The organism is uncultured Phyllobacterium sp. (genome assembly GCF_902479695.1).
GTDB classification, from domain to species: domain Bacteria; phylum Pseudomonadota; class Alphaproteobacteria; order Rhizobiales; family Rhizobiaceae; genus Phyllobacterium; species Phyllobacterium calauticae.
Genome location: NZ_CABSQF010000011.1, coordinates 57,672 through 112,649 on the forward strand (window position 1 = coordinate 57,672; position 54,978 = coordinate 112,649).

Sequence of the window (54,978 nt, forward strand, 5' to 3'; positions counted from 1 at the left end):
GGCCAAGCCTGACGCGCAGGCCATGCTGTCGGGCAAGCTGTCGCTCGAGGATATCGCCAAGCATGTCGAGGACAAGAAAATCCAGCCGCAGCCGCGCTCCGGCCGCCAGGAATATCTGGAGAACGTGGTCAACCGCTACGTTTGAGGGAGTGTTTTTACTCCCCTTCAAGCATCAGACGTGCTGGCCGCCATTGATGTGGATTTCCGATCCGGTCACATAGGACGATGCCTCGGAGCACAGGAAATAGATCGTCTCGGCAACCTCAGCGGTCTTGCCGAGACGGCGCAGCGGCAGCTGTTCCACCAGCTTGTCGGTGCCCGGCGACAGGATCGCCGTATCGATCTCGCCCGGCGCGATCGCGTTGACGCGAATGCCGTGCGGGCCGAAATCCGAGGCCATTTCCCGCGTCAGGGATGCCAGCGCAGCCTTCGATGTCGCATAGGCCGTTCCGGCAAAGGGATGCACGCGGCTTCCGGCGATGGAGGTGACGTTGACAATCGAACCCTTGCCCGCTTCCAGCTCCTTGAACAGGCCGCGCGCCAGCATGATGGGTGCGAAGAAATTCACCTGAAACACGGTCGACCATGTGTGCATGGGGGTCTCGATCGAATCCAGCCGGTCACCGCCCGGATTCTTGGGCGAGATACCGGCATTGTTGATCAGGGCATGCAGCTTGCCGCCTTCGATCTCCAGCCTCTGGCGAATTTCCAGGACGGCATGATCCACATCGGCGGGATCGGCGAGATCCACCTTGATATGATCGTCGGGACCGGCAGGCCAGGGACAATCATCGGAAAAATCCTGCCGCGAGCAGGTGATGACGCGCCAGCCGGCGCGGGAAAACCGCTTGACCGTGGCGTGGCCGATGCCACGGCTTGCGCCAGTCAAGACGAGGACTTTGCGTGCTTCATCGCTGCTCATGGGAAAACTCCGTTTGCATGAGCCATAGAGCAAGCGCCGCCCAAAGGGAACTGTGCACGCCGGTATTTTGACGTGTGCCTGCGAACAAACATCGCGAAGTTCAGGAAAAACTCGACGTCTTCAAAAACTCGGCCAGGCGCTCGCTCTGCGGCTTGTGGAACATGTCGCGCGGGTTGCCTTCCTCGCCGATAAGCCCCTGGTTCATGAAGATCACCCGGTTGGAGACCTCGTAGGCAAAGCGCATCTCGTGGGTGACAAGCAGCATGCTCATGCCGTCCTGCGCCAGTGTCTTGATCACCTGCAGCACCTCGTTCACCAGTTCCGGATCGAGTGCCGAGGTGACTTCATCGAACAGCATCAACCGGGGATTCATGGCAATGGCGCGGGCGATGGCGACACGCTGCTGCTGGCCGCCGGACAATTGCCCGGGAAAATGATCAGCACGGGCGAGCAGGCCGACACGATCCAGCCATTTCAGCGCAATGGTGCGCGCCTCGTCCCTGTCCAGCTTCTTCACCTTGACCAGGCCAAGCATGACATTGTGCACGGCACTCATATGCGGGAACAGGTTGAACTGCTGGAAAGCCATGCCGGTCAGGGCGCGCTGGCGGGCGATTTCCTTCTCCTTCTTGCGCCGGCGCTGGCCGCCGACCATCTCATAGCCGATCTCCTGACCGTCTATGCTGATCGACCCGCCCTGGAATTCTTCCAGCATGTTGATGCAGCGCAGCATGGTGGTCTTGCCGGAGCCGCTCGACCCGATGATGCTGACGACATCGCCCTGCTTCATGCTGCAGTCGACGCCTTTGAGGACTTCCACCTCGCCATAGCTCTTGTGCAGGTTGCGGATTTCAAGAAGATTGTCTGGCATCCCGGAATCCCCTTAGGACGGAACCGCCATCTTGCGTTCGACGTAGCGGCCGAAACGTTCGATGGCATAGTTGATGACGAAATACAGGAAGCCGGCGAAGAAATAGAATTCGAGGCTCATGAAGGTTCTGGAAATCAGTTCCTGCGTGCGCAGCAGCAATTCGGCCACGCCGATAATCGACAAGAGGGTCGATGCCTTGACCATTTCAGCGGCGGTGTTGACCCAGGCTGGCAGCACCTGGCGCAGCGCCTGCGGACCGAGCACATAGGCGAAGGTCTGCGGAAAGGTCAGGCCGATGGCCTTGGCGGCTTCCGTCTGCCCCTTAGGTATGGATTGCAGCGCGCCCCGGACAATCTCCCCCACATGCGAACTGCAGAACACGGCGAGCGCGAGAATGCCTGCCTGGAACGGCCCGAGGTCGAGGCCGATGGTGCCGAGCACGTAATAGCTGGCGAGAACCAGCACGAGGACCGGTGTGCCGCGGATGAAATCCGTGTAGCCGCGCACGATCCAGCGCAGCGGTGCCCTGGCATAGGTCAGCGCCAGACCAACACCAACCCCGAGCACCGTGCCGCAGCAGATCGCCAGCAGCGAAATCGACAGGGTGACGCCGATACCCTTGAGGATCGGCCAGCGCGCCAGCCAGAGAACATCCGCGAAATGAACAATATCCATCACATCACCTCGGCAAGGCCAGACGGCGTTCGACGATGCGCATCAGTGCGGCCAGGATCGAACAGGTAAAGACATAGAGGCAGCTTGCCACCATCCATGTCTCGATGACGCGAAAGGTTTCGACATTGATCTTGCGCGTTTCGAACGTCAGTTCCGGCACGGCGATGGCCGCGGCCAGCGAGGTGTCCTTGAACAGCGAGATGATCGTGCTGCCGAGCGACGGCAGGATATTGCGAAACATCAGCGGCGCGATGATCGACGTGCGTATCTGCATTTCCGTCAGGCCGATGGCGAGGCCGGCCTCGCGCAGGCCGGCGGGGATCGACAGCAGTCCGGCGCGAAACACCTCCGCCAGATAGGCACCGGAATAGAGGGCGAGCGTGAAGACGAAGCTTTCGATCTTGCCCAGGCGCAAACCCCACTGGGGCAGCGCGAAATAGGTGAACAGCACGAGCACGAGGATCGGCGTGTTGCGGATGATGGAGACGTAGACCCCGGCCGGACGCTTTATCAGGCCGTTTTTGGATATCAGACCAAAAGCCGTGCACAACCCGATGACGGCGCCGATGAGGATGGAGCCGAAGGCCAGGGCAAGGCTGAGCGCCAGCCCCAACAGCAGGTCATCGAAGCTGCGCCAGACGGCAGCAAAATTCAGCGTATAGCCCATGAACAACGTCCCCGTTATCGCAAGACAAGGAGAAACGGCTCCAGACGACCCTGGAGCCGTCGGTTGACTACTTGTATTCGACGGGGAAGCCGATCTGCGGCGGCGTCAGGTCCTTGCCGAACCAGGTCTTGAACGATTTCGCATAGGTATCGAACTCGACACCGGTCATCGCCTCATGCAGCGCCGTGTTGACGAAGTTCAGCCAATCCTGATCGCCGCGCTTGACACCGCAGGCATAGGTCTGCGGATTCCAGCCGTAGCCGGCATCCTTGTAGCGATCCTTGTTCTGGGTCATGTACCAGGCAAGCGACGACTGATCCGTGGCGACCGCATCGGCACGGCCGGATTCCAGCGCCTGGTAGATCAGATCGACCGATTCATACTGGTCGACCTTGGCGCCAGGCAGGGCCGCATGCACCATCGATTCGGCATAGACATTCTGCAGCACCGAGATTGTTACCGAAGAACCCGCCGCCTTGAGCGCGGCGTAGTCGGCATACTTGCTGTCAGCCTTCAGCATCAGCCCGACACCTTCCCGGTAGTACGGTATGGTGAAGGCGATCTGCTGTGCCCTCTCCCCGGTGACCGTCATGAACTGGCAGGTGATATCCACCTTGTTCGTGGTGATATTGGGAATGCGGGCATCGGAAGACTGGTTGACGAACTCGACCTTGCTGGGATCGCTGAACAGCGCCTTGGCGATGATATGACCCATGTCGATATCGAAGCCCTGCAGCGTGTCGTCAGCACCCTTGAAGTGCCATGGCGCATTGGTGCTGCCGGTGCCGACAACCAGATGGCCGCGGGCCAGCACCTCATCGAGCCTGCTCTTGTTGTCCTGCGCGAAAGCCTGATTGAACGGCAATGCGAGCAGCGCGGCCACAGCGACCGTCGCGTAAAATACTTTAGACATTTTTCGTTCCCCTATCCGTCAAGCGAATATTATGTTTTAATCCATTACTATGGAATAGAATATCTAATAATGGATTTTTATAATACGAGGACAAGAGTCGCGACTTGTCAAGCGACATTTGGAATCGCCGCGTCAGGGGGGGTTCAGAAGCTGTATGGGAGCGTAGGGAAGCACGGACCGGACGGCTTGCCGGTCAGTTGCCCATGATCAGGTCGAAGAGCGTGGTCTTGCGCGGCTTCTGGCCATTGCCGCCCACGCCGACCGGCGGCGTTGGATGGGTCGATCCGGTTTGATCGTCCAGCCCCACCGGCGGAACCGGCCCGCCCGGATTGAGCTGGGCCGATGGCACACCTTCGGCAGCCGGAACATCCGCGCCGGGCAAGGCATCGTTGCCGTCGATGACGGTTTCATTGACGCGGTAATTGCCGGGAAGCTCAGCCACGGGCACGCCCTTGTGCGCGGCAACCATGAATTCCTTCCAGGCCAGCGCGGGCAGTGCGCCGCCGGTGACCTTCTTGGTCGGCTTGCCGTCATCATTGCCGAACCACACGCCCGTGGTCAGGTTCGAGGTGTAGCCGATGAACCAGGCATCGCGGAAATTCTGGCTGGTGCCGGTCTTGCCCGCAGCGGGCCAGCCGAATTTGGCTTTGGTCGCCGTGCCGCTTTCGACGGTCTGGCGCAGCATGGCATTCATCATGCCGACATTGCGCTCGCTGATCACCCGCTCCTGCTTGGGATTCTTGAATTCATACAGCACCTTGCCCTCATGCGTGGTGACGCGGCGGACCAGATGGACGGGCGCCTTGTAGCCGTCATTGGCAAAGGGCACGAAGGAATCGGTGAGTTCGAGCAGCGTGACTTCCGAGGTCCCAAGCGCCAGTGAGGCATTGGCGTTGAGGGTCGAAACGATGCCCAGGCGATGCGCCGTATCGACAACGGTGCTGGGGCCGACTTCCATGACCAATTGGGCGGATACCGAATTGAGCGACCGGGCCAGCGCCTCCGCCAGCGTCACCTTGCCGAAATATTTGCCGTTGTAGTTGCCGGGCGTCCAGTTGCCGATCCGGATGGGCGCATCGTTGCGCACCGATTCCGGCGTGCGCCCCTGCTCCAATGCGGAGAGATACACGAAAGGCTTGAAGGTCGAGCCGGGCTGGCGCTTGGCTTCGCTGGCGCGGTCGAACTGGCTGTTGGCATAGTCATAGCCGCCCACCAGCGCCCGCACCGCACCGGTGCCATCGATGGAGACCAGCGCGCCCTGCGAAACATTGAGCCGGTCGCCGTTCTTCTGGATCAGATCGCGGATCGAGGCTTCTCCCAGCTTCTGCAGGCCGAGATCGACGGTGGTGTCGACAACCACATCCGCACGGACATCGCCGATAAGCTCGGGCAATTCCTCCATCACCCGGTCGGCGACATAATGCTCGGAGCCGCTCCAATAGGCCGCCGCGCGGGTCGCCGGCTGCTTCATGGCAACGGTCAGTTCCTTGTCACCGATCATGCCCTGGTCGCGCATGGCCGCCAGCACCAGCTGGGAACGCTCGACGGCGGCTTTCGGATCGCGCGCCGGCGACAGGCGCGAAGGCGCCTTGAGCAGGCCGGCAATGACAGCCGCTTCCGACAGGTTGACGTCGTGCGCCGATTTGTTGAAGTAGCGCCGCGAGGCCGCGGCCACGCCATAGGAACCCGAACCGAGATAAACCCGGTTCAGATACATCTCCAGAATCTGGTCCTTGGAGTATTTGTGCTCCAGCCAGAGGGCGAGCAGGACTTCCTGAACCTTGCGCTCCAGCGTGCGGTCGGGCGTCAGGAACAGGTTCTTCGCCAGCTGCTGCGTGATGGTCGAACCGCCCTGCACCAGGCGCCCCGAGATCACATTGGTCGCCATGGCGCGGACGAAGCCGACGGGATCGACACCAAAATGCGAATAGAAGCGGCGGTCTTCGATCGCCACCACCGCCTGCGGCAGGTAGGGCGACATCTGGTGCAGGCCAATCGCCTCGCCGCCGGTGGCGCCGCGATTGGCTATAAGGTCGCCTTCGACCGAAACAATCTTCACGTTGGGCGGGCGGTCGGGGATCGTCCAGGTGGTGGTCTGCGGCATCTTGGCGGCGAAATAGATCACCGTGCCCGCGACGGCGATACCGCCCCAGATGCACAGGACAAACGACCAGTAGATGGTGCGGCGGATGAGCCCCAGGAAACCGCCACCCTGCCGGCGGCTGGAGCGGCCGCGCCCTGACTTGGCGGGTTTGCGCGATGAGGTCCGGCGCTTCTGGCTTCGCACGGGTCTGTCCTCCGGGTCGGCGCGCATGTCATCGTCATCGGAACGGCGGTCCGAACTGAACCCCGGCTCGATGCGCTGCCTGCCCTTGTCACGTGGTGCCATTGACTGAAATACCCGCCCCAATCGGTGCCGCAAAATCCTTCGCGACGCGTTGCAGGGTAAATGCGGCGATTTAAGGTGCGGTTAAATTCGGCCGATGGCATCAAACTGAGCATGCGTGAAGGCGAACAGTTCGGTTCGCGCTTGAGAAATCCGCGCCGGACCGTTAGCTTCCCGCTCATTAGGAATGGAGTGGAAAATGCGATTTGTGGTCCTTGCCTGCGCTGCGATCATCCTCGGCGGTTGCGGTGGCGGTGCCATTGCCAGACTGAATCCCTCGCCCGAATCCGAAGCACAGTATCGCCTCGGCGGCTGCCAGCTGCGCGGTCACGGGACGTGCAAGGAGCCGCTCGACGCGACCGGCGCGCCCACCCCGGCGGGTGCCGCCGTCAACTGAAACCGCGTTCAGGCCGCCGCAGCGCCGCTGTCGTTTTCTGTCAAATCTTGGCGCGCGAAAAGATTATTATTCTTGCGCCCTTGAAAATTAAACGCGGCAGGCATATTTTGGTGGTGCGTAACGAGCGGTTCTCCTCCCATTTTTCGCTCGTTGCGTGTTCCCCTCTGGACGCATTTGCGTTCACAATTCGCCGGGCTTCTGCCCGGCATTTTTGTATCCGGATGCAGCAACCGGGTCATTCCGGGACAATCGGCCCTTCGAACACGTAATCCGACCGTCATTTCTGCGCGCATCACCTGAATTTTACTTCCCGTTTTGAAATATCGCGTATCAAAGAGAGTAAAACGCGGGGGAACAAAGCAACGATGAGCACGGGCGAAAAAACACGCGTCGATTGGGTCGACATCGCCAAGGGTATCTGCATCATCTTCGTCGTCATGATGCACTCGGTGCTTGGCGTCGAGGACGATGCCGGCGCCCGCGGCTGGATGCATCCGGTCGTGTCCTTTGCCCAGCCATTCCGCATGCCGGACTTCTTCCTGATCTCGGGCCTGTTCCTCGGACTGGTGATCGACCGGCCATGGCTGCGCTATGCCGACCGCAAGATCATCCATTTCGCCTATTTCTACCTGCTGTGGTTGACGATCCAGTTCCTGTTCAAAGCGCCGGGCATTATCGCCGACAGCGGCCTCGGCGGCGCTGTCGGCGCCTATCTCCTTGCCCTCGTCCAGCCCTTCGGTACCCTGTGGTTCATCTATCTGCTGCCGGTGTTCTTTGTCGTCACGCGCCTCGTCAGATCCGTCAATGTCTGGATCATCCTCGCCATTGCCGCCGCGCTTGAAACCGTCCCCATCCATACGGGATGGCTGGTCCTCGACGAATTCTGCAGCCGCTATGTCTTCTTCTTTGCCGGCTACGCCTTTGCACCCGTCATTTTCGATCTGGCGCAATGGCTGCGGCGGCGGCCGCTCACCGCCCTTGCCATCCTCGGCGTATGGGCGCTCGCCAATGGCTGGCTGGTGTTTCACCCGGCATCGCAACCCTTTGCCGCCTGGATACCGCTGGAGGCCTATACATCCGGCGGGCTCGGCGGCTGGAGCAATGTGCCCATCATTTCACTGCTTGCCGGTTTTGCCGGGGCATTGGCCATTGTTTCGGTCTCGGCGCTGCTGGCGCGACTGGGCTCGATACCCGTTGCACAATGGCTTGTGCGTGCTTTGCGCTGGCTCGGCGCCCATTCCATTGTTGTCTACCTGGCCTTCTTCCTGCCCATGGCGGTGGCGCGAACCATCCTGCTCAAGTCCGGCGTCATCACCGATATCGGCACGATTTCGCTCCTGACCGTCGTCTGCGGCGTCCTGGGGCCGGTGATCCTTTATGGGCTGGTGCAATGGACCGGCTATGGCCGGTTCCTGTTCAAACGGCCGCAATGGGCGCATATCGACCGCGCGCCCACGCCGCAAGGCAGGGGCGCGCTGGCTTCTGCAGAATAGCAGGAGCCGTTTTCCGTTTAACTGTGGGCGAAAATATCCTGTTCGTCCCAGCCCATCAGATCGAGCTTGGACCGCGTCGGCAGGAACTGGAAGCAGGCGGCAGCCTCTTCCGCCCGTCCGTCACGCTTCAGGCGCTCGATCAGGATGGCGCTCAGCCGGTGCAGGTAGAGAACGTCGGATGCCGCATATTCCAGCTGAGCCTGCGACAGTTCCGGCGCCGCCCAATCCGACGACTGCTGCTGCTTGGACAGGTTGATATCCAGCAATTCGCTGCAAATCTCCTTCAGGCCATGCCGGTCCGTGTAGGTGCGGGTCAGGCGCGAGGCGATCTTGGTGCAGAAGACCGGCTGCGGCATCACACCGAAGGCGTGATAGAGCACGGCAAGATCAAACCGGCCGAAATGGAAAATCTTGGTGATGGCGGCATCACCAAGAAGTTTCACCAGATTGGGGGCAGATGTCTGCCCCTTGTCGATCTGGATGACATCAGCCGAGCCGTCACCGGGTGAAATCTGCACAACACACAGCCGGTCGCGATGGGGGTTCAGCCCCAGCGTCTCCGTATCAATGGCAACGGCATTGACCTGATAGTTTGCAAGGTCGGGCAGATCATTGCGGTGAAAGCGGATGGTCATCAAATCTCTCCGGTTTATTTCGTCAGCACGTCAAGAATGCGTGCCCAGGAACGCTGGCCCTTGTGGAAGGAATTCAGCTCGTATTTTTCGTTGGGGGAATGGATGCGGTCGTCCTCAAGCCCGAAGCCGACGAGCAGCGATTCCATGCCCAGCATGTTCTGGAAATCGCCGACAATCGGGATCGAACCGCCCATGGCGATCAGCACGGCCGGCTTCGGCCATTCGTCGCTCAAGGCAGTCTTGGCCTTGGCCAGCAGCGGCGAGTCATAGGACAGCTGGATGGCGGGCGAGCCGCCATGCTCATGGAACTCCACCGAGCAGTCGGCAGGGACGCGCTCGCGCACAAAGGCGCGGAAGGCTTCGCGGATCTTGGCGGGGTTCTGCTTGTGCACGAGGCGGAACGACACTTTGGCCGATGCCTGCGCGGCAATGACAGTCTTGAAGCCCTGCCCGGTATAACCGCCGATCACGCCGTTGATCTCGGCGGTCGGGCGCGCCCAGACCAGTTCGAGGATGGAACGGCCTTTTTCACCCGAGGGAATGGAAAGGCCGATGGGGCCGAGGAAGTTTTCCGGCGTGCAGCCGAGTCCGTTCCAGGTCTGCAGGATCTGCGTCGGGGTTTCCTCGACACCGTCATAGAAGCCGGGAATGGTCACGGCACCGGTTTCGTCGTGCAGGTCGGCGAGAATCTTCGTGAGAATGTGGATCGGGTTTGCCGCCGCACCGCCGAAGGAACCGGAGTGCAGGTCGCGATCGGCGGCCTTGACGACGATTTCCTCGCCGACCAGCCCGCGCAGGCCGACGGAAATCGCCGGGGTCTGCCTGTCCCACATTCCGGTATCGCACACGAGGGCGAAGTCGGCCTTGAGCTCGTCCTTGCAGGCATTGAGGAAAGGCTTCAGCGACGGCGATCCCGACTCTTCTTCTCCTTCAAACAGGATGGAAATCTTGACCGGCAGCTGGCCATGCACGTCCTTGTAGGCGCGGCAGGCTTCGACGAAGGTCATCAGCTGGCCCTTGTCATCGGCCGTGCCGCGGCCGGTCAGAATCTTGCGGCCATCGCCCATATCCTTGATGGCAGGGGCAAAGGGATCGTTTTCCCACAGTTCGAGCGGATCAACCGGCTGCACGTCATAGTGACCGTAGAAAAGGACATGGGGTGCATCGGCGCTTGGCCCTTCATGATGCGCGACAACCATTGGATGCCCCGGCGTGTCGCGCACGCTGGCGTCGAAACCGATGGTCTTCAGATCGGCGACCAGCCACTCGGCAGCCTTGCGGCATTCGGCCTTGAATGCCGGATCGGTCGAGATGGACTTGATCTTCAACAGTTCGAACAGCCGCTCCAGACTTTTATCCAGATTGGCATCAAGGGCGTTCAAGACAGGTTCAAGCGCTGACATGGTAATTCCTGAATTTGTTGGACCGGGATTCGTGAAGGGAGTTCTTCTTAGCCCATTTTCGGGGAAGCGGCAGAAAAAAGTGGAGCCGGAAAAGAAATGGCCGCCGTGGCGGGGGGACCACAGGCGACCAGATCACTACACTCAGATGCGGCGACCCGGAGAGGGGGGATGAGGTCACCGCAAGTCCGGGGCAGGCGGGGGACGAGCCTTAAATCCCGGACATCGATCTATCGTCGACAGCTAGGATTTGGGCCTCAAACCATGGCAATTCAAGGGCACGGAACATTACATCTTTGTAACAAACGCGTGATGCATAAGTGATATGTTCAAGACCCGTCTGATCCGGCATAAAGCTGTCGTGAGCGGAGGCGAATTCCATGGCGAAAGCAACGACAGAATTGCCGGTTCTGTTCTTTCCGGCAGGCGCGGACTGGGAGGCGTGGCTGGCCGCCAACCATGCGGCATCGCCGGGCGCATGGCTCAAATTTTCCAAGAAGACCGCGCGGATCAAAAGCCTGTCCAAACAGGATGCGATCGATGGCGCACTCTGCCACGGCTGGATCGACGGCCAGATCGATGCATTCGATGAAGACCACTGGCTCATCCGCTTCACGCCGCGCAAGGCCGCAAGCCGCTGGTCCGACATCAATCGCAAGCGCGCCCTCGAGCTGATCGAACAGGATCGCATCACACCCGCCGGTCTTGCGGAAATCGAACGCGCCAAGGCCGATGGACGCTGGGACAAGGCGTATCTTTCGCAAGGCAAGGCCACGATACCCGACGATCTGCAGGCAGCCCTCGACGCGAATGCCGAGGCAAAGCAGATGTTCGGGACATTGAGCAGCGCGAACCGCTACGCCATCATCTACCGTGTCAACGATGCCAAGAAACCCGAGACACGCCTGCAGCGCATCGAAAAATTCGTTGCCATGCTGGAGCGCGGCGAAACCATCCATCCGCAGAAGGCCAAACCCTCCCGATGAGCTGCGGCAGCCCGGCGGATTTTGTCAGGAGGAGTCGGCTATCCCGCGATCTTTCGGTGCATGGGAAAGACAGATCATTTCCTTTTGCGGGATGATCATTTAATCGTAGGCACCATGAAAAAAGGTGATCATCTCTTTCTCGTCGACGGCTCCGGCTATATCTTCCGGGCCTATCATGCGCTGCCGCCCCTCACCCGCAAATCGGATGGCCTGCCGGTGGGCGCCGTGTCGGGTTTCTGCAACATGCTGTGGAAGCTGCTGCGGGAAGCCAGGGACACCTCGGTCCGGGTGACGCCGACGCATTTCGCTGTCATTTTCGACTATTCGTCGAACACCTTCCGCAAGGAAATCTACCCGGAATACAAGGCAAACCGTTCGGCCCCGCCGGAAGACCTCATTCCGCAGTTCGGCCTGATCCGCCAGGCCACCAAGGCCTTCAACCTTCCCTGCATCGAAAAGGAAGGCTACGAGGCGGACGATCTGATCGCAACCTATGCGCGGATGGCGGAAGCTGTCGGCGCGGAAGTCACCATCATCTCCTCCGACAAGGACCTGATGCAGCTCGTCACCCCGCTGGTGTCGATGTATGACAGCATGAAGGACAAGCAGATCGGCATTCCCGACGTCGTCGAGAAATGGGGCGTGCCGCCGGAAAAGATGATCGACCTGCAGGCATTGACCGGCGATTCCACCGACAATGTTCCCGGCATTCCCGGCATCGGGCCGAAGACCGCTGCCCAGCTTCTGGAAGAGTTCGGCGATCTCGATACGCTGCTTGCCCGCGCTGGCGAAATCAAGCAGCAGAAACGCCGCGAGAACATCATCGCATTCAGCGAACAGGCGCTTATCTCACGCCAGCTGGTCACCCTGAAGACCGACACCCCCATCGATGTCGGGCTTGATGAATTCGGGCTTGAGCCGCAGGATGGACCGAAGCTGGTCGCCTTCCTCAAGGCCATGGAGTTTACCTCCCTCACCCGGCGCGCCGCCGAGGCGACGGGCATCGATGCCGCCGCCGTCGAACCATCTGAGGTCGCGGTGGACACCGTCGCCGAGGCGCACGGACCCGACGTTGAAATCCCTGGCGAAACCGCCGGCGCGTCTGCGCCGGCCGCGGCCCGTCCGGACCAAGCGGAGAACGGCGCAATGCTGCCCGCCGACCTGATCAAGGCGCGCGGTGACGAAGCGCTGGCTTCGAAGATCGACACAACAGCCTATACCTGCATCCGCGATCTTGCCACGCTGCAACTCTGGATAGACGAGGCGACCGAAGCCGGACTGGTGGCGTTCGACACGGAAACCACCTCGCTCGATCCGATGCAGACCGAGCTGGTCGGCTTTTCCCTGGCCATCCGGCCGGGGCACGCCGCCTATGTCCCGCTCAACCACAAGTCCGGCAATGGCGATCTCCTCGGCGGTGGCACCGTCGAAGGACAGATTCCGCTCGACGATGCCTTGCGGGTTTTGAAGCCGCTGCTCGAGGACCGTTCGGTGCTCAAGATCGCGCACAACATGAAGTATGACTGGCTGGTCATGCACCGCTACGGCATCGATCCGCACCCCTTCGACGATACGATGCTGATCTCCTACGTGCTCGATGCGGGTGAAGGCACCCATGGCATGGATGCCCTGTCCGAGCGCTGGCTGGGCCACACGCCCATCGCCTACAAGGATGTGGCCGGAAGCGGTAAGTCATCGGTTACATTCGACATGGTCGATATCGACCGCGCCACCGCCTATGCCGCCGAAGATGCGGATGTCACCCTGCGCCTGTGGCGCCTGCTCAAGCCGCGTCTGGTCGAGGATGGGCTTGTCTCGGTCTATGAACGGCTGGAGCGCCCGCTCGTTGCCGTGCTGGCGCGGATGGAAGAGCGCGGCATTTCCGTCGACCGGCAAATCCTGTCGCGGCTTTCCGGCGATCTGGCGCAGGCGGCAGCCGCCATCGAGCACGAGATTTACCAGCTTGCCGGGGAAAAGCTCAACATCGGCTCGCCCAAACAGCTGGGCGACATCCTTTTCGGCAAGATGAGCCTTCCCGGCGGTTCGAAGACCAAGACCGGGCAGTGGTCGACATCGGCACAGGTGCTGGAAGACCTTGCGGCGGAAGGGCATGAACTGCCGCGCAAGATCGTCGACTGGCGCCAGCTGACCAAGCTCAAATCCACCTATACGGACGCCCTGCCCGGCTATATCCATCCCGATACCAAACGGGTGCATACGTCCTATGCCATGGCCGCGACCTCGACAGGGCGGCTGTCCTCGTCGGAGCCGAACCTGCAGAACATTCCCGTGCGCACCAGCGAGGGCCGCAAGATCCGCACAGCCTTCATCGCCGCGCCGGGCAACAAGCTGATTTCCGCCGACTACAGCCAGATCGAGCTGCGGGTCCTGGCGCATGTCGCCGAGATTCCCCAGCTCACCCAGGCCTTCGCCGATGGCATCGACATTCATGCGATGACCGCATCGGAAATGTTCGGCGTTCCGGTCAAGGACATGCCCTCGGAAGTGCGCCGCCGCGCCAAGGCGATCAACTTCGGCATCATCTACGGCATTTCCGCGTTTGGCCTTGCCAACCAGCTGTCGATTCCGCGCGAAGAAGCCGGGCAATATATCCGCACCTATTTCGAGCGCTTTCCCGGCATCAAGGACTATATGGAGGCGACCAAGGCCTTTGCCCGGCAGAACGGTTATGTCGAAACCATCTTCGGGCGCCGGGCGCATTATCCGGAAATCCGCTCCTCCAATCCGCAGGTTCGCGCCTTCAACGAGCGTGCCTCGATCAACGCGCCGATCCAGGGTTCGGCCGCCGACATCATCCGCCGCGCCATGGTGCGCATGGAACCGGCGCTCAACGAGGCAAAGCTTTCGGCCCGCATGCTGCTGCAGGTGCACGACGAACTGATCTTTGAAACCGCGGAAGGCGAAGTCGACGCGACCATTCCGATCATTCGCGACATCATGGTCAATGCTGCGATGCCGGCGATTTCCCTGTCCGTACCGCTGCAGGTGGATGCGCGCGCCGCACACAATTGGGACGAAGCACACTAGAACCGGCAGCTGGGGCCTACTGCATGGAATCCAGCACTTTGCGCTGGGCATGCATTTCGAGGAAAATGCGGTAATCCCGGTCAAAGCGCTGGCGCGCCTTCGGTTCGGGCTGGCGCGGGCGCCCGCCCTGTTTCATCGCCATGCAGGCGGCGGGCAGATCCGGGTAAAGCCCGGCCGCCGTTGCCGCGACCATCGCCGTGCCGAGAAGCACGGCATCTTCGGCAGCCGACGTGATGACGGTACAGCCCGTCGCATCGGCATAGAGTTCCATCAGCAGCGGGTTTTTGGTGTGCCCGCCCGTCACATGCATCGTGTCGATGGCGTAGCCGCGCTCGTTCAGCGCATCGAGGACATGCCGAACGCCAAGGGCAATACCGACGGAGGTGCGCCAGTAGAGGCGGCACAGGCTGTCAAAGGAGGCGTCCAGCGTCAGGCCGCTGATGACGCCCACCGCATGCGGGTCAGCCAGCGGCGAGCGGTTGCCATGAAAGTCCGGCAGGACATGCAGGCGGCCGGCCAGATCGAGCCCCTCCTTTTCCCGCAGTTCCATGACGCGGTCGGTGATCTTCTTGTGCAGGGCGGCGTTGGGTTCGCCCGCAGCCCCGTGCCAGCGGATGACGTGATCGAGAAGCGCGCCGGAAACCGACTGCCCACCCTCGCTCAGCCAGCAATCCGGCAAAGCCGCGCCGTAATAGGGTCCCCAGACGCCGTTGAACGAAATCGGCTCCTGCGACAGCGCCATCAGGCAGCTGGAGGTCCCGGCAATCAAAGCCAGATGCCGGTCGATCTGCGAGAGATCGCCGGCGAAGCCGCCAAGGACGCCGAGCGCCCCGGCATAGGCATCGATCAGCCCCGCGCCCACATGGCAGCGCGTGGTAAGGCCCAGCGCCTTGGCAGCCTCCGGCGTCAATGGCCCGACATCGGTCCCCACCGGGCTTGCCCGCTCCGGCAGGCTGCCGCGCTCGACCATATCGCCGATGCCGACCTCTTGGAGATAATCGCTCTGCCAGCCCGGTTCGTTGTGGGCCAGATAGGTCCATTTGCAGGTGATCGTGCATTGCGACCGCGCGAGCGATCCCGACGCCTTCCAGCTGAGGAAATCGGCAAGGTCGAAAAAATATCCGGCTTTGTCCCAGGAGTTGGGCAGATGCCGCTTGAGCCACATCAGCTTTGGCGTCTGCATTTCCGGCGACATGACCCCGCCGAGATATTTGAGGACGTCGTGGCCCGTTGCCGTGCATTCATCCGATTCGTCGAGCGCCCGGTGATCCAGCCAGACGATCGTGTCCCAGCGGTTGTCACCGCCTGTCGAGACAGTCAGCGGCTTGCCATCCCTGTCGCGCACAACCAGCGAACAGGTGGCGTCGAAACTGATGCCGGTGATATCGGACGGATCGACCTTGGATGCCGCGACCGCGCCCTGCACCGCGATGCAGACCGACTTCCAGATGTCTTCCGAATCATGTTCGGCATGGTCAGGCAGCGGGCGGTTCATCAGGATCGGGTGTTCCCCCCGCCCCAACAGATTCCCCTTGATATCAAGAATGCCCGCCCGGGCGCTTCCCGTTCCCACATCCACAGCACATACAAAATCTGGCATTCGAACCTTCCGGCTTGTCGTGAACCGGAACGCTCTAGTGGTCCGATTCTGATATTTGCACCCCATTGATACAAGCCATTCAGGCAAATGTCAGAATCAAAGGACCACTAGCAAGTACACGATTCTAGTGGAACTTTGAATTTGACATTCGCCTATCTCGCGTGATGTCAAACGGGATGCGAATGTCAAATTCGTTCCACTAGTGAACGTTTGTTCGGGCCTGTAGTGATGACAACAGGCCGGGCAATTCCAGCATGTCGCCGAATATAAGGTCTGGCTCGAGAGACGCAAGCGCTGCTTCCAGCCGGCCGCCGCGCGCGTGGGTGCCACCGGTGAAGGCGAAGACGCGCATGCCTGCCCGTTTGGCGGCTTCAATGCCTGCAGGACTGTCTTCGATGACCACGCAGTCTTCCGGCGGCGTGTTCATGACCTGCGCCGCATGCAGGAACAGGTCCGGCGCCGGCTTGCCGTGCTTGACCATGGTGGCGCTGAAAATATTCGGCTCCAGCAGATCGAGCAAGCCTGTCAGCTTGAGCGACAGGCGAATCCGGTCGGGCTGGCTCGACGAGGCAACGCAACGCGGCAGATCGAGCGTATTGAGCGTCTCGGCTATGCCGGGGATCGGTTTCAGATCGGCACGGAACCGTGCGTAGAGATTGGCGCGCATATCCTCCAGGTCGGCCGCGCTGGCGGCAAAACCATAATCCTCATGCAGGATTTTGCTGATCGTCGCCATGCTGCGCCCGAGAAACATCTCGTAGGCCTCTTCCTCGGACAGCGTCGTGCCGCTTCGGGAAATCATCTCGAGCAGGACAGCAATGGAGATCGGCTCGCTGTCGACGAGGACACCATCGCAATCGAAAATGACAAGAGCGGGCTTGGTCATGGCGTCAGAGCTTGTCTGCGAGGTAAAGCGTCAGGGTCTCGCGCGTACCCTTGTCCCAAAGGGTTTTCAAGATTCGGGAGAAGGATTGGGCGAAGATGGGCGACGTACCGACATCGCCGAAAATATCGCTCATCGCCAGAAATGCCCTGGGATCGCTCCTGGCCTTCATCGCTTCCACCTTCAATCGCTCGGCGTTGGCGTCAAGATAATTCGTCGGCTTACCGCTATCGGTTGTTCCCTCGCAGAACCGGCACCAGAGCGCGGAAACCAGCGACAAACCGGTGATGCTCTTGCCCGCCTTCAAGCGGTCCGCCGTGGTCGGCAGGATGAATTTGGGCTGGCGGTTGGACCCGTCCTGGCACAGGCGCTGGATCGTATCGCCGATCTTCGGGTTGGAGAAACGCCGGTCGATCAGGTCGTAATATTCCTCGAAAGTGATGCCGGGCACCGGCGGGAGAACGGGAATGATCTCTTCCCGTTCGAGCTTGCCGAGGAAGCCGCGGATCAGCGGTTCCTCCATGGCTTCATGCACGAAGTGAATGTCCATCAGCGCTGCGGGATAGGCAATGGTCGCGTGGCCGCCATTGAGGATGCGGATTTTCATCAGCTCGTACGGCGCAACATCCCTCACGAAGGTGACGCCGACCTTTTCCAGTGCCGGGCGGCCGGTCGGGAAATGATCCTCGAGCACCCACTGCTTGAACGGTTCGCAGAACACCGGCCAATTGTCCTCGACGCCGAAATCGCTGGCAAGCATGCCGCGCTCGCGGTCGGAGGTTGCCGGGGTGATGCGGTCGACCATGCTGTTGGGGAAGGCGACATTATCCTTCACCCATTTTGCCAGATTCGCATCGACAAGCGCCGCAAGACCGCTGACGGCATCGCTGGTGACATGCCCGTTGCCGGGAATGTTGTCACAGGACATCACCGTGAAAGGCGCCGTGCCCTCGGCGCGGCGGCGCATCAGCCCGGCGAGGATGAGACCGAACACCGTCCTGGGATCGCCGATATTGGCGGCGTCGGCCACGATCGCCGGATGCTGCGGGTTGAATACGCCGGAGGCCGGATCGATGAAATAACCGCCTTCGGTGATGGTCAGCGACACGATGCGGATTTTCGGATCGGCAAGCCGCGCAATGGTGTTTTCCGTCTCACCCGGTTTCAGGTAGTCGATCATCGATGCGGTCACGCGCGCCGTGCGATGACCGCTGTCCTGTTCGACCACCGTGGTCAGCCAGTCCTGTTCCCGCAGTTTCTGCCGCATGGTTTCGTCCGACGCCAGGACCCCGGCGCCGACAATCGCCCAGTCATGATCGCTGCCGGCGTTGAAAAGATCGTCGAGATAGACGGCCTGATGGGCGCGATGGAAATTGCCGATACCGAAATGGACGATGCCGGCCGTCAGATCGGCCTGCCTGTAGCCGGGTACAGCGACGTTGGCTGGAAGCTGCGACAGCGCGCTTTTGGAAAGTTTAACAGTCATCGGGCCTAACCCCTTTTTTCAAATGAAGCTGCGTCTGCGCCCGTTTTCAGGGCGCAGCAGGAGCCGGGCTTTCGCTCAGCTCATCCAGTTGCCGCCATCGACATTGTATGTCTGCGCCACCACGTAATCGCTGTCGCTGCTGGCGAGGAAAACCGCCATGCCGGTCAGGTCTTCCGCTGTGCCCATGCGGCCATAGGGAACCGCCTCGCCGACCAGACGCTTCTTCTCGCCGAGCGGCCGGTTTTCATACTTGGCAAAAAGCGCGTCGACCCCGGCCCAGTGCTCGCCATCGACAACACCGGGGGCAATCGCATTGACATTGATCCTGTGCTTGATCAGGTCCTGTCCGGTGGACTGGGTCAGGCTGATGACGGCGGCCTTGGTGGCGCAGTAGATGGCGACCAGCGCTTCACCCCGGCGGCCGGCCTGGCTCGCCATGTTGATGATCTTGCCGCCCTTGCCGCGTGCGATCATGGTTTTGGCCACGGCCTGCAACGTGAACAGCGTGCCGGAAAAATTCACGGCGAACAGTTTTTCATAGCTGGCGCGGGTGATCTCGACAGTCGGCGACATATCGAACAGCGCCGCATTGTTGACGAGGATGTCGATGCCGCCGAACAGGTCGACGGTTTCCTTGACGGCGGCATCGATGGAAGCCTGGTCCGTCACATCCAGCTTGACCGCATGCGCGCCCTTGCCGAGTTCCGTCGCGGTCTGCTGCGCGCGCGCCAGATCGATATCGGCAATCACCACATGGGCGGCGCCTTCCTTGAGATAGGCCTCCGCAAAGGCCCGGCCGATGCCGCGTGCCGATCCCGTAATGAATGCCGTCTTGCCTGCCAGTCTGCTCATGTCAAATCACCTGTCCGTCCGCGCCAAATCGATGCAGCCGCGCCGGATCCGGCGTGAGGAAAATCGGCTGGCCGTGTTTCGTGTCAAAGTCACCGTCGGTGCGCACGGTCACCTGACCGATGCCATCGATCTGGGTATGGATGAAGGTGTCGGAACCGAGATGTTCGGTGACGCCAACCTTGCCCGTCCAGGCACCTTCCGTTGCGGAAATGCGGATATGTTCCGGGCGCACGCCCAGGGTCGTCGCATTGTGCTTGGCGGCTTCCGCGCCTTCAATGAGGTTCATGCGCGGCGAGCCGATGAACCCGGCGACAAACACGTTCTTCGGGCTGCGGTAGAGTTCCATGGGCGACCCCACCTGCTCGATGCGCCCGGCATTCAGCACGACGATCTTGTCGGCCATGGTCATGGCCTCCACCTGATCGTGGGTGACGTAGATCATCGTCGTCTTCAGCTGGTGGTGCAGGTCGCTGATCTCCAGCCGCATATTGCCGCGCAGCGCCGCATCCAGGTTGGACAGCGGTTCGTCGAAGAGGAACGCCTTCGGCTGGCGCACGATCGCCCGGCCGATGGCAACACGCTGGCGCTGGCCGCCGGAAAGCTGGCCCGGACGGCGTTCGAGATAATTGGTAAGGTTGAGGATATGCGCGGCATCCTTGACCTTCTTGTCGATCACGGATTTTTCCTGTCCGTCCATTTTCAGGGGAAAGGCGATGTTGCCGTAGACGGTCATATGCGGGTAGAGCGCATAGGACTGGAAGACCATGGACAGGCCGCGCTTGGCCGGCGCCTCGCTCGACATGTCCTTGCCGTCGATGATGATGCGCCCGCCGCTCAGGTCCTCGAGACCGGCGATCATGCGCAACAGCGTGGACTTGCCGCAGCCGGACGGGCCGACAAACACGACGAACTCGCCATCATTGATTTCAAGATCGATGTGCGGAATGACCGAGGTGGTTCCAAATGACTTGGATACTTTTTCGAGTGTAATGCTTCCCATAATATTCTTCCCATCTCTTTTGGCTGCGCCAAAGGCTGAAACCTATTTCACTGCGCCGAAGGTCAGGCCGCGCACCAGCTGCTTTTGCGAGAACCAGCCCATGATCAGGATGGGGGCAATGGCCATGGTGGATGCGGCGGAGAGTTTGGCCCAGAACAAACCCTCGGGACTTGAGTAGGATGCGATAAAGGCGGTGAGCGGCGCGGCGTTGGCGGCGGTCAGGTTCAGTGTCCAGAAGGCCTCGTTCCATGCCAGGATGATGTTGAGCAGCATGGTCGACGCGATACCGGGAACCGCCATGGGCGTCAGCACATAGACGATCTCCTTCATCAGCGACGCGCCATCCATGCGCGCCGCTTCGAGAATCTCGCCGGGGATTTCCTTGAAATAGGTGTAGAGCATCCAGACGATGATCGGCAGGTTGATCATGGTCAGGACGGCGACAAGGCCGAGACGCGTGTCGAGCAGGCCCCAGTCGCGGAAGATCAGATAAAGCGGCACCAGTACGCCGACCGCCGGCATCATCTTGGTGGACAGCATCCACATCAGGATGTCCTTGGTGCGCTTGGTCGGCGAGAAGGCCATGGCCCAGGCGGCGGGAATGGCGAGCGCCAGGCCGATCAGAGTGGAGCCCACCGAAATCACCACGGAATTGGTGAAATGCTTGAAGTAATCGGAGCGGCTCTGCACCTCGCGGTAGTTTTCCAGCGTCCAGTCAAAGAACAGGAACTGCGGCGGCGTTGCCACCGCGGCTCCCTCCGATTTGAAACTGGTGAGGAACGTCCACAGGATCGGAAAGAAGATCAGGAAACCGATGGTCCAGCCGATGACGGTGAAGATGACTTTGCTGCGTGTCGTGGTTGCGCGGGCCATGATCCTACCTCTCTAAATTTTTGCCGATGAGGCGAATGAGGAAGAAGGCGACGATATTGGCAAGGACCACCGCGACGATACCGCCGGCGGATGCGCCGCCCACGTCGAACTGCAGCAATGCCTGCATGTAGATGAGATAGGTGATGTTGGTCGTCTGGATGCCCGGCCCGCCATTGGTCGTCACCAGAATTTCGGCGAAGACGCTGAGCAGGAAGATCGTCTGGATCAGGATGACCACGGTGATCGCCCGCGACAGATGCGGCAGCACCAGATAGATGAAGCGCGAGATCGCCCCGGCGCCGTCCATTTCGGCGGCTTCCTTCTGCTCGCCGTCCAGCGATTGCAGGGCGGTGAGGAGAATGAGCGTGGCGAAGGGCAGCCATTGCCAGGCGACGATGAGGATGATCGAAAACAGCGGCATCTGCGCGAACCAGTCGATCGGCTGGAAGCCGAACAGGCGGGCAATCCAGGCGAACAGGCCGTTGACCGGATGCATCAGCATGTTCTTCCACACCAGCGCCGATACCGTCGGCATGACGAAGAACGGCGCGATGACCAAGAGCCGCACGATGCCCTGGCCGAAGAACGGCTGATCCAGCACCAGCGCCAGAAGAATGCCGCCGATGACGGTGATGAGCAGCGTCCCGCCCACCAGAATGAGTGTATTGGCAAGCGCGGTGAAGAAGGCGGGATCGGTCAGAAAATACTGGTAGTTGAGAAAGCCGATATATTCCTCGGTCCCCGGCATCAGCAAGTTGTAGCGCAGGAACGAGAAGTACAGCGTCATGACAAGCGGCACGATCATCCACACGAAGAGCAGGATGACGGCGGGCGACATCATGATACGGGCCGTTGCACGTGTCTGAAGCGTAGCCATGGTCAGGTTCCGATACGATAATTATCAAAAACGATAATGCAAAAGGAGGCCCGGGCGGCATCCGACATTCGCGTCGGAAGCCGTCCGGAGCCAGGAGGATTCTACTTGATGTAGCCGCCCTTTGTCATCTCGCGGGTGGTCAGCGCCTGGGCACCCTGCAGGGCCTGGTCGACACTCATCGAACCGGCGAGCGCAGCGGAGAACTGCTGGCCCACGGCGGTGCCGATGCCCTGGAATTCAGGGATGGCGACGAACTGGCCGCCCGTATAGGGCACCGGCTTGATGGTCGGCTTGCTGGTGTTCGCGGCGGTCATCGCATCGAGCGTGATCTTGGCGAAAGGCGCGGCCTTCTGATACTCGGCATTGGCATAGAGCGAGGTGCGCGTGCCCGGAGGAACGTTGGCCCAGCCTTCCTTGGATGCAACGAGTTCCGTATAGGCCTTGTCGGTCGCCCAGGAGATGAACTTCTGCGCGGCTTCCGCCTTCTTGGTGCCGGCGGGAACGCCGAGGTTCCAGGCCCACAGCCAGTTGCCGTGGTTTTCAACGCCGCCGGTCGGGAAGAGCGCATAGCCCACCTTGTCGGCAACCTTGGATTCCTTCGGGTTGGTCACGAAGGACGCGGCCACCGTCGCATCGATCCAGATGCCGCACTTGCCGGTCTGGAACAGCGCGAGGTTTTCATTGAAGCCGTTGGAGGATGCGCCGGGAGGTCCGGCTTCCTTCATCAGGTCGACATAGAACTTCAGCGCATGCTTCCATTCCGGCTGGTCGAACTGCGGATGCCACTTTTCATCGAACCAGCGCGCGCCGAACGAATTGGCGGTGGCCGTCAGCAGCGCCATGTTCTCGCCCCAGCCGGCCTTGCCGCGCAGGCAGATGCCGTAGGTCTCGGTGGACTTGTCGGTCATCTTCTTCGCCGCTTCGGCGATCTGGTCCCAGGTCGGCTTTTCCGGAATGGTCACACCGGCCTTTTCAGCCAAGTCCTTGCGGTACATGACCATCGCGCTTTCGCCGTAGAACGGCGAGGCGTAGAGCTTGCCGTCAACCGAAACCGCATCGCGGATCGCCGGCAGGAGATCGTCCTTGCTGTAATCCTTGGCAAGGCCGTCGAGCGGCAGGAGCCAGCCCTGCTTGGCCCAGATCGGCACTTCATAGGTGCCGATGGTCATGATGTCGTACTGGCCGCCCTTGGTGGCGATATCGGTGGTGACACGCTGGCGCAGCACGTTTTCTTCGAGCGTGACCCATTCCAGCTTGATGTCGGGATTTTTCTTGGTGAAGTCGTCGGTCAATTTCTGCATGCGAACCATGTCGCCATTGTTGACCGTGGCAATGGTCAGCGTTTCGGCATTGGCGAAACTCGCCATGGCCAGAACTGACGCAGCGCCGAGCAGAAGCGTTCTCGTTAACATCTCATTCCTCCCGTGAATGTTATGAGCAATTGCTTGTCTTATGGGCAAATACTCACACAATCCCGAAACAAGTCAAGAGGCAATCGATGCTGCGCTGCAGCATCAAACCTTCGCTTCCAGCAAAACGGTGAAAATCAGGCGGGACGGAGGAGTGCTTCGGCGGTCTGCTCGTCCGTGATCAAGCCATTGATAAGACTGCCTTTAATCGCGGCGACAATACCGGGAAGCTTCTTGGCGCCCATGGCGATGGCGATCACCGTCGCCGTCTCGCGCGAAGGAATATGCGCACTGGCCACGCGGTCATTGGTGAGGCCCTCGATGGGCACGCCATTACGGTCGAACGCCCGCCCGACGATCTCGCACACCGCGCCGGCCCGGCGCAAAGCCAGGAGTTCATCGCGCGAAATGAAGCCGTCGACGAAGAGCGGTGCGTCATCCTCAAGGTCGCCGATGCCGAGAAAGGCGACATTGGCCTGCGCCGACAATTCCAGCACCGGACGGATCATCGCCTGCGCGTGCAGCAGCTCGCGCTCCTCCGGCGAGGAGGCGATAACAGGCAGCGGCATCGGGAAGGAGCGCGCCTTGATCTTGTCGGCGATATTGAAAATGACGTTGTAATACGCGGCTGAACCATCCGGCGAAATATTGCCGGTAAGCGATACAACCTTATGTTGGGGACACTCAATGGGTGACAGCCGTTCGATGGCGGCCTTCAGCGTGCGTCCCGTGCCGATGCCGAGGACGATCGGCGCCTCGGATTTCAGCCAGCGGGTCATTTCATCCGCCGCCGCATCGGCCACGCCGAGCGTGGTCGAGGTCGAGCCCGGATCGGTCGGCACCACTTCCACCATCTTGAGGTCGAAGCGCTTTTTCAGCTGCGCGGCGAGGTCAAGACAGTGGGCGATGGGATGGTCGAGGCGCACCTTGACCAGCCCTTCCGACACGGCCAGCGACACCATGCGCTGCGCCGACTGGCGCGAAATACCGAGCTTGGCGGCAATCTCATCCTGTGTGTTGCCGGCGACGTAATAGAGCCAGCCGGCCCGCGCCGCATCGTCCAGCCTTGATGTGGTAATCTCTGGCTTACTCAACTGTCTGCCCCGCCCTTAAGCGCCTCGCTCCGCTCGTTGCTGGCGGGGACCCCATTGTCTGCCCCGCCCTTAAGCGCCTCGCCGGCGATAGCGGCCTTGTGCCCGTCGGAATGGCCGAGATCGCGCTCGGGCCAGACGATGTCGCGCACCTTCTGCTTGAGCACCTTGGCTTCGGGGAAACCGCCATCGCGCTTGCGCTCCCAGATCAGATCGCCCTCGACGCGGATTTCGAATACGCCGCCGGTGCCGGGGATCAAGGCCACCTCGCCGAGATCGGCGCCAAAGCTGGACAGCAGTTCCTGCGCCATCCAGGCGGAGCGGAGGAGCCAGCTGCATTGGGTGCAGTAAAGGATGGTGATGCGCGGTTTCGTTGTCATGCCGAGCTTCTTAGCATTTCCGCATCGGGATGTAAGCTCTTGTGTTGGGATGCTGTTGGATAGGTTTCACCCCCCTCTGTCCGGCAGCCCAGAGGGGGGTGAAAAATAATTGGGCTGAAACTTATCCAACACGTCCCATCCGCGCTTATCCTTCTCGTGTCCTTTCCGGCGGGAATGCTTCCGGAAACTTTCGAAAGTCGGGAGAGGATCGGCGCTTCGGCCCTGCAGGGAGGAAAACCTGTGCGGCTGGGGAGGTTTGGCTCGGTGGTGGAACATTGAGCAAAAACTTGAAAACGCCGGGGCGGGTGGTCCTTGGATCGCAAGCATCGCATACGGACTACCCCTAGACCCGCGTTCCGAGGACCGCCCGTCATTCTCCTCTTTCAACAGCCAGACGCAAAAGCGGGCGTGGCAACGGTTGCTCCTGACAGAAGGTTGTCAGCAGCCCTGCGCTATACCGCGCGCCCGGAAGACAGGCGCGAGGGAGGGCATCATGGACGGCAGGGAACAGACGACCGGCAGCGCGGCGGATTTCGATTTTCTCATCGGCGACTGGACGATCCGCAATCTGCGGCTGAAACAGCGTTTTGCCGGTTGCGACGACTGGGATGAATTTCCCGCCACGTCGCGCGTGCGCAAGCTGCTGCAGGACACGGCCAATCTGGAAGAGATGGACATTCCGGCCAAGGGCTTTGCCGGGATCACGCTGCGCCTGTTCACCCCGCGCGACGGTTCATGGTCGCTGCACTGGGCGGACAGCCGGAGCAACCGCCTGTTTGCGCCTGTTATCGGCCGGTTCGACCAGGATGAAGGCCTGTTCTACGGCGATGACACCGACGAGGGCAGGCCGGTGCGCGTGCGGTTTCTCTGGGAACCCTGCCAGCACACCCCATGCTGGGAACAGGCGTTTTCCCGCGATGGCGGCGAAACCTGGGAAACCAACTGGATGATGCGGTTCACCCGGGTGTGATGCTGCTGTGCTGAGATTGCATCGTGTCCTCACCCCCCTCTGCCCCGCCGCCGCAACTCCCGCCGCACACGGCGCCAGACGCCCTGCCGCACCATGTCGCCGCGCCGCCACGCATAGTCCTCCTCGATCCAGGCCTGATACCCGGCAAACGCGCCATGCCTGGCAACAAGTGCATCCGCCATCTCCCTGATTTCATCCCTCGGAACCAGCCGCGGCTTGATCGATGCTTCCCATGCATGGAAAAGCAGCGTGCCCCAGATCGGGGAAAGGCAGATGATGAAAATGACCCATTCAAAACAATTGGAAAAATACATGGCATTATCCACATACAGACGATATCAAATCGTCACATTGTAGATCGACCTGTGGTTTTTGCCAGAACAAATTGTTCTCATGGAATCATTTGCATCGAATCTACGCCTGCGAACCAAAGAGCTTGGCATACATCAGGCGGATGTGGCGCGGCGCGCTGGCTTAAGTGAGAAGCGGTACAGCAATTACGTCACCGGCAGGCGTGAACCTGACCTTGCGACAGTCGTGCGTATTGCAAAAGTGCTGCAGACGACGCCGGACAGATTGCTGTCGTTCGGCGACGAGACCGATGCCGAGCCGATTGCGCAGCAGCGCATCCGCGCGGCCATCGGGGTGCTGTCACCGGATGATCTGGAAACCGTGGCGATCATGGTCGAGGCACTGGCGAGCAAGCGCCATGCGGGCGGGGGCTGAGGCCATTGCAGTGTTGGCGGTGCGTGGTTCGACAAGCTCACCATGAGGGATGTGGTTTGGTTGCAATGCCAATCGGCAACGTTGCAGGACAGACTCCCTGCAACCCTCACCCTCCCTCATGGTGAGCGTGTCGAACCACGCACGATAGAGATGCCATTTTTAAGGAGCGGAAAACACAGCTCCCGCCGCATACAAAATCAACGGCGGGACATTTCCCGGGCGATGCGGGTGAAATCCGCCTGCTTGATGCCGATATCGGCGCGGTCGGCCGGGCTCATGGCGTTGAGGAGGGCCATGGCGTTGCGGAAATCCTGGTCCTTGCGGCGGCGTCCGCGCGCGGTGAAATCGAAGATGAAGCTCATTGGTGTGTAACCCGTGTCGATGTAGTGTTACCCCAAGGATAAATCCACACGCCCGGATTGTGCAGTGCAATATGCGCATGGGTGGTATGTCGACATAAAGGGAAACGCCAAGACGATGGACAAGACGGCAACAACCGGGACCGAAAACCCCGCCGCGCTGATCGATGCGCGGATCAAAGAACTCAGCGACTGGCGCGGCCCGATGCTGGCGCATGTGCGGGCGCTCATCAAACAGGCCGACCCCGAAGTGGTGGAAGAGGTGAAGTGGCGCGGGGTGCCGGTCTGGGAACATGCCGGCATCATCTGCACAGGCGAGACCTACAAGAGCGCGGTGAAACTGACCTTTCTCAAGGGTGCGGCGCTCGCCGATCCGGCAAAGCTGTTCAACTCCAGCCTTGAGGGCAATGCCCGGCGCGCCATCGACCTGCACGAGGGCGATGTCATCAACGAGGATGCCTTCAAGGCGCTCATCCGCGCTGCCATCGCGCTGAACACCAGCAAGCTGCGAAAATAATCAGGCGATCAGCGCCCCACCTGTTCGGCCTGTTCCACTGTCAGCGGCTTGATCTCCGGTGGCAGCGGTTCCAGCTTTTCCTCCTGCAGGACAGGCGCTGATGGAACGGGCGACCGCGTTGTGGTACAGGCGGTCGCGCAGGCCAGAATGCCAGCAAAGGCGAGCATCCGCGCCAGGGCGCGGGGAAAACCGGCTTGCATCAAGCCTCAGTTATCGCTCATCTTCAGCGCCTGGATGAAGGCTTCCTGCGGGATTTCGACCTTGCCGAACTGCCGCATGCGCTTCTTGCCTTCCTTCTGCTTTTCCAGAAGCTTGCGCTTGCGCGAGACGTCGCCACCATAGCATTTTGCCGTCACGTCCTTGCGCAGGGCCGAGATGGTTTCACGCGCGATCACCGTGCCGCCGATGGCCGCCTGGATCGGTATCTTGAACATGTGCTTGGGGATGAGGTCCTTCAGCTTTTCGCAGAGGTCGCGGCCGCGCTTTTCCGCGGCGGCGCGGTGCACCATCATCGACAGCGCATCGACCGGCTCGCCGTTGACCAGCACCGACATCTTGACCAGATTGCCCTCGCGGTAATCCGAGAGGTGATAGTCGAAGGAGGCATAGCCTTGGCTGATCGACTTCAGCCGGTCGTAGAAATCGAACACGACTTCGTTGAGCGGCAGGTCATAGGTGACCATGGCGCGCTTGCCGACATAGTTGAGATCGATCTGGATGCCGCGGCGGTCCTGGCAGAGTTTCAGGATGGAGCCGAGATAATCATCGGGGGTGAGGATCGTCGCACGGATCCATGGCTCCTCGATGGTGGCGATCTTCATCACCTCGGGCATGTCAGCGGGGTTGTGCAACTCCTTCTGCGTGCCGTCGGTCATGTTGAGCTTGTAGACAACGCTCGGGGCGGTGGCGATGAGGTCAAGATTGAACTCACGCTCCAGCCGTTCCTGGATGATTTCGAGATGCAAGAGCCCGAGGAAACCGCAGCGGAAACCGAAGCCCAATGCGGCGGAGCTTTCCATTTCAAAGGAGAACGAGGCGTCGTTGAGGCGCAGGCGGCCCATGGCGGCGCGCAGATCCTCGAAGTCGGCGGCATCGACCGGGAAGAGACCACAGAAAACCACCGGCTGCGCCGGCTTGAAACCGGGCAGGATGGAATCGGTCGGGCGCTTGTCCTCGGTGATGGTATCGCCGACGCGGGTGTCGGCGACTTCCTTGATCGAGGCGGTGATGAAGCCGAATTCGCCCGGTCCAAGCTCGTCCACGGCCAGCATCTTCGGCGTGAACACGCCGGTGCGCTCGACGGGATATTTGGCGCCTGTGCCCATCATGCGGATGGTCTGGCCCTTTTTCAAAACGCCATCGATGATGCGCACGAGAACGATCACGCCGAGATAGCTGTCGTACCAGCTGTCGACCAGCATGGCCTTCAGCGGCTTGGTGCGGTCGCCTTCACGCGGCGGCGGCAGCTGGTTGACGATGGCTTCCAGCACATCGGGAATGCCGAGGCCGGTCTTGGCGGAAATCAGCACGGCCTGGCTGGCATCGATGCCGATGACTTCCTCGACCTGTTCGCGGATGCGTTCGGGTTCGGCGGCCGGCAGATCGACCTTGTTCAGCACCACGACGATCTCGTGGTTGTTGTCGATGGCCTGATAGACATTGGCGAGGGTCTGCGCCTCGACGCCCTGCGAGGCGTCGACGACGAGCAGCGAACCTTCGCAGGCCGACAGGGACCGCGACACCTCATAGGCAAAGTCGACGTGGCCGGGCGTATCAATCAGGTTGAGAACATAGGTCTCGCCGTTGTTGGCCTTGTAGTTCAGCCGGACGGTCTGCGCCTTGATGGTGATGCCGCGCTCGCGCTCGATATCCATCGAGTCGAGCACCTGTTCCTTCATGTCGCGCAGCTCGAGCCCGCCTGTCTGCTGGATCAGGCGGTCGGCAAGGGTGGATTTGCCATGGTCGATATGGGCGACGATGGAAAAATTACGGATGTGGTCAAGTGGAGTGCTCATGCGCGCGATTTAGCAGTGAACAGGCAAAACGCAAAGCGGGAAATGCAATCCGCCCGCCCGGACCGTCACAAGATTGCATCGTCTGTGCTATATTTTGCCCCTGCGCCACACACCGGGGATGTGATGATGGACGAATTCTTCAATTTCAAGGAGACGGATGGTTTCCGGGTCAAACTCTGGCGGGGCGAATATATGTGCCTGCTGGGCTTCGACGTGGATGCGCCGGAGGATGATTTTGTCGGTTTCGCGGTGGAGTACAAAGAGCCGAAGGGCGACACATTCCTCAACCTGCGCAACCGCATCGCCTTCGATTACGGCGAACCGGCCAAGAACGCGGTCACCGGCGGGGTCAAGTTCCCCACCACCGAAGCGCCGCTGCAGATGTTCCGCTGGGTGCATTTTCCCTATGAGCCGCAGGACGGCATCTACACCTACCGCATCACCAAGATGCACATGCCGCAGGACGGCAAGCTGGTGCGCGGCACCATGATCGAGCTGCCGATCCGCTATGACAGCGTCACCTATGACGGCTTTCTCGATATCGGTTTTACCCGCAACTTTGCTTCGTCGCAGGCTTTCGAGGACAAGAAGAAGCGGCTGCACCTGACCAATGACATCATCCCCGCCAATGCGGATGACGGCCTCGCCTTTGCGGCCAAGAAAGCCGCAATCGCCAAGACGGGTATCTATGACTGGCTGGGGTTCGAGGCGCACCGGCTGCTGTTCGGCTTCCTCGACTGGGCGGTGAAGGACCCGACCATCGAGGTCGACGCGCTGGCCTACGACCTGAATGAGCCGGACTTTCTGGCACAGCTGGAAAAGCTCGGCAGCCGCCTGCGGGTGATCGTCGATGATTCCGGCGTGGCGGACAAGAAGACCGGCGCGATGAAAAACGGCCATGGCGCGCCGGACAGTGCGGAGACCCAGGCGGCGGCGCGGCTTGTTGCCAGCGCCGGGGCGGACCGTGTCAAACGCGGGCATTTTCGCGGGCTGCAGCACAACAAGGTGCTGATCGCCAAACGCAATGGCGTGCCGGTGCGGGTGCTGGGCGGCTCGATGAATTTTTCGTTCCGCGGCTTCTACATCCAGGCCAACAACCTGTTCATCTTCGACGACGAGGCGGTGGCGGGCCTGTTCGCGCAGATGTTCACGCTGGCCTTCACCGACATGGCCAATTTCCAGAAAGACCCGTTTTCGAAAGTCTGGCATTCGGTAAAACGCGAAGGCCGCCCGGCGGTGCATGTCTGTTTTTCGCCGCACAAGACATCGGAGCTATCGCTGCGGCCGGTGGGCGGGGCCATCGACCAGGCGACATCCTCGGTGTTCTATTCCTTCGCCTTCATGAACCAGACCAAATCCGGCCCGGTGCGCGAGGCGCTGGACCGTCTGATCAAGAAGCCGCTGTTCAGCTATGGCGTGGTGGACAAGAAAAGCGGGATGGAAATCCAGAAGCCAAGCGGCGAGAACGGCCTCGTCGATTTCGCTTATCTCGCCAAGAATGCGCCGGAGCCGTTCAAGAGCGAATGGTCCGGTGGCAGCGGCATCAATATTCACCACAAGTTCGCCGTGGTGGATTTCGACAAGCCGACGGCCAAGGTGTTCACCGGATCGAGCAATTTTTCGCCCTCCGGCGAGACCGGCAATGGCGATCATCTCGTCATCATCGAGGATCAGCGGGTGGCGACGGCCTTTGCCATCGAGGCGCTGCGCATGTTCGACCACCTGAACTTCCGCAACCGCATGCAAGTGGAAATCGCCGCGCTGCCGAAACAGATCACCCTGAAGAAACCCAAGGCGATCTCGGGCGAAAGCACCGCGTGGTTCGACAAGTTCTACGTGGCGGGAAGCCAGCGCGAGCGCGACCGGCTGACCTTTTCGCGTCAGTCGTAGCGCAGGTCGTGCGCCTTGCCGCCGAACACCCGGTAGGCGAAGATGGAATAGCCGACGATGGCGGGCAGCACGACGATGACGCCGACGAGGATGATGCCGAGGCTTTCCGGCGCGCTGGCGGCGGCGAAAATCGTCAGCCGCTCCGGCACCACATAGGGATAGAAGGAATAGGCGAGCCCGGCAAAGCCGAGGGTGAAAATACCCGCCATCAGCATGAACGGCAGCGCCGAATAGCGGTCATTGGCAGCGGGCAGCCTGGCAAGCACGGCCCAGAGTGCGGCAAAGAGCGCGGCAGTGACCAGTGGGAGCGGCGCGAGCAGGATCATCTGCGGCAGCACAAACCATTTGGCGAAAATGCGCGGGCTGGCCAAGGGCGTCGCCAGGGAAATCGCAACCATGCCGAGCGCGGCAAAGACCAGAGACCGGCGCATCAGGAGGACGGCCTTGTGCTGCAAGGCGCCCTCGGTCTTGTGGATGATCCATGCGGCGCCGATGGCGGCGTAAGACGCGGTGAGGCAAAGACCGACCAGCAGGCCGAACAGGATGCAGGCCGCTGACTGGTCAAGCCCCAGCACATAGACGCCGAGCATGTAGCCCTGCGCCAGGGAAGCGGTGATCGAGCCGACGGCGAAGGCAAAATTCCAGCGCGGCTTCACATGCAGATCAACCTTGGCGCGAAAATCGAAGGCGACACCGCGCAGGATCAGGCTGATCAGCATGACGGTAACGGGGACATACAGCGCCGGCAGCACGATGCCATGCGCCGCGGGAAAGGCCACCAGCAGCAGGCCGATGGCGAGGACCAGCCAGGTTTCATTGGCATCCCAGAACGGGCCGATGGCGGCAACCATGGTGTCGCGCTCCGCATCGTCCGTTGCGGCGAAAAGAATGCCGACGCCGAGATCAAAGCCGTCGAGGATGACATAGACCAGGATCGACAGGCCCATCAGCCCGGCAAAAACGAGGGGAAGAAGGATGGCGGGATCAAAGGTCATCCGCTTCCCCGCACCGGCTGGCCCAAGGGCTGGTCTTCGACGCCCGGTTCCGGCTGCCGGTCGCCCTCGCGGGCGGCCTTGACCGTGAGCCGCAGGATCACGCCGACATAGGCCAGCAGCAGCATGGTATAGACAATGAGATAGGCCGCAAGCGACGCGGCGACCGTACCGGCGGGCACCGGCCCGAGCGCGTCCGCCGCTTTGAGCACGCCGTTGACCAGCCAGGGCTGGCGGCCGATTTCCGCCGTGTACCAGCCGGCCAGCGTTGCCACCCAGCCGGACAGCGCCATGGGCACCAGCACGAGCGCAAGCGGCCGCGTGAGCGAGCCGCGCCGCCACAGCATCCACGCGGCTGTCCACGACACCAGCAGCATCAGGATGCCGGTGCCGACCATGATGCGGAAGGCGAAAAACAGCGGCAGAACCGGCGGGTGATTACCCGCGAACTGGTCGAGGCCGGGTACGGCACCCGCAGCGTCGTGCCGCAGGATCAGGCTGGCACCATCCGGCACGGCGACCTCGAAACGGTTTTCGCGTGTCGACTCGTCAGGCACGGCAAACAGCAGCAGCGGCACATGGGAGCGGGTTTGCCAGTTGGCCTCGATCGCCGCGATCTTCTGCGGCTGATGCGCCAGCGTGTTCAGCCCATGCTGGCCGCCGGCGACGATCTGCACCGGGATGAGCACCGCGGCGAGATAAACGCCGGTGCGCAGGGCTTTGCCCATGGCATCGCTGCGGTCGCCCAGTAGCCAGCGCAGGGCAGACAGGCCTGAGATCAGAAAGGATATGGTAAGCCCCGATGCCAGCAGCATGTGCACAAGCCGGTAGGGCATGGACGGGTTGAAGATGATGGCGGCCCAATCGGTGGCAAAGGCCTTGCCGCCGCGCATCTCGAAGCCATCGGGCGTCTGCATCCAGGAATTCAGCGCAATGATCCAGAACGCCGACACCGTCGTGCCGAAGGCGACAAGCAGGGTTGCCAGCGTGTGGATACGATTGGACACGCGGCGGAATCCGAACAGCATGATGCCGAGAAAGGCTGCTTCCAGAAAGAACGCGGTGAGAATTTCATAGGCCAGCAGCGGCCCGGCAATATTGCCGACCGTTTGCATGTAGCCCGGCCAGTTGGTGCCGAACTGGAAGCTCATGGTCACGCCCGACACCACGCCGAAGGCGAAGGACAGGGCGAAAACCTTGACCCAGAAATGGTAGGCCTTCATCCAGCCTTCGTCGCTGGACCGGCGATAGCGCAGCTTGAAATACAACAGCACCCAGCCGAGCGCGATGGTGATCGTCGGGAACAGGATATGGAACGAGATATTCGCAGCGAATTGTATTCTCGACAGAATGAACGGATCCATGACGGCGTCCTTTCGCTGCGGACATATGTCACCCGAACGGACGGCGTGAGAAGTAGACATGCTGTCGCGTGCGTGGTTCGACAAGCTCACCATGCGGGAGGGCGAGGATCGCAGGGAGCCAGATTTAGCAACGCTGGCGATTGGCTTGCAGCCAAACCACATCCCTCATGGTGAGCTTGTCGAACCACGCACAATTGCCATGCAGATTCAGCCCTGCCCCTATGCCGCGGCGATCAGCCCGCCATAGATATCCAGGTCCACATTGCCGCCTGACAGGACCACGGCAACCGTCTTGCCCTGCAGCTCGTCCGCCCGCGCCGCCACGCCGGCAAGGCCGACGCAGCCGCCGGGCTCGACAATCACCTTGAGATAGGTCGCCGCATCGCGCATCGCAGCGGCAACCGCTTTATCGGAAACCGCGACACCGCCCGCCAGGTTCTGCTTGTTGATCGGGAAGGTCAGGTCACCCGGCTGCTGGGTCAGGATCGCATCGCAGATCGAGCGGTAGCCCGGCTCGTTGGCAACCTGCCTGCCGGCCGCCAGCGACCGGCGCAGATCGTCGAAATGATCGGGCTCGACGCCCCAGATGCGCGTGTGCGGGGAGCGTGCCTTGACGGCAACGGAAATGCCGCTGATCAGCCCGCCGCCGCCGCTCGGCACGAACAGGTCGTCGAAGACGATGCCGCGTTCCTCCGCCTCGTCGATCAGCTCGATGCCGATCGTGCCCTGCCCGGCCATGATCGCGGGATCGTCATAGGGTGGCACCAGGATCATGCCGCGCCCATTGATATACTCAGCCGCGATCTCCTCCCGGCTCTGCTTGTAACGGTCATAGAGCACGACGTCAGCGCCATAGGATCTCGTATTGGCAATTTTCAACTGCGGTGCGTCGGATGGCATGATGATGACAGCCTTGATGCCGAAAAGCTGGGCGGAGCTTGCCACGCCCTGCGCATGGTTGCCGGAGGAAAAGGCGACGATGCCGCGCGTGCGCTCGTCCGCCGTCATCTGGCTGATGCGGTTGTAGGCGCCGCGGAACTTGAACGAACCGGTCCGCTGCAGGCATTCCGGCTTGAACAGGATGCGTGCGCCATATTTGGCATTGAGCGCCTCCGACTCGATCAGCCGGGTGGCGACAAGCTGGCCTTTGAGCCGGATGGCGGCATCGACGATATCGGTATTGGCAATGGCGAACGCGTTCATCATGTCCTCGGCTGCTGAATGGGCGGGTCTGGCCAGTCATAGCACCAGCGCGGCGTTTCGGCATCCAAATCATTGTCATCATTGTCCCGGGCGCCCTCTTGAAAAGCGCGCCTGCTTTCTATAGTTTAGAATTATTCTAAATTAGGACAGTGTCATGCTCAGCCGCTTCTTCGGTCCCCGCCGCCACGAACTCAACGAATTGTCGGAACAGCAGCTCCTCGCGCTCGCCATTTCATCGGAAGAAGACGATGCGCGGATCTACCTTGCCTATGCCGACGGGCTGCGGGACGATTTCCCGCAGAGCGCCAAAGTCTTCGAGGATATGGCGGAGGAGGAGAACCTGCACCGGCAGGCGCTCATCGACATGCACCGCGAGCGTTTCGGCGACCGCATTCCGCTGATCCGGCGCGAACATGTACGCGGCTATCTCGAGCGCAAGCCGGACTGGCTGGTGCGGCCGCTCGGCATCGACAAGGTGCGCGAGATGGCGGAGAAAATGGAAGAGCAGGCCTACCGCTTCTACACGGAAGCGGTGAAGCTGGTCAGCGATGCCTCGACGCGCAAGCTGCTCGGGGATCTTGCCATTGCCGAGAAAACCCACGAATCGCTGGCGCACCGGCTGGGCGAACAGCACACGCCCGATGCGGTGCAACAAGACGAGAAACTGACGGAAAAACGCCAGTTCCTGCTCACCTATGTCCAGCCGGGGCTGGCGGGGCTGATGGACGGTTCCGTCTCGACGCTTGCGCCGATTTTCGCGGCGGCCTTCGCAACCCAGGACACCTGGCAGACATTTCTGGTCGGCCTCTCCGCCTCGCTCGGTGCCGGCATCTCGATGGGCTTCACCGAAGCCGCCCATGATGACGGCAAGCTGTCCGGGCGCGGATCGCCGCTGAAGCGCGGCCTCGCCAACGGCCTGATGACGGCGATCGGCGGCCTGGGCCATGCCCTGCCCTACCTGATCCCGGATTTCTGGACGGCAACGACCGTTGCCGCGATGGTGGTTTTCGTCGAACTCTGGGCGATTGCCTATATCCAGCACAAATATATGGAAACGCCGTTCTTCCGCGCGGCGATACAGGTGGTGCTGGGCGGCAGCCTCGTGCTCGCTACGGGCATTCTCATCGGCAATGCATGACGGCCAGCGCATGTAAGCGGGTCTTGTAAACGAATCAGAATCGACAAAACCCGGTGGTTAACACCGGGTTTCTTTTTGGCTTTTCAACCGGGAAATTACGGCCTGCCTCAGGTGTTAAAGCTAATTTTCCATGAATTCACCGGGCCTTAACCATCGGTATTCAGCAAGCGTTCATATTTATCGGTTAAATTTTAGCTAAATGATCGCTAACCGATTTTTCGGGCGATCGAGATTCAGGAAATGAAGATATGACCATGCTCGTTCAACTGCGCGATACGCTTCGCGTCGTCCGTGAATTCATTGCACCGTCCTACCGGCCGGAACGCCATTACATGCGCGGCCCCGGCCCCGCCTGTGCACAGCGCAACCACGGTCAGGCATGATGGTAAACGCGCGCGTCAGACGGAGCCTCATCACGGGCTCGCAAGCCATAGTCACGCATAACAGCCGCAATCCGCAGCCGGTAATCGGCAAAGATTTCGGCGCGGCCAGCGCTCTGGGCAGCGCGATGTTCCTCGGTCTGGCGCCAAGCCGCAACTGAGGCTTCGTCGCGCCAGAACGACAGGGAGAGATAACGGTTCTCGTTGGCAAGACTGCGGAACCGTTCGACGGAAATGAAGCCGTCCATCTTTTCCAAAAGCGGGCGCAAATTCGCCGCCCGCTCGAAATAATCTTTCTCGTGGCCATCCCTCGGCTCCACTTCGAAAATCACCGCAATCATCGGATCAATTCCCCATTGTTTCCAGTAACCCGGCGCAGGAACGTGCGGTCCTCGCGGCGGATGAATTTCCGTTCGCGCGAAAATTCGTAATTGGCGCGGCCCAGCGGATCGGCCGTCAATTTCGCGCGGTACGCCTCATAGGCCGCCAGATCCTCGATGGTGTAAATCCCGTAGGCCAATGTGGCCGACCCCTCATGCGGGGCGAAATAGCCGATCAGGTCGGCACCGCAGCGCGGAATCGCCTCGTTCCAGGTGCGTGCATAATGCTCGAATGCATCCTTCTGGTAGGGGTCGATTTCATATTTGATAATGCAGGTGATGCTCATGACGGCCGCTCCTTCGTGTGGATTGGCCTGTTTTAGAACAGCCGGATGACGCGATGCTTCGATCACGGCCGAACGATCGCGGCCGCAAAACAATCAGCCCCGCCAGGCGTTTGGCGCGCGGCGGGGCTGATTGCAAAACAGTATCGGTTCTATCAGGCGTCGAGGCCGTCGAAGAGTGCCGTCGACAAATACCGTTCAGCAAAGGACGGAATGATCACGACGATATTCTTGCCCTTGTTTTCCGGACGCTTGCCGAGCTCGATAGCCGCCGTGAGCGCGGCGCCGGAGGAAATGCCGACCGGCACGCCTTCGAGCTTGGCCACCAGGCGGGCATAGGTGAAGGCATCCTCATTGGAGACCTGAATGACCTCGTCATAGATGTGGGTATCGAGCACCTGCGGCGCGAAACCGGCACCGATGCCCTGGATCTTGTGCGGGCCGGGATTGCCGCCTGATAGAACCGGCGAATCCTTCGGCTCGACTGCCACGATGCGCACGTCCGGCTTGCGCTGCTTCAGGACCTGGCCGACACCGGTGATGGTGCCGCCGGTGCCGATGCCGGACACAAAGATATCGACCTTTCCGTCCGTATCGTTCCAGATTTCCTCGGCGGTGGTCCTGCGGTGAATCTCGGGGTTGGCCGGATTGTCGAACTGGCCGGGAATGACCGCATCGGGCGTGGTTTCCACCAGTTCATTGGCCTTGGCGATGGCGCCCTTCATACCCTTGGCGCCCTCGGTCAGAACCAGTTCGGCACCGAGCAGCTTGAGCATCTTGCGCCGCTCGACCGACATGGTTTCCGGCATGGTGAGGATGAGACGGTAACCCTTGGCGGCGGCGGCAAACGCCAGCGCAATACCGGTATTGCCGGAGGTCGGCTCGACGAATGTCGTCTTGCCCGGCGTTGCCTTGCCCTGTGCTTCCAGCGATTCGATCAGCGCGACGCCAATGCGATCCTTGACACTGGCAATCGGATTGAAGAATTCGAGCTTGGCCAACAGATTGGCTTCGACACCCTGATCCTTTGCCAGCTTATCAAGACGGACAATCGGCGTATCGCCGATGGTATCGACAATGGAATTGTAGATACGGCCGCGGCCGGGTTTGCGCGCATCACTCGTGCTCATGGAAATGCTCCCTCAATTGCTGTGGCAGCCATCTTATGGCGCGAGCTTGAAAATTCATAGTCGAGCCTATGCATAAACAGCCCGATCACGGGAATTTCATGCCAATATGCCTACAGCCTTAGAATAAAATTCTATGGTCAGGACGCCCGGCCAGCGATGGCAAGTGCAGCGCCCGCCATGAATGCGGCGGCGGTGCGGTTCAGCCGTTTCAGCGCGCGGGGCGATTGCAGGAACCAGCGTGCCTTGGATGCAAGCGCGAGATAGGGCACCAGCACGACAAGCAGCGTCACAACCGTTACGCAGGCGAGCAAGGCATAATCGGTCGGGGGGATGGCGTGCAGATCGATCAGCGTCGGCGTCAGGGCGATATAGAAGATCATGGTCTTCGGATTGCCGAGGGTAACCGCAAGCCCGGAAAGCACGCTGGCGAGAGCCCCGCCGCTGCCGCGCTTGGCTTCAATCTTTTCAGCGGAAATTCCCGCGGTCCAGAAACTCCAGGCGAGATAGGCGAGATAGGCCACACCCGCCCATTTGATCAGCAGAAACAGTGTTCCGAAAGTCTGCGCCACCATGGAAAGGCCGAGCACCACGGCCGTCAGATAGGTCAGATCGCCGAGGACGAGGCCGAGCGACATGAACAGGGCCGAGCGGAAACCGGAGCCCAGCGCCCGTGCGATGAGGGCGGTGAGACCGGGCCCGGGAATGGCGGCGGCAATGGCAAGGGCGCCCGAATAGGCGATGAAACCGGCAAGTGTCATGATCAATCTCTGCGTGAAATCTGTGCGGCGGGAGAATACGCCGATTTTCCGCACTGGCAATCGGCTTCAAGTATTTGTCGCATTCATCATTTTCGGGGCTGTGCGACGACGTCGCCGGGCAAATGCCTCATACCATCCCAGCCAGATTTATGCGTGTTCGACCTAGAGAACCAGAAATCCCTGTCCCAGCGGATCATCGTCTTCAACGATGAACTCCGCCTTGCCGCTGTAATAGGCATGGCCGGAGACACGCGCCGTGATGGCGTCGAAGGTTCCCGCCCTGGTGAGCGAGGCGACAGCCCCGGCAAAACGCGAGCCGACAATGCTTTCGAAAATCCGCGCTTCGGTGGCATGAATCTGGCCCTTGGCGTGCATGGCAGCCAGCCGCGCCGTCACGCCCGACCCCGTCGGCGAGCGGTCGAGCTGGGCATCGGCGAAAATGCAGACATTCTTTGTCGGCGCTTCCGACCAGCCGTCGAGACCGTCGGTGAGGATGGAACCATAGAGGAAGGCAAGGTCGCTGTGATCCGGGTGCGCCAGCGGCACGGCGTCCTTCACCGCTTCGGTAAGCAATGTTGCCGCCTCGATGAATTTGCGCGCGGGATCGCGGCCGAATTCAAGGCCGAACTGGCTGCAATGGGCGAGTGCGTAATAGGCGCCGCCATAGGCCACGTCGAACGTCACGTCGCCATAGGGCGGCAGATGGATGGTCCGGTCCCCGGCAAACAGGAAGGCCGGGACGCTTTCGAAGGAGACGCTGGCGGACTTGCCGTCCTTCACCTCGACGGAGGCCACCACCATGCCGCAGGGACATTCGATGCGGACCGTCGTGACCGGCTCGACCTTCTCTACAAGGCCATAATCGATGGCATAGCGGCCTAGCGCGATGATGGCGTGGCCGCACATCGTCGAATAGCCCTCATTGTGCATGAACAGTACGGCGAGATCAGCCCCGGGCAGGTTCGGTTCGACCAGCAGCGCGCCATACATGTCGAAATGGCCGCGCGGCTCGAACATCAGGATTTTGCGGAGATGGTCGAGATTGTCCCTGACATAGGCGCGCTTCTCCAGGATCGTGCCCTTCGGCAGGACGGGATAGCCGCCAGTGATGATGCGCAGGGGCTCGCCGCCCGTGTGCATGTCGACGACGCTGAGCGGCGCGGCCATCAGGCGATGCCCAGAAGCGCGGGCAGCTTGCGCATATCGTCAAACAGGATACCGCCCGCCGCGACGAGACCTTCGTGGTCGGCATGCGCATCGCCGCAATAGGAAAACACCCGCATGCCGGCCGCCGTTCCCGCCGTTGTTCCCGCCACGCTGTCCTCGATCACCACGGAGCGGGATGGCTCGACCCCCATCTGCCGTGCCGCATGCAGGAAGAGATCGGGGAACGGCTTGCCGCGCGCCACCATGGATGCACTGTACAGCACATCATGGAAATGGCCGATCAGCCCGGTTTTCCCCAGCGTCAGGTGCATTTTTTCCACATTGGCGGAGGAGGCCACGCAGTAGGACAGTTGCGCTTCCTTCACCGCATCGATGACCGTTTCGATGTGCGGGATGGCTTCAACGCCGTTTTCGAAAATGACGGGAATGGCCTGATACCAGCGCTCGACAAAATCGTCGCCAAGGGAGTAGCCTTGCGCCTCAACCTTCTCCTTCACCGCGCGCATCGGCATGCCGCAGAGGTTCTTGCGCGCCTCATCGAAGGTGATGGGATAGCCTGCGGCATTGAGCATCTTGATCAGATGCTGATTGGCAAGGGCTTCGGTGTCGACCAGGACCCCGTCACAGTCGAAAATCACCAGATCGGGGCGTGTCATACTTAATCTTCCTTGTCTGCGTCCTGCGCGTAGAGCTTTTGCAGTTCCCCGAACGTCACGCCGGTTTTTGAGAATTCGAACGTGCCCTTGTCGAGCACTTCGCGGGCCGCATCGCGAATGGCGGTGAAGGCGGCGGTGATCAGCCGCGGCCCGAGCGAAACGCGGCGCACGCCGGCGGATTTCAGCGCGCTGACGCTCAATGACGCCGGCGCGAGGACATTGACCGGCTTCGACACGGAGGCACAGATCGTGCGGATACTCTCGAGATCCGAAATGCCGGGCGCAAAAAGCACATCGGCACCGGCCCGTTCAAATGCCTGCAACCGCTTGATCGTGTCATCGAGATCGGCACGGCCATGCAGGAAATTCTCGGCACGCGCCGTGAAGACGAAATCGCTCTTCAGCGCCCGCGCGGCTTCCGCCGCCGCGTAGACACGCTCGACCGCATGGTCGAAATCATAGATCGGCTTGTCCGCATCGCCGGAGAAATCCTCGATGGAGCAGCCGGCAAGACCGGCGGCTTCGGCGGCGAAGATGGTCTCGCCGGCGCTGTCGGCGCTGTCACCCTTGCCCTTTTCCAGATCGCCGGAAATGGGAAGATCCGTTGCCGCCACGAGATCGCGGCAATGCTGCATCATGACATCGAAGGCGACGCCGCCATCGGGCAGAGCGCGCGAAAAGGCAAACCCCGCGCTGCTGGTGGCCAGCGCCTTGAAGCCGAGCGACGCGAGGAACCGGGTCGTGCCGGGATCCCATGGATTGGGCATCAACAGAATTTCCGGTCCCTGATGCAGCTGACGGAAAACCTTGCCCTTGTCCATGCTATCCTCCCGCGATTACGACGTGCCCGTTGACCCGAACCCTCCGGCACCGCGTGCCGTTTCGCTGGCATGCTGCCGTTCTTCAACCTCGAGCTGCACGACCGGCGCCAGCACGACCTGCGCGATGCGCATGCCACGCTCGACGTAGAAGTCGTCATCTCCAAGATTGATCAGGATTACTTTTACCTCACCCCGGTAGTCGGAATCAATGGTCCCCGGCGTGTTGAGGCAGGTAATTCCGTGCTTGAGGGCAAGGCCGGAACGCGGCCTTACCTGCGCTTCATAGCCTTGCGGGATTTCGAAGACGAGGCCGGTCGGCACCAGGGCGCGGCGGCCGGGCAAAAGCAGCAGCGGACGGTCCTCGGGCACTGCGGCGCGCAGGTCCATTCCGGCCGAGCCGGGGGTTTCATAGGCGGGCAAATCGAGGTCCCGCCCATGCGGCAACCGGACAAGACCGAGAGCGGGATGCACGTGACGTGCGGAATCGGATGATTGAGACATGAGATCACCTTTTTCACCAGTCCGCCGGATTGGTCAACTCACAAGATTTGTCCGGATCATTGTTTACACACAATCTCTTTCTAGCAGTGGCTGAACCTGACGATTCCCAAGCGCCGTGCGACGCGCTATTGTCAGTCGGATCAAGAGTGAATCGGGTGAATCATGTGTCGATGGGCAGCCTATCTCGGACCTCAGCTTTATCTCGAAGATGTCATTGCTTCGCCCTGCCATTCGCTGATCGCCCAGAGCCATGATGCGCACGAGGCCAAGACCCGCACCAATGGCGACGGTTTCGGCGTTGCCTGGTATGGCGAGCGGCCGGAACCTGGCCTTTACCGCGATATTCTCCCTGCCTGGTCCGACCAGAACCTGAAGAGCCTGTCGCGGCAAATCCGGTCGCACCTGTTTCTCGCCCATGTGCGCGCCTCCACCGGCGGCTCGACCAGCCGGACCAATTGCCATCCGTTCGTCTCGGGCCAATGGAGTTTCATGCACAACGGACAGATCGGCCATTTCGACCGGCTGCGGCGCGGGCTGGAAGCCAAGCTCGACGATGCGCTCTATGTGCAGAAGCTGGGATCGACGGATTCGGAGCTGATTTTCTTGCTGATGCTGCAGCACGGCCTGGACAAGGACCCGGCACAATCGCTGGTGGAGACGGTCAATGTCATCAGCGCCGAGGCGGAGCGCGCCGGCGTGCCGCCCTTCATCCGGCTGACCGCGGCATTTTCCGACGGGACACAGCTCTACGCGGTGCGCTACGCCACCGACCGCTTTGCCCCGACGCTTTATACGGCGACGCTCTCACCGAGCTCGGGCCTGTGCGTCGTCTCCGAACCGCTGGATGGAGAAGCGGAAAACTGGATGCCGGTGCCGCCGAACAGTTTCGTGACCGTCAAGAACAGCAAGCGCATCGCCATCGAGCCGTTCATGGCACAGGAAAAGTCCGGGCCGGTGCTGGAGAGGGCGTAACACCCATTTCGAATTGACAGTCGACGGCAGGGTCTTCGGCTGATAGAAGGCGCGCAACCCTACGATTACGAAATTTGAGCCGCTCCATGTCTTCTGCCGACCATCCCGTTTCGAAACGCCGTACCTTTGCGATCATCGCGCACCCGGACGCCGGTAAAACCACGCTGACCGAAAAGCTGCTGCTGTTCGGCGGAGCGATCCAGCTCGCCGGCGAGGTCAAGGCCAAGAAGGACCGCATCCAGACCCGCTCCGACTGGATGAACATCGAACGGGATCGCGGCATCTCGGTCGTCACCTCGGTGATGACCTTCGAGTACAAGGACTGCATCTTCAACCTTCTGGATACGCCCGGCCACGAAGATTTCGCCGACGACACCTACCGCACACTCACCGCCGTCGACAGCGCCGTCATGGTCATCGACGCCGCCAAGGGTATCGAGGCGCGGACGCTGAAACTCTTCGAAGTCTGCCGCATGCGCGATATTCCGATCGTCACGTTCGTCAACAAGATGGACCGGGAAAGCCGCGATCCCTACGAAATCCTCGACGAAATCGAGCAGAAACTGGCGCTCGACACCGCCCCGATCACCTGGCCGATCGGCCGTGGCAAGAGCTTTGCCGGTACCTACAACCTGCAGGACAATACCGTGCGGCGGCGCGATGAAGAGGAAAAGCCGACACCGGTCAACGGACCGGAAGCCGCCGGGGCCTCCGGCCTGCTGCCCGAGAACGAACGGCAGGCGTGGATCGACGAGGTGACGCTGGCGCGCGATGCCTGCAATCCCTTCGATCTGCAATCATTCCGCGAAGGCCATATGACGCCGGTTTATTTCGGCTCGGCGCTGCGCAATTACGGCGTGCGCGACCTGATCGAAGCCTTCTGCGATTTCGGACCGAGCCCGCGCGCGCAGGACGCCGATATCCGCCGCGTCGAGGCAACCGAAGACAAGATGACCGGATTTGTCTTCAAGATCCAGGCCAACATGGACCCGAACCATCGCGACCGCATCGCCTTCCTGCGCGTCTGCTCCGGCAAACTGTCGCGCGGCATGAAAGCCAAGCTGGTACGCACCGGCAAGCCGATGAGCCTGTCGGCACCGCAGTTCTTCTTTGCCCGCAGCCGCCAGATCGCCGACGAGGCCTGGGCCGGCGATGTGGTGGGCATTCCCAACCATGGCACCTTGCGCATCGGCGACACGCTGACGGAAGGCGAAGACATCCTGTTCCGCGGCGTGCCGAACTTTGCCCCAGAAATCCTGCGCCGCGTGCGGCTCGACGATGCGATGAAGGCGAAAAAACTGCGCGAGGCGCTGCAGCAGATGGCGGAAGAAGGCGTTGTCCAGCTGTTCCTGCCCGATGACGGTTCGCCCGCCATCGTCGGCGTGGTCGGCGCCCTGCAGATCGACGTCCTGACCGAACGGCTGAAAGTCGAATACACGCTTCCCGTCGGCTTCGAGCCCGCACGCTTCACCATTGCGCGCTGGATTTCGGCCGATGACCCGGCGGAGCTGCAGCGCTTCATCAATGCGCACCGGGCCGATATCGCCCACGATCTCGACAATGATCCGGTGTTCCTGGCGCAGAATTCTTTCTCGCTGTCCTATGAGGCGGAGCGCTGGAAGGCTATCCGCTTCGCCGCGATCAAGGATTATCAGGTCCGCGAAAAAGCCGCCTGAGCCCGCTTACCCTTCAACCGGACTGATCGTCGTTCGTCGCCCTGACCGGCCTTGCGCATTTATTCAACCGAATGGTTGACAATTGAAATCGCGCGACTATATTAAACCTTATGGTTGAATATAGCACACCCACGCTCGACGCCGTTTTCCATGCCCTCTCCGACCCGACGCGGAGAGCCATGCTGCACCGGCTGTCGACCAGCGAACGCACCGTCAGCGAACTGGCGACGCCGTTCAACATGTCGCTCGCCGGCGCATCCAAGCACATCAAGGTGCTCGAAGCGGCCGGGCTGGTGCGGCGGCACGTGCAGGGCCGGACCCACATCTGCGCCCTGCAGGCGGCCCGGCTGGCCGAAGCGCAGGAATGGCTGCGCTATTACGAGCAGTTCTGGCAGGAACGGCTCGACGATCTGGAAGATATTCTGCGCGCGGAGGACCGTGCGCTTGCCGAGACCGCAAAACACGGGGCCCGCAAGACCCCCAAATCCACACCGGATACCAAGGAGTAGAACGATGAGCCTGCATCAGGGAAACGACCAGCTTGGCATTGCAACAGCCCCGCGCACCGTTCGCATCGAACGACTGCTTCCCGGTCCGGTGGAGCGCGTATGGGCCTATCTCACCGACGCGGAAAAGCGCGGAAAATGGCTCGCCAAGGGGCCGATGGCGGGCCATGCCGGCGGACCGGTGGAACTGACCTTCCGCCATTCCGAACTGTCCACCGCGCCCACCCCGGAAAAGTACCGGAAATATGAAGGCCACCGCAATATCGGGAAGGTCATACGCTGCGAGCCGCCGACATACCTGTCCTTCACATGGGAAGAGGGCAATGGCACGGCATCGGAGGTGAGTTTTGAACTGCAGGCGGCCGGCGACGACACCCTGCTGACCCTCACCCACAGCCGTCTCGCCGATCATGGCGCCATGGTCAGCGTCGCCAGCGGCTGGCACACGCATCTGAGCGTGCTGATCAACGTGCTGAACGGGGTCGAAACCGCCGATTTCTGGGCGAAGCTGGAGCACCTCGAGGCTGAATATGACAGGGCGCTGCCCGCATGACATTTTTGCTGCGTCAACGCCGGCGCACTACACTCCCGAAAGGATGACCTCGCATGAAACCGCGCTACGAAGGCAACCACAACATCGCCATGAAAGTTCCGCCGCACCAGTATGAGGCAACGGTCGCCTTCTACCGCGATGTGATCGGCCTGAAACCCCTCGACAACCACCCTCCCCATGTCGGGTTCCATTTCGGCTCGAACCAGCTGTGGATCGACCGGGTGCCCGGCATGAGCCAGGCGGAACTGTGGCTGGAAATTGCCGCCGACGATGCCGGTGCCGCTGCCACACACCTGGACGCTGCCGGCGTTGTCCGCTGCGACGCAATCGAGGCGCTGCCGGAGGGCCACCGGGATTTCTGGATTGCCAGTCCCTGCCAGATCGTCCACCACATATCGCAGAAGGGTGAAGGGTGGTAAGCGCTGACCGGCTACTATTGCCCGATCAGCGCTTGAACCTGCGCTCGAGCAGCAGGACCGTCTCGCCGGTATAATCGGCCGTGCCAATCCGGGCGAAGCCGGTCTTTTCCGCCACCCGGAGCGAAGCGGTGTTTTCCGGCGAAATGATGCACAGGGCCCGGTCCTGCCTGAAAAAACCGTCGCCCCACGCCGCAGCCGCCGCAAGCGCTTCACTGGCATAGCCCTTGCCATGGATTTCCGGTGCGAGGACCCAGCCCATCTCCGGCGTGTCGCCAAAGGGCGGTTCGATATCACGCAGGAAATTGGCAAAGCCGATATCGCCGACATAGCGGCCCGTGGCCTTGTCCTCGACCGCCCAGAATCCATAGCCGTTCAAAGTCCAGAGACCGGCATATTTGAGCAATCGGCCCCAGGAGGCCTCGCGGGTCGACGGCTTGCCCGAAATGAATTCATAAACCGCCGGTTGCGTCCACAGGCTGTGCAGCGCTTCAAAATCGTCCAGTCTGTGTGCGCGCAGAATGAGGCGTTCGGTTTCGACGATGGGCGTGGTGGTGGCGGTCATGGGGATTCCGTCTTCAACAATGATATTGGGTTTTCTGGAGATTATTGTTCATCAAGTCAAACGGCTTATCGCGTAAGCATATGCTTACCTTACAGGCGTTCCGGCATCACACCTCGATCGTCTGCAAGGCGGCAGCGATCCGGGCGGCCAGCCGTTCCGCCACCTCTTCCTTGCTCATGTCGGGCCACTCTTCGACGCCGGAACGCGTGACGATGCGCACGGCATTGCGGTCGCCGCCCATCACGCCGGTGGCGTGGCTGACATCGTTGGCAACGATCCAGTCGGCGCCTTTCTTGTCGAGCTTCTTCCGCGCATTGGCGAGCAGGTCCTGAGTCTCCGCAGCAAACCCCACCACGAGACGCGGGCGCTGCTTGCTGTGCCCGACCCCGGCGAGAATATCGGGGTTTTCCACCATCTGCAGGGCCGGGGCCGCCGCGCCCGGCTGCTTCTTGATCTTTTCGCCCGCTTCATTTGCCGTGCGCCAGTCGGCGACGGCAGCAACCATGACAGCCGCATCGGCGGGCAGCAACCGTTCCACGGCATCGCGCATGTCGCGCGCGGATTCCACATGGGTGACGAACACGCCCTCGGGGTCCGCAATCGTGACCGGCCCGGAGACCAGATGCACCGTTGCACCCAGCCGCGCCAGGGCCGCGGCGATGGCATGGCCCTGCTTGCCGGAAGAGCGGTTGGCGATGTAGCGCACGGGATCGATGGGCTCGTGCGTCGGGCCGGAGGTCATGACAATGGTCTTGCCGGCAAGCGGTTTCGGCGTGATATCCAGCAGCGTTTCAATCGCGGCGACGATCTCCAGTGGCTCAGCCATGCGCCCGGCACCCGCCTCGCCGCTTTCGGCCATCTCGCCGCTGTTCGGCCCGACAAAGCGGATGCCGTCATTGGCAAGGGTCGTTCGGTTGCGCCGTGTTGCGGGATGATTCCACATTCTCGGGTTCATGGCCGGTGCAATCAGGACGGGCTTGTCGGTCGCCAGGAGTACCGCCGAGGCGAGATCATTGGCCAGACCACCCGCCATTTTTGCCATGAGATCCGCCGTTGCCGGAGCAACGACAATGAGATCCGCTTCACGCGACAGGCGGATATGCCCGACATCGTGCTCGTCCTCACGGGAGAACAGGTCGGTAAAGACCTTGTCCGCGGCCAGTGCACCGACGGACAGGGGCGTGACAAATTCTTCCGCTGCCTTGGTCAGCACCGGGCGCACATGCGCACCCCGCTCACGCAGGCGGCGGATCAGATCGAGACATTTATAGGCGGCAATGCCGCCGCCGATGATGAGAAGAATATGCCGCCCCGCAAGCGGTCCGGTAGCCAGCCCTGATAAGGGTGCCGAGATCTGGGTGATGGAAGGGCCGGCATGCACATCCAGTGCCGCAAGCAGGAGGCGCACCTCCTCTTCCATCGACCGGCCGTGGGCGGCAGCGCGCAGCCGCAGCTTTTCCTTGGTCGCGTCATCGAGATTGCGGATGGTTATGCTCGCCATATGATTGCACTTCCCATGGATTGATCGCATCAAGTGCAATCATTGCAATCACATTAGCGCAATTGAGCTCAGACAAGAAGGGTGTAAGTGATGATAACCAGACAGATTGCAATCACCCACAGCGCCACACGGCCGGAACGGGTATGCCGCGCCTCCGCCCTGCCGATGGCCTTTGCCGTCTCGTCATCGAAGCGGAAACCCTGCTCCGCCATCCGGTCCATCTCTTTCGACAGGCGGTCAGCGCGCGCGACCAGCTCGGGCGCCTGACGGGCGAGATGCAGCAGGGCGCCGACGCCCTCGCGCGCATCGGCAAGAATTCCCTGCGGACCGAGATTGCGGCGGATCCAGTCGCCCACGACAGGTTCGGAGGCTTTCCACATGTTGAAATGCGGATCGAGCGTGCGGGAGACGCCTTCCACCACCACCATGGTCTTTTGCAGCATGACCAGTTCAGGCCGGGTTTCCATATCGAAAAGCTCGGTGACCTCGAACAGCAGGGTCAGGAGCTTAGCCATGGAAATGGTTTCCGCAGGCTGGCCATGAATCGGCTCGCCAATGGCACGGATAGCCTGGGCAAAGCTCGCCACGTCGTGGTGATGCGGCACATAGCCCGCCTCGAAATGCACCTCGGCGACACGGACATAGTCACGCGTGATGAAGCCGTAGAGGATTTCCGCGAGAAACCGCCGTTCCTTCTTGCCGAGCCGCCCGGTAATGCCGAAATCCACGGCAACGATGTGCCCGCGATCATCGACGAACATGTTGCCGGGATGCATGTCGGCATGAAAGAAACCATCCCGCAATGTATGGCGCAGGAAGGACTGGATCAGCGTTTCGGCAAGACCGACAAGATTGTGACCGGCGGCGCGCAGGCCATCGATATCCGACATCTTGATGCCGTCGATCCACTCGAGCGTCAGCACATCGCGCCCCGTGCGCTCCCAATCGACGGTCGGCACGCGGAAGCCCGGATCGTTCTTGGTGTTCTCGCCGATTTCCGAAAGCGCAGCCGCTTCCAGCCGCAGATCCATCTCGATCCGCGTCGTCTGCGCCAGGGTGCGCGTCACTTCGATCGGCCGCAGGCGGCGCGTTGCAGGCACGTAGCGTTCCTGCCATTGCGCCACCATAAAAAAGCTTTCCAGATCATTGTTGAAGCGCTGGCGTACGCCCGGCCGGACAACCTTGACGGCAACCTTGCGGTCCTCGCCGCCCGTTCTGACATAGGCTGGGTGGACCTGCGCGATGGATGCGGCAGCAATTGGTTCGCCAAGACTTACATAGAGATCATCGACGGAGCGTCCGAGCGAGCCCTCTATGGCCTTGACCGACGCTTCCATCGGGAAGAAATCGAGCTGATCCTGCAGCAGAGCGAGATCATCGGCCACTTCGGTGCCGACCACATCCGGCCGTGTCGCCAGGAACTGGCCCAGCTTGACGTAGGACGGCCCAAGCTTGTTGATGGCGCGCGACATGCGCTCGGAACGGCGGGCCGTGCGGGCGCGCCGCCTTGCCAGCAACCCGGCGATGCGGTGGCCGAATGCGGGAAGGCCGCTCAGGCCTTCGGCGGGCAGTGCGGAAATAACGCCTTCGCGCGTCATGATCCATCCGGCCCGGATCAGGCGAAATGTTGCGGTAAACTTACTCATTCAGAACGTCACAATTTCCAGCCGGAATGCAGGGCAGCGATACCGCCGGTAAAGTTGCGCCAGCTCACCCGCTCGAAACCTGCTGTGCGGATCATCTCGGCGAAATCCGCCTGGCGGGGGAATTTGCGGATGGATTCCACCAGATACTGGTAGGAATCGGCATCCCCCGTGACCGCCTTGCCGATTTTCGGAATCGCATTGAACGACCAGGCGTCGTAAATCTTGTCGAGAACCGGCAGTTCCACCTCGGAAAATTCAAGGCAGAGGAAGCGGCCGCCCGGCTTCAGCACACGATAGGCTTCCGCCAGAGCGCGGTCGATATGCGGCACGTTGCGAATGCCGAAGGCGATGGTATAGGCATCGAAGCTGGCATTCTCGAATGGCAGTTCCTCGGCATTGGCTTCAACAAACTCGGTATTATCGGCAAGGCCTTTTTTCGCCGCGCGGTCACGGCCGACACCCAGCATCGAGCCGTTGATGTCGAGCACGGTGGCATGGGCATTGCGATTCGAAGCTTCGACGATGCGGAAGGCGATATCACCCGTGCCGCCGGCGACATCGAGTGTCTTCCAGTTCGATGTCTTGGACGGGGCAAGCCAGGCGATCATCGAATCTTTCCAGACGCGGTGCAGCCCGCCGGACATCAGATCGTTCATCACATCGTAGCGCTTGGCGACGCGATGAAACACGTCATTGACGCGTGTCTGCTTTTCTCCGTCGCCGACATCCTGAAAACCGAAGGATGTTTCCATGCCGCCATGGGCACCGGTGCGTTGCTGGCTCATTGTGCTACCTGCTGATCTCTTTTGCGGGCGGAGCATAGAAGATTGAAACGCAGAAGGCTATTGTCTGTTGCGCGATGAAGCGACGCGCTGCACATTTTGTCGAATGGAGACCGCCCATGGTGTTGAAGGCCGAACTGCATTGTCACGTCGAAGGCGCAGCCTCTCCCGCCCTCGTCGAGCGAAAAGCCGGCAAATATGGCGCCGATGTTTCGGCCTTCATCGTTGACGGCAGATTCGTCTGGCACGACTTCACCTCCTTCCTGCGCGCCTATGATCAGGCCTCGGCACTGTTCCGCACGCAAGAGGATTACGCGGATCTGACCGAGGATTACCTGTTGTCCCTCAGCGCACAGGACGCGATCTATTCGGAAGTATTCATCTCCACCGACCATGCGATCAGCGCCGGGCTTTCGCCGCGCGCCTATATCGAGGGGCTGGCGGAAGGCATGCGGCGCGCCAAGACGGCCACCGGCATCGAATCGCGCATGATCGCCACGGGCCTGCGCCACAAGGGGCCGGACGCCGTGATGGAAGCGGCAAGATACATCGCCGAAAATCCGCATCCGCTGGTGACCGGGTTCGGCATGGCAGGCGATGAACGCATGCATCACCCCCGAGATTTTGCCCGGGCTTTCGATATCGCCCGCGATGCCGGACTGGGCATCACCGTGCACGCGGGCGAGCTTTCCGGCTGGGAAAGCGTTGCCGGCGCGCTCGATGCGATCAGGCCGTCGCGCATCGGCCATGGCGTGCGCGCCATCGAGAACCCGGATCTGGTGCGGCGGCTGGCGGCGGAGCAAATCCTTCTGGAATGCTGCCCCGGCTCCAATATTTCACTGCAGGTTTACGCCGATTTCCCGTCCCATCCCTTTCCCATGCTGGCCAAGGCTGGCGTGCCGGTCACGCTGAATTCCGACGACCCGCCCTATTTCCATACGGATCTGAGCCGTGAATATGACATTGCTGCCGAATTCTTCGGCTGTGACGACGACGCCTTGACGGAGATCACGCGCACGGCGCTCAAGGCCGCCTATATCGATGAAACCACGCGAAACGCCCTGATTGAGCGCCTCGACGACGACAAAACTGTGCGTGCCGGGGATGCGGACTTTGCGGGATCGGTTGCAAGCAGCTAAGGTCGGGGAAAATTCGAGTAGGAGTTCTCCATGGGCGTTACGATCGTTTCCCACCCGCTTGTCCAGCACAAGCTCACCATCATGCGCGACAAGGATACATCCACGGCGGGATTCCGGCGGCTGCTCAAGGAAATCTCGCTGCTGCTGTGCTACGAGGTGACGCGCGATCTCGAACTGACCACCATCCGTATCCAGACGCCGATGATGGAAATGGATGCGCCGGTGCTGGAAGGCAAGAAGCTGGTCTTCGCCTCGATCCTGCGCGCCGGCAACGGCCTGCTCGAAGGCATGCTCGACCTGGTGCCCGCCGCGCGCGTGGCGCATATCGGCCTGTACCGCGATCACGACACGCTGCAGCCGGTGGAATATTACTTCAAGGCACCGGAAGATATCGTCAACCGGCTGATCATCGTCGTTGACCCGATGCTGGCGACCGCCAATTCGGCCATCGCGGCAATCCAGAAATTGAAGGATCGCGGCGCAACCAATATCCGCTTCCTCTGCCTGCTTGCGGCACCGGAAGGCATCGAGCGCTTCACCAAGGCCCATCCCGATGTGCCGGTATTCACCGCGGCCATCGACAGCCACCTGAATGAAAAGGGCTACATCATGCCGGGCCTCGGTGATGCCGGTGACCGCATGTACGGGACGAAGTAGGTCTGCCGCAAGAACACCGTGCGTGGTTCGACAAGCTCACCATGAGGGAAGTGGTTTGGCTGCAATCCTCGCCCTCCCTTATGGTGAGCTCGTCGAACCACGCACACTGCAGATGCAGCGAATTTTATGCTCCGCCGATGCGGCGCAGGACGGGATTGACCGTGCGCGGCTTGCGGCCGGAGAAACCATAGGCGGCAAGAATGGCGCGGGCGGCTGCCTCGGCATCGCTCTGGCTGCGCGCGTGGACAAGGGCAATCGGATCGCCCGCTTCCATCAGCGCACCGACCGGCTGCAGCGCCGTGATGCCCACCGCGTGGTCAACCGGGTCCTGCGGACGGATGCGCCCGCCGCCCAGCGCGACAACGGCGACACCCATCGCCCGGGTTTCCACCGACGCGACATATCCTGCCTGCGGTGCCTTCACTTCCAGCGTCACCGGGGCAACCGGCAGATAATGGCGGGCGCGGGAGACGAAGTCGGTGGGTCCGCCAAGCCCGGCAACCATGCGGCCAAAGACCTCCGCTGCCTTGCCTGAATTCAGGGCTTCCCGCGCCCTGTCCATGGCGGCCTTGGGACTGGCGGCAAGCTTGGCCGAAACCAGCATTTCCGCAACCAGCGCCAGCGTCACCGCTTCAAGGCGTGGATCCCGGAGATCGCCGGTCAGGAAATCCACGGCATTGAGCACTTCCACGGCATTGCCTGCGGCAAGTGCCAGCGGCTCGTTCATGTCGGTCAGCAAAGCGGTGGTGGTCAGTCCCGCGCCGCTTGCCACCGCAACAATGCTTTCGGCCAGGGCCACGGCATCGCGGCTGCGCGCCATGAATGCGCCATTGCCCGATTTCACATCGAGCACCAGCGCATTGAGCCCGGCCGACAGTTTTTTCGACAGGATGGACGCGGTGATCAGCGGGATCGATTCGACCGTGGCGGTGACATCGCGAATGGAATAGAAGCGCTTGTCGGCAGGTGCGAGATTGGCAGTCTGGCCGATGATGGCGCAACCGACCTCGTGCACGACCTTGCGGAACAGCGCATTGTCCGGCTGGCTGCGATAGCCGGGGATCGAATCCATCTTGTCGAGCGTGCCGCCGGTATGGCCAAGGCCGCGCCCGGAAATCATCGGCACATAGGCCCCGCACGCGGCGGCAATGGGCGCAAGCATCAATGAGACGTTGTCGCCGACACCGCCGGTCGAATGCTTGTCGACAGCCGGGCCCGGCAGATCGGACCAATCGAGAATATCGCCGGAATCGCGCATGGCGAGCGTCAGGGCGACCGCTTCGTCGCGCTTCATGCCGTTGAAGAAAACCGCCATGGCAAAGGCGGCAACCTGCCCTTCGGTGATGGCGCCCGAGCTCATGGCGTTGACGAAGGCGGTGATATCCGCCGCATCGAGCGCATGCCCATCGCGTTTGCGGCGGATGATTTCCTGCGGCAGCAACATGATCAGCCGATCTCCCGGACCAGCGCCCGGATAATTGTCTGCAGGCGCGCACCGCCCTTCGGCGCGACATCCTTGGTTTCCTCGTGCGAGAGCTCCGCCCCCGTCATCCCCGCACCGTAATTGGTGATGACCGAACAGGCGGCAACCCGCAGACCGAAGAAGCGGGCGAGAATGACTTCAGGCACCGTCGACATTCCAACCGCATCGGCGCCGAGCGTGCGTGCCATGCGGATTTCCGCCGGTGTTTCGAACGAGGGGCCGGAGAACCACATATAGACGCCCATCGGCAGCTTCTCGCCCACCTCACCGGCGGCGATGACAAAGGCATCCTTGAGCTTCTTGTCGTAGGCAGCGGTCATGCCGACAAAGCGCTGATCGGAGGCTTCGCCGATCAGCGGATTGAGCCCGGAATAGTTGATGTGATCGTCAATCAGCATGACGCTGCCCGGCGCAAGGTCGTGGCGCCCCGAGCCCGCCGCATTGGTCAGGATCAGCATTTCGATGCCAAGGTCGGCCAGCGCCGCCATGACCGGGCGCATGACCGCGGCATCGCCCTTTTCGTAGTAGTGGGCGCGGCCCGCCAGCATCAGCACCGGCTTGCCGGAGAGATAGCCGGCAACGACTTCCCCGGCATGGCCGGAGACACCGCTGTGGGGGAACCCCGGCAGATCGGCATAGGGAATGCGGATGGCATTCTCGACCGCATCCACGAGGGATCCCAGACCGGACCCGAGGACGAGCGCGACACGCGGCGCCAGGCCCTGCAACTTGTGGATGAGCGCTCCGGTGGCAGGCGCAATCATGCGGCACTTCCTTTTCCCAGAACTTCCGCTTCAAAGCCGTAGGGGAAAATCTCCTTCATCGTCAGCGTTTCGACGACGCCGTTGTTGTCGCACAGGTGCAGGCGCGTCTCGGGACCGGCGAACTCCGCCAGCCGCTGGCGGCAGCCGCCGCAGGGCGTGCATTTCGCCTTCTTTTCTGCAACCACGAGAATATCTGTGATTGTACCGCCGCCGCCCATGACGA

At 61.3% G+C, this 54,978-nt stretch carries 57 protein-coding genes and 1 pseudogene (2 of these 58 running past the window's edge); 18 read left to right on the forward strand and 40 right to left on the reverse strand.

All coding sequences use genetic code 11. The annotated features are described in order from the left end of the window. A protein-coding gene (xylA, locus tag RDL77_RS09040) for a xylose isomerase (protein ID WP_288192585.1) crosses the window boundary here: on the forward strand, positions 1 to 145 show its 3' end. 1,166 nt of this gene lie to the left of the window's left edge; 145 of the gene's 1,311 nt are visible here — the last part of the coding sequence; its start codon lies off the left edge, out of view; it ends in the stop codon at positions 143 to 145. A 27-nt stretch (positions 146 to 172) separates the two neighbouring features. Here the strand turns inward: xylA and RDL77_RS09045 are convergent, their stop codons facing one another. The 6 genes from RDL77_RS09045 to RDL77_RS09070 all read right to left on the reverse strand — a co-directional run bounded on the left by RDL77_RS09045 (position 173) and on the right by RDL77_RS09070 (position 6,437). After that, positions 173 to 922 carry an SDR family NAD(P)-dependent oxidoreductase gene (locus tag RDL77_RS09045; RefSeq protein WP_130268458.1) on the reverse strand — a complete coding sequence of 250 codons (750 nt, stop codon included), beginning with the start codon at positions 920 to 922 and terminating at the stop codon, positions 173 to 175. Positions 923 to 1,022: 100 nt separating this feature from the next. Beyond that, entirely contained in the window at positions 1,023 to 1,793 is a 771-nt protein-coding gene (locus tag RDL77_RS09050) for an amino acid ABC transporter ATP-binding protein (protein WP_223612272.1), read from the reverse strand. A 12-nt stretch (positions 1,794 to 1,805) separates the two neighbouring features. Next, positions 1,806 to 2,468: an amino acid ABC transporter permease gene (locus RDL77_RS09055; protein ID WP_223612273.1), complete on the reverse strand. Its 663-nt coding sequence runs from the start codon at positions 2,466 to 2,468 to the stop codon at positions 1,806 to 1,808. Between the two features lie 4 nt (positions 2,469 to 2,472). Next, entirely contained in the window at positions 2,473 to 3,135 is a 663-nt protein-coding gene (locus RDL77_RS09060) for an amino acid ABC transporter permease (RefSeq protein ID WP_223612274.1), read from the reverse strand. 67 nt (positions 3,136 to 3,202) lie between these two features. Continuing rightward, positions 3,203 to 4,048, reverse strand: coding sequence for a transporter substrate-binding domain-containing protein (locus RDL77_RS09065; RefSeq protein ID WP_288192586.1), 846 nt, complete (start codon positions 4,046 to 4,048; stop codon positions 3,203 to 3,205). 193 nt (positions 4,049 to 4,241) lie between these two features. Beyond that, positions 4,242 to 6,437 (reverse strand): transglycosylase domain-containing protein, encoded by a 2,196-nt coding sequence (locus tag RDL77_RS09070; protein WP_288192587.1) that lies wholly within the window; start codon positions 6,435 to 6,437, stop codon positions 4,242 to 4,244. A 196-nt stretch (positions 6,438 to 6,633) separates the two neighbouring features. Here RDL77_RS09070 and RDL77_RS09075 point away from each other — a divergent pair, with 196 nt between their 5' ends. Further along, positions 6,634 to 6,831: a hypothetical protein gene (locus RDL77_RS09075; RefSeq protein ID WP_223612277.1), complete on the forward strand. Its 198-nt coding sequence runs from the start codon at positions 6,634 to 6,636 to the stop codon at positions 6,829 to 6,831. A gap of 365 nt (positions 6,832 to 7,196) precedes the next feature. Beyond that, positions 7,197 to 8,324 carry an acyltransferase family protein gene (locus tag RDL77_RS09080; RefSeq protein WP_288192588.1) on the forward strand — a complete coding sequence of 376 codons (1,128 nt, stop codon included), beginning with the start codon at positions 7,197 to 7,199 and terminating at the stop codon, positions 8,322 to 8,324. 17 nt (positions 8,325 to 8,341) lie between these two features. Here the strand turns inward: RDL77_RS09080 and RDL77_RS09085 are convergent, their stop codons facing one another. Next, complete coding sequence (locus RDL77_RS09085; protein WP_223612280.1) at positions 8,342 to 8,959, reverse strand: ribonuclease D; 618 nt, start codon at positions 8,957 to 8,959, stop codon at positions 8,342 to 8,344. Between the two features lie 14 nt (positions 8,960 to 8,973). After that, complete coding sequence (locus tag RDL77_RS09090) at positions 8,974 to 10,362, reverse strand: M20/M25/M40 family metallo-hydrolase (RefSeq protein ID WP_226904566.1); 1,389 nt, start codon at positions 10,360 to 10,362, stop codon at positions 8,974 to 8,976. Positions 10,363 to 10,739: 377 nt separating this feature from the next. Between RDL77_RS09090 and RDL77_RS09095 the strand changes: the two genes are divergently transcribed. Both RDL77_RS09095 and polA read left to right on the forward strand, forming a co-directional pair. Continuing rightward, positions 10,740 to 11,345 carry a YdeI family protein gene (locus RDL77_RS09095; protein WP_288192589.1) on the forward strand — a complete coding sequence of 202 codons (606 nt, stop codon included), beginning with the start codon at positions 10,740 to 10,742 and terminating at the stop codon, positions 11,343 to 11,345. 114 nt (positions 11,346 to 11,459) lie between these two features. After that, entirely contained in the window at positions 11,460 to 14,393 is a 2,934-nt protein-coding gene (gene polA / locus RDL77_RS09100; RefSeq protein WP_288192590.1) for a DNA polymerase I, read from the forward strand. A gap of 16 nt (positions 14,394 to 14,409) precedes the next feature. Here the strand turns inward: polA and RDL77_RS09105 are convergent, their stop codons facing one another. The 10 genes and pseudogenes from RDL77_RS09105 to RDL77_RS09150 form a co-directional block, all read right to left on the reverse strand. Then, positions 14,410 to 15,993, reverse strand: coding sequence for an FGGY-family carbohydrate kinase (locus tag RDL77_RS09105; protein ID WP_288192591.1), 1,584 nt, complete (start codon positions 15,991 to 15,993; stop codon positions 14,410 to 14,412). A 199-nt stretch (positions 15,994 to 16,192) separates the two neighbouring features. Next, positions 16,193 to 16,879 (reverse strand): HAD family phosphatase, encoded by a 687-nt coding sequence (locus tag RDL77_RS09110; RefSeq protein WP_223612284.1) that lies wholly within the window; start codon positions 16,877 to 16,879, stop codon positions 16,193 to 16,195. Positions 16,880 to 16,883: 4 nt separating this feature from the next. After that, entirely contained in the window at positions 16,884 to 18,362 is a 1,479-nt protein-coding gene (locus tag RDL77_RS09115) for a mannitol dehydrogenase family protein (RefSeq protein ID WP_288192592.1), read from the reverse strand. Positions 18,363 to 18,437: 75 nt separating this feature from the next. Further along, complete coding sequence (locus RDL77_RS09120; protein ID WP_288192593.1) at positions 18,438 to 19,214, reverse strand: L-iditol 2-dehydrogenase; 777 nt, start codon at positions 19,212 to 19,214, stop codon at positions 18,438 to 18,440. A 1-nt stretch (position 19,215) separates the two neighbouring features. Continuing rightward, positions 19,216 to 20,214, reverse strand: a complete 999-nt coding sequence (locus RDL77_RS09125) for an ABC transporter ATP-binding protein (RefSeq protein ID WP_223612287.1) — start codon at positions 20,212 to 20,214, stop codon at positions 19,216 to 19,218. A gap of 42 nt (positions 20,215 to 20,256) precedes the next feature. Then, positions 20,257 to 21,087, reverse strand: a complete 831-nt coding sequence (locus RDL77_RS09130; protein WP_105738106.1) for a carbohydrate ABC transporter permease — start codon at positions 21,085 to 21,087, stop codon at positions 20,257 to 20,259. Between the two features lie 4 nt (positions 21,088 to 21,091). Then, a complete protein-coding gene (locus tag RDL77_RS09135; RefSeq protein WP_223612289.1) occupies positions 21,092 to 21,964 on the reverse strand; it encodes a carbohydrate ABC transporter permease in 873 nt (290 codons plus the stop codon). A 101-nt stretch (positions 21,965 to 22,065) separates the two neighbouring features. After that, positions 22,066 to 23,376 carry a sugar ABC transporter substrate-binding protein gene (locus RDL77_RS09140; protein WP_223612290.1) on the reverse strand — a complete coding sequence of 437 codons (1,311 nt, stop codon included), beginning with the start codon at positions 23,374 to 23,376 and terminating at the stop codon, positions 22,066 to 22,068. A gap of 134 nt (positions 23,377 to 23,510) precedes the next feature. Further along, positions 23,511 to 24,467 (reverse strand): sugar-binding transcriptional regulator, encoded by a 957-nt coding sequence (locus RDL77_RS09145; protein ID WP_223612291.1) that lies wholly within the window; start codon positions 24,465 to 24,467, stop codon positions 23,511 to 23,513. Positions 24,468 to 24,571: 104 nt separating this feature from the next. Beyond that, positions 24,572 to 24,844: pseudogene (locus RDL77_RS09150) on the reverse strand (SelT/SelW/SelH family protein); the annotation flags it as partial. A gap of 493 nt (positions 24,845 to 25,337) precedes the next feature. On the opposite strand from RDL77_RS09150, the gene RDL77_RS09155 reads away from it, so the two are divergent. Next, on the forward strand, positions 25,338 to 25,814 hold the full coding sequence (locus RDL77_RS09155; protein ID WP_288192594.1) for a hypothetical protein: 477 nt from the start codon (positions 25,338 to 25,340) through the stop codon (positions 25,812 to 25,814). Between the two features lie 29 nt (positions 25,815 to 25,843). On the opposite strand, the gene RDL77_RS09160 is transcribed toward RDL77_RS09155, so the two are convergent. Next, a complete protein-coding gene (locus tag RDL77_RS09160; protein ID WP_288192595.1) occupies positions 25,844 to 26,128 on the reverse strand; it encodes a hypothetical protein in 285 nt (94 codons plus the stop codon). 79 nt (positions 26,129 to 26,207) lie between these two features. On the opposite strand from RDL77_RS09160, the gene RDL77_RS09165 reads away from it, so the two are divergent. Continuing rightward, the gene (locus tag RDL77_RS09165; protein WP_223612294.1) at positions 26,208 to 26,540 is read left to right on the forward strand and encodes a helix-turn-helix domain-containing protein; all 333 of its coding nucleotides are present in this window, start codon (positions 26,208 to 26,210) and stop codon (positions 26,538 to 26,540) included. Positions 26,541 to 26,737: 197 nt separating this feature from the next. Here RDL77_RS09165 and RDL77_RS09170 read toward each other — a convergent pair whose 3' ends face one another. Further along, a complete protein-coding gene (locus RDL77_RS09170; protein ID WP_223612295.1) occupies positions 26,738 to 26,902 on the reverse strand; it encodes a hypothetical protein in 165 nt (54 codons plus the stop codon). Positions 26,903 to 27,017: 115 nt separating this feature from the next. Here RDL77_RS09170 and RDL77_RS09175 point away from each other — a divergent pair, with 115 nt between their 5' ends. Next, positions 27,018 to 27,416, forward strand: coding sequence for a DUF1801 domain-containing protein (locus RDL77_RS09175; RefSeq protein WP_288192596.1), 399 nt, complete (start codon positions 27,018 to 27,020; stop codon positions 27,414 to 27,416). Between the two features lie 8 nt (positions 27,417 to 27,424). On the opposite strand, the gene RDL77_RS09180 is transcribed toward RDL77_RS09175, so the two are convergent. Together RDL77_RS09180 and lepA are read right to left on the reverse strand one after the other, a co-directional pair. Then, the gene (locus tag RDL77_RS09180) at positions 27,425 to 27,616 is read right to left on the reverse strand and encodes a hypothetical protein (RefSeq protein ID WP_288192597.1); all 192 of its coding nucleotides are present in this window, start codon (positions 27,614 to 27,616) and stop codon (positions 27,425 to 27,427) included. A 6-nt stretch (positions 27,617 to 27,622) separates the two neighbouring features. After that, a complete protein-coding gene (lepA, locus tag RDL77_RS09185; RefSeq protein WP_223612298.1) occupies positions 27,623 to 29,431 on the reverse strand; it encodes a translation elongation factor 4 in 1,809 nt (602 codons plus the stop codon). A gap of 126 nt (positions 29,432 to 29,557) precedes the next feature. Here lepA and RDL77_RS09190 point away from each other — a divergent pair, with 126 nt between their 5' ends. Further along, positions 29,558 to 31,321 (forward strand): phospholipase D-like domain-containing protein, encoded by a 1,764-nt coding sequence (locus RDL77_RS09190; RefSeq protein ID WP_288192598.1) that lies wholly within the window; start codon positions 29,558 to 29,560, stop codon positions 31,319 to 31,321. Here RDL77_RS09190 and RDL77_RS09195 read toward each other — a convergent pair. From RDL77_RS09195 to RDL77_RS09205, 3 genes are all read right to left on the reverse strand, one after another. Continuing rightward, on the reverse strand, positions 31,312 to 32,316 hold the full coding sequence (locus tag RDL77_RS09195) for a cytochrome d ubiquinol oxidase subunit II (RefSeq protein ID WP_288192599.1): 1,005 nt from the start codon (positions 32,314 to 32,316) through the stop codon (positions 31,312 to 31,314). The genes RDL77_RS09190 and RDL77_RS09195 overlap by 10 nt on opposite strands. After that, positions 32,313 to 33,677, reverse strand: a complete 1,365-nt coding sequence (locus tag RDL77_RS09200) for a cytochrome ubiquinol oxidase subunit I (RefSeq protein WP_288192600.1) — start codon at positions 33,675 to 33,677, stop codon at positions 32,313 to 32,315. Before RDL77_RS09200 ends, RDL77_RS09195 begins: the two co-directional genes overlap by 4 nt. A gap of 219 nt (positions 33,678 to 33,896) precedes the next feature. Further along, positions 33,897 to 34,883 (reverse strand): threonine/serine dehydratase, encoded by a 987-nt coding sequence (locus tag RDL77_RS09205; protein WP_288192601.1) that lies wholly within the window; start codon positions 34,881 to 34,883, stop codon positions 33,897 to 33,899. A 151-nt stretch (positions 34,884 to 35,034) separates the two neighbouring features. Here RDL77_RS09205 and mbfA point away from each other — a divergent pair, with 151 nt between their 5' ends. After that, entirely contained in the window at positions 35,035 to 36,018 is a 984-nt protein-coding gene (gene mbfA, locus RDL77_RS09210) for an iron exporter MbfA (protein WP_288192602.1), read from the forward strand. A 248-nt stretch (positions 36,019 to 36,266) separates the two neighbouring features. Continuing rightward, a complete protein-coding gene (locus tag RDL77_RS09215; RefSeq protein ID WP_264319104.1) occupies positions 36,267 to 36,401 on the forward strand; it encodes a hypothetical protein in 135 nt (44 codons plus the stop codon). Here RDL77_RS09215 and RDL77_RS09220 read toward each other — a convergent pair. From RDL77_RS09220 to dut, 8 genes are all read right to left on the reverse strand, one after another. Continuing rightward, positions 36,392 to 36,739, reverse strand: coding sequence for an antibiotic biosynthesis monooxygenase (locus RDL77_RS09220; protein ID WP_223612305.1), 348 nt, complete (start codon positions 36,737 to 36,739; stop codon positions 36,392 to 36,394). The genes RDL77_RS09215 and RDL77_RS09220 overlap by 10 nt on opposite strands. After that, positions 36,736 to 37,065: an NIPSNAP family protein gene (locus RDL77_RS09225; protein WP_223612306.1), complete on the reverse strand. Its 330-nt coding sequence runs from the start codon at positions 37,063 to 37,065 to the stop codon at positions 36,736 to 36,738. The genes RDL77_RS09220 and RDL77_RS09225 overlap by 4 nt, the downstream gene beginning before the upstream one ends. A gap of 152 nt (positions 37,066 to 37,217) precedes the next feature. Beyond that, positions 37,218 to 38,192 carry a cysteine synthase A gene (cysK, locus tag RDL77_RS09230; RefSeq protein ID WP_223612307.1) on the reverse strand — a complete coding sequence of 325 codons (975 nt, stop codon included), beginning with the start codon at positions 38,190 to 38,192 and terminating at the stop codon, positions 37,218 to 37,220. A gap of 137 nt (positions 38,193 to 38,329) precedes the next feature. After that, positions 38,330 to 38,950 carry a LysE family translocator gene (locus RDL77_RS09235; protein ID WP_288192603.1) on the reverse strand — a complete coding sequence of 207 codons (621 nt, stop codon included), beginning with the start codon at positions 38,948 to 38,950 and terminating at the stop codon, positions 38,330 to 38,332. A gap of 162 nt (positions 38,951 to 39,112) precedes the next feature. Then, complete coding sequence (locus RDL77_RS09240; protein WP_288192604.1) at positions 39,113 to 40,117, reverse strand: proline racemase family protein; 1,005 nt, start codon at positions 40,115 to 40,117, stop codon at positions 39,113 to 39,115. After that, complete coding sequence (locus RDL77_RS09245) at positions 40,117 to 40,773, reverse strand: HAD family phosphatase (RefSeq protein ID WP_288192605.1); 657 nt, start codon at positions 40,771 to 40,773, stop codon at positions 40,117 to 40,119. The genes RDL77_RS09240 and RDL77_RS09245 overlap by 1 nt, the downstream gene beginning before the upstream one ends. Before the next feature lie 2 nt (positions 40,774 to 40,775). Beyond that, positions 40,776 to 41,594: an isocitrate lyase/phosphoenolpyruvate mutase family protein gene (locus RDL77_RS09250; protein ID WP_223612311.1), complete on the reverse strand. Its 819-nt coding sequence runs from the start codon at positions 41,592 to 41,594 to the stop codon at positions 40,776 to 40,778. Positions 41,595 to 41,609: 15 nt separating this feature from the next. Further along, positions 41,610 to 42,095, reverse strand: a complete 486-nt coding sequence (dut, locus tag RDL77_RS09255) for a dUTP diphosphatase (protein WP_223612312.1) — start codon at positions 42,093 to 42,095, stop codon at positions 41,610 to 41,612. Positions 42,096 to 42,257: 162 nt separating this feature from the next. On the opposite strand from dut, the gene RDL77_RS09260 reads away from it, so the two are divergent. From RDL77_RS09260 to RDL77_RS09280, 5 genes are all read left to right on the forward strand, one after another. After that, positions 42,258 to 43,067 (forward strand): class II glutamine amidotransferase, encoded by an 810-nt coding sequence (locus RDL77_RS09260; RefSeq protein ID WP_288192606.1) that lies wholly within the window; start codon positions 42,258 to 42,260, stop codon positions 43,065 to 43,067. A gap of 86 nt (positions 43,068 to 43,153) precedes the next feature. Next, a complete protein-coding gene (locus RDL77_RS09265) occupies positions 43,154 to 44,743 on the forward strand; it encodes a peptide chain release factor 3 (protein WP_223612314.1) in 1,590 nt (529 codons plus the stop codon). A gap of 110 nt (positions 44,744 to 44,853) precedes the next feature. Continuing rightward, a complete protein-coding gene (locus tag RDL77_RS09270; RefSeq protein WP_288192607.1) occupies positions 44,854 to 45,252 on the forward strand; it encodes a helix-turn-helix transcriptional regulator in 399 nt (132 codons plus the stop codon). Between the two features lie 4 nt (positions 45,253 to 45,256). Beyond that, positions 45,257 to 45,802, forward strand: a complete 546-nt coding sequence (locus RDL77_RS09275; RefSeq protein ID WP_288192608.1) for an SRPBCC family protein — start codon at positions 45,257 to 45,259, stop codon at positions 45,800 to 45,802. Positions 45,803 to 45,855: 53 nt separating this feature from the next. Further along, positions 45,856 to 46,221, forward strand: a complete 366-nt coding sequence (locus RDL77_RS09280) for a hypothetical protein (RefSeq protein ID WP_288192609.1) — start codon at positions 45,856 to 45,858, stop codon at positions 46,219 to 46,221. A 25-nt stretch (positions 46,222 to 46,246) separates the two neighbouring features. Here the strand turns inward: RDL77_RS09280 and RDL77_RS09285 are convergent, their stop codons facing one another. From RDL77_RS09285 to ubiE, 4 genes are all read right to left on the reverse strand, one after another. Next, positions 46,247 to 46,783, reverse strand: a complete 537-nt coding sequence (locus tag RDL77_RS09285) for a GNAT family N-acetyltransferase (protein ID WP_223612318.1) — start codon at positions 46,781 to 46,783, stop codon at positions 46,247 to 46,249. A 106-nt stretch (positions 46,784 to 46,889) separates the two neighbouring features. Further along, positions 46,890 to 48,284: a bifunctional phosphopantothenoylcysteine decarboxylase/phosphopantothenate--cysteine ligase CoaBC gene (coaBC, locus tag RDL77_RS09290; protein ID WP_288192610.1), complete on the reverse strand. Its 1,395-nt coding sequence runs from the start codon at positions 48,282 to 48,284 to the stop codon at positions 46,890 to 46,892. Positions 48,285 to 48,352: 68 nt separating this feature from the next. Further along, on the reverse strand, positions 48,353 to 49,930 hold the full coding sequence (ubiB, locus tag RDL77_RS09295) for a 2-polyprenylphenol 6-hydroxylase (RefSeq protein ID WP_288192611.1): 1,578 nt from the start codon (positions 49,928 to 49,930) through the stop codon (positions 48,353 to 48,355). Between the two features lie 8 nt (positions 49,931 to 49,938). Continuing rightward, positions 49,939 to 50,715 (reverse strand): bifunctional demethylmenaquinone methyltransferase/2-methoxy-6-polyprenyl-1,4-benzoquinol methylase UbiE, encoded by a 777-nt coding sequence (ubiE, locus tag RDL77_RS09300; protein WP_105733926.1) that lies wholly within the window; start codon positions 50,713 to 50,715, stop codon positions 49,939 to 49,941. Between the two features lie 116 nt (positions 50,716 to 50,831). On the opposite strand from ubiE, the gene RDL77_RS09305 reads away from it, so the two are divergent. Both RDL77_RS09305 and upp read left to right on the forward strand, forming a co-directional pair. Next, positions 50,832 to 51,851: an adenosine deaminase gene (locus tag RDL77_RS09305; RefSeq protein WP_288192612.1), complete on the forward strand. Its 1,020-nt coding sequence runs from the start codon at positions 50,832 to 50,834 to the stop codon at positions 51,849 to 51,851. A gap of 30 nt (positions 51,852 to 51,881) precedes the next feature. Then, positions 51,882 to 52,508, forward strand: a complete 627-nt coding sequence (gene upp / locus RDL77_RS09310) for a uracil phosphoribosyltransferase (protein WP_105733928.1) — start codon at positions 51,882 to 51,884, stop codon at positions 52,506 to 52,508. Between the two features lie 124 nt (positions 52,509 to 52,632). Here the strand turns inward: upp and deoA are convergent, their stop codons facing one another. The 3 genes in view from deoA to RDL77_RS09325 are tightly spaced (at most 5 nt apart) and all read right to left on the reverse strand, a layout consistent with a single transcriptional unit that may run on beyond the window. After that, positions 52,633 to 53,949, reverse strand: coding sequence for a thymidine phosphorylase (gene deoA, locus RDL77_RS09315; RefSeq protein ID WP_288192623.1), 1,317 nt, complete (start codon positions 53,947 to 53,949; stop codon positions 52,633 to 52,635). A gap of 5 nt (positions 53,950 to 53,954) precedes the next feature. Continuing rightward, entirely contained in the window at positions 53,955 to 54,755 is an 801-nt protein-coding gene (locus tag RDL77_RS09320; RefSeq protein ID WP_288192613.1) for a purine-nucleoside phosphorylase, read from the reverse strand. Continuing rightward, positions 54,752 to 54,978, reverse strand: the 3' portion of a protein-coding gene (locus tag RDL77_RS09325; RefSeq protein WP_288192614.1) for a cytidine deaminase. It continues 181 nt past the right edge of the window; the window shows 227 of its 408 coding nt (coding positions 182–408); its start codon lies off the right edge, out of view — the gene reads right to left on this strand; it ends in the stop codon at positions 54,752 to 54,754. Before RDL77_RS09325 ends, RDL77_RS09320 begins: the two co-directional genes overlap by 4 nt.

Excerpts from the sequence above, each read along its gene's own strand:
- RDL77_RS09045 (WP_130268458.1), bottom strand. The coding sequence starts at position 922 with ATGAGCAGCGATGAAGCACGCAAAGTCCTCGTCTTGACTGGCGCAAGC.
- RDL77_RS09050 (WP_223612272.1), bottom strand. The coding sequence starts at position 1,793 with ATGCCAGACAATCTTCTTGAAATCCGCAACCTGCACAAGAGCTATGGC.
- RDL77_RS09055 (WP_223612273.1), bottom strand. The coding sequence starts at position 2,468 with ATGGATATTGTTCATTTCGCGGATGTTCTCTGGCTGGCGCGCTGGCCG.
- RDL77_RS09060 (WP_223612274.1), bottom strand. The coding sequence starts at position 3,135 with ATGGGCTATACGCTGAATTTTGCTGCCGTCTGGCGCAGCTTCGATGAC.
- RDL77_RS09065 (WP_288192586.1), bottom strand. The coding sequence starts at position 4,048 with ATGTCTAAAGTATTTTACGCGACGGTCGCTGTGGCCGCGCTGCTCGCA.
- RDL77_RS09070 (WP_288192587.1), bottom strand. The coding sequence starts at position 6,437 with ATGGCACCACGTGACAAGGGCAGGCAGCGCATCGAGCCGGGGTTCAGT.
- RDL77_RS09075 (WP_223612277.1), top strand. The coding sequence starts at position 6,634 with ATGCGATTTGTGGTCCTTGCCTGCGCTGCGATCATCCTCGGCGGTTGC.
- RDL77_RS09080 (WP_288192588.1), top strand. The coding sequence starts at position 7,197 with ATGAGCACGGGCGAAAAAACACGCGTCGATTGGGTCGACATCGCCAAG.
- RDL77_RS09085 (WP_223612280.1), bottom strand. The coding sequence starts at position 8,959 with ATGACCATCCGCTTTCACCGCAATGATCTGCCCGACCTTGCAAACTAT.
- RDL77_RS09090 (WP_226904566.1), bottom strand. The coding sequence starts at position 10,362 with ATGTCAGCGCTTGAACCTGTCTTGAACGCCCTTGATGCCAATCTGGAT.
- RDL77_RS09095 (WP_288192589.1), top strand. The coding sequence starts at position 10,740 with ATGGCGAAAGCAACGACAGAATTGCCGGTTCTGTTCTTTCCGGCAGGC.
- polA (WP_288192590.1), top strand. The coding sequence starts at position 11,460 with ATGAAAAAAGGTGATCATCTCTTTCTCGTCGACGGCTCCGGCTATATC.
- RDL77_RS09105 (WP_288192591.1), bottom strand. The coding sequence starts at position 15,993 with ATGCCAGATTTTGTATGTGCTGTGGATGTGGGAACGGGAAGCGCCCGG.
- RDL77_RS09110 (WP_223612284.1), bottom strand. The coding sequence starts at position 16,879 with ATGACCAAGCCCGCTCTTGTCATTTTCGATTGCGATGGTGTCCTCGTC.
- RDL77_RS09115 (WP_288192592.1), bottom strand. The coding sequence starts at position 18,362 with ATGACTGTTAAACTTTCCAAAAGCGCGCTGTCGCAGCTTCCAGCCAAC.
- RDL77_RS09120 (WP_288192593.1), bottom strand. The coding sequence starts at position 19,214 with ATGAGCAGACTGGCAGGCAAGACGGCATTCATTACGGGATCGGCACGC.
- RDL77_RS09125 (WP_223612287.1), bottom strand. The coding sequence starts at position 20,214 with ATGGGAAGCATTACACTCGAAAAAGTATCCAAGTCATTTGGAACCACC.
- RDL77_RS09130 (WP_105738106.1), bottom strand. The coding sequence starts at position 21,087 with ATGGCCCGCGCAACCACGACACGCAGCAAAGTCATCTTCACCGTCATC.
- RDL77_RS09135 (WP_223612289.1), bottom strand. The coding sequence starts at position 21,964 with ATGGCTACGCTTCAGACACGTGCAACGGCCCGTATCATGATGTCGCCC.
- RDL77_RS09140 (WP_223612290.1), bottom strand. The coding sequence starts at position 23,376 with ATGTTAACGAGAACGCTTCTGCTCGGCGCTGCGTCAGTTCTGGCCATG.
- RDL77_RS09155 (WP_288192594.1), top strand. The coding sequence starts at position 25,338 with ATGGACGGCAGGGAACAGACGACCGGCAGCGCGGCGGATTTCGATTTT.
- RDL77_RS09160 (WP_288192595.1), bottom strand. The coding sequence starts at position 26,128 with ATGTATTTTTCCAATTGTTTTGAATGGGTCATTTTCATCATCTGCCTT.
- RDL77_RS09165 (WP_223612294.1), top strand. The coding sequence starts at position 26,208 with ATGGAATCATTTGCATCGAATCTACGCCTGCGAACCAAAGAGCTTGGC.
- RDL77_RS09170 (WP_223612295.1), bottom strand. The coding sequence starts at position 26,902 with ATGAGCTTCATCTTCGATTTCACCGCGCGCGGACGCCGCCGCAAGGAC.
- RDL77_RS09175 (WP_288192596.1), top strand. The coding sequence starts at position 27,018 with ATGGACAAGACGGCAACAACCGGGACCGAAAACCCCGCCGCGCTGATC.
- RDL77_RS09180 (WP_288192597.1), bottom strand. The coding sequence starts at position 27,616 with ATGCAAGCCGGTTTTCCCCGCGCCCTGGCGCGGATGCTCGCCTTTGCT.
- lepA (WP_223612298.1), bottom strand. The coding sequence starts at position 29,431 with ATGAGCACTCCACTTGACCACATCCGTAATTTTTCCATCGTCGCCCAT.
- RDL77_RS09190 (WP_288192598.1), top strand. The coding sequence starts at position 29,558 with ATGGACGAATTCTTCAATTTCAAGGAGACGGATGGTTTCCGGGTCAAA.
- RDL77_RS09195 (WP_288192599.1), bottom strand. The coding sequence starts at position 32,316 with ATGACCTTTGATCCCGCCATCCTTCTTCCCCTCGTTTTTGCCGGGCTG.
- RDL77_RS09200 (WP_288192600.1), bottom strand. The coding sequence starts at position 33,677 with ATGGATCCGTTCATTCTGTCGAGAATACAATTCGCTGCGAATATCTCG.
- RDL77_RS09205 (WP_288192601.1), bottom strand. The coding sequence starts at position 34,883 with ATGATGAACGCGTTCGCCATTGCCAATACCGATATCGTCGATGCCGCC.
- mbfA (WP_288192602.1), top strand. The coding sequence starts at position 35,035 with ATGCTCAGCCGCTTCTTCGGTCCCCGCCGCCACGAACTCAACGAATTG.
- RDL77_RS09215 (WP_264319104.1), top strand. The coding sequence starts at position 36,267 with ATGACCATGCTCGTTCAACTGCGCGATACGCTTCGCGTCGTCCGTGAA.
- RDL77_RS09220 (WP_223612305.1), bottom strand. The coding sequence starts at position 36,739 with ATGATTGCGGTGATTTTCGAAGTGGAGCCGAGGGATGGCCACGAGAAA.
- RDL77_RS09225 (WP_223612306.1), bottom strand. The coding sequence starts at position 37,065 with ATGAGCATCACCTGCATTATCAAATATGAAATCGACCCCTACCAGAAG.
- cysK (WP_223612307.1), bottom strand. The coding sequence starts at position 38,192 with ATGAGCACGAGTGATGCGCGCAAACCCGGCCGCGGCCGTATCTACAAT.
- RDL77_RS09235 (WP_288192603.1), bottom strand. The coding sequence starts at position 38,950 with ATGACACTTGCCGGTTTCATCGCCTATTCGGGCGCCCTTGCCATTGCC.
- RDL77_RS09240 (WP_288192604.1), bottom strand. The coding sequence starts at position 40,117 with ATGGCCGCGCCGCTCAGCGTCGTCGACATGCACACGGGCGGCGAGCCC.
- RDL77_RS09245 (WP_288192605.1), bottom strand. The coding sequence starts at position 40,773 with ATGACACGCCCCGATCTGGTGATTTTCGACTGTGACGGGGTCCTGGTC.
- RDL77_RS09250 (WP_223612311.1), bottom strand. The coding sequence starts at position 41,594 with ATGGACAAGGGCAAGGTTTTCCGTCAGCTGCATCAGGGACCGGAAATT.
- dut (WP_223612312.1), bottom strand. The coding sequence starts at position 42,095 with ATGTCTCAATCATCCGATTCCGCACGTCACGTGCATCCCGCTCTCGGT.
- RDL77_RS09260 (WP_288192606.1), top strand. The coding sequence starts at position 42,258 with ATGTGTCGATGGGCAGCCTATCTCGGACCTCAGCTTTATCTCGAAGAT.
- RDL77_RS09265 (WP_223612314.1), top strand. The coding sequence starts at position 43,154 with ATGTCTTCTGCCGACCATCCCGTTTCGAAACGCCGTACCTTTGCGATC.
- RDL77_RS09270 (WP_288192607.1), top strand. The coding sequence starts at position 44,854 with ATGGTTGAATATAGCACACCCACGCTCGACGCCGTTTTCCATGCCCTC.
- RDL77_RS09275 (WP_288192608.1), top strand. The coding sequence starts at position 45,257 with ATGAGCCTGCATCAGGGAAACGACCAGCTTGGCATTGCAACAGCCCCG.
- RDL77_RS09280 (WP_288192609.1), top strand. The coding sequence starts at position 45,856 with ATGAAACCGCGCTACGAAGGCAACCACAACATCGCCATGAAAGTTCCG.
- RDL77_RS09285 (WP_223612318.1), bottom strand. The coding sequence starts at position 46,783 with ATGACCGCCACCACCACGCCCATCGTCGAAACCGAACGCCTCATTCTG.
- coaBC (WP_288192610.1), bottom strand. The coding sequence starts at position 48,284 with ATGGCGAGCATAACCATCCGCAATCTCGATGACGCGACCAAGGAAAAG.
- ubiB (WP_288192611.1), bottom strand. The coding sequence starts at position 49,930 with ATGAGTAAGTTTACCGCAACATTTCGCCTGATCCGGGCCGGATGGATC.
- ubiE (WP_105733926.1), bottom strand. The coding sequence starts at position 50,715 with ATGAGCCAGCAACGCACCGGTGCCCATGGCGGCATGGAAACATCCTTC.
- RDL77_RS09305 (WP_288192612.1), top strand. The coding sequence starts at position 50,832 with ATGGTGTTGAAGGCCGAACTGCATTGTCACGTCGAAGGCGCAGCCTCT.
- upp (WP_105733928.1), top strand. The coding sequence starts at position 51,882 with ATGGGCGTTACGATCGTTTCCCACCCGCTTGTCCAGCACAAGCTCACC.
- RDL77_RS09320 (WP_288192613.1), bottom strand. The coding sequence starts at position 54,755 with ATGATTGCGCCTGCCACCGGAGCGCTCATCCACAAGTTGCAGGGCCTG.